The sequence below is a fragment of the Acidovorax sp. Leaf73 genome (genome assembly GCF_916855635.1).
Lineage (GTDB): Bacteria > Pseudomonadota > Gammaproteobacteria > Burkholderiales > Burkholderiaceae_C > Acidovorax > Acidovorax facilis.
This window is the reverse complement of sequence record NZ_CAKASI010000006.1, coordinates 1-56,907: the sequence shown is the minus strand read 5'-3', so window position 1 is coordinate 56,907 and position 56,907 is coordinate 1. Positions and strand designations below refer to the sequence as shown.

46 protein-coding genes and 1 pseudogene (1 of these 47 only partly in view) are annotated in these 56,907 nt (G+C 65.7%); 28 read left to right on the top strand and 19 right to left on the bottom strand.

The features are described from left to right. A protein-coding gene (locus LPA35_RS19950) for a methyl-accepting chemotaxis protein (protein ID WP_228898502.1) crosses the window boundary here: on the top strand, nucleotides 1–78 show its 3' portion. 1,080 nt of this gene lie to the left of the window's left edge; only the last 78 of its 1,158 coding nucleotides appear in the window; its start codon lies off the left edge, out of view; the stop codon is at nucleotides 76–78. A 146-nt stretch (nucleotides 79–224) separates the two neighbouring features. On the opposite strand, the gene LPA35_RS19945 is transcribed toward LPA35_RS19950, so the two are convergent. Beyond that, nucleotides 225–860: an L-threonylcarbamoyladenylate synthase gene (locus LPA35_RS19945; protein WP_055393476.1), complete on the bottom strand. Its 636-nt coding sequence runs from the start codon at nucleotides 858–860 to the stop codon at nucleotides 225–227. A gap of 18 nt (nucleotides 861–878) precedes the next feature. After that, nucleotides 879–1,748, bottom strand: a complete 870-nt coding sequence (locus LPA35_RS19940) for a 3',5'-nucleoside bisphosphate phosphatase (RefSeq protein WP_176888678.1) — start codon at nucleotides 1,746–1,748, stop codon at nucleotides 879–881. Nucleotides 1,749–2,024: 276 nt separating this feature from the next. Here LPA35_RS19940 and LPA35_RS19935 point away from each other — a divergent pair, with 276 nt between their 5' ends. Continuing rightward, nucleotides 2,025–3,842, top strand: coding sequence for a methyl-accepting chemotaxis protein (locus LPA35_RS19935; protein WP_228898501.1), 1,818 nt, complete (start codon nucleotides 2,025–2,027; stop codon nucleotides 3,840–3,842). 164 nt (nucleotides 3,843–4,006) lie between these two features. Beyond that, entirely contained in the window at nucleotides 4,007–4,231 is a 225-nt protein-coding gene (locus tag LPA35_RS19930; protein WP_055393469.1) for a 4-oxalocrotonate tautomerase family protein, read from the top strand. A 348-nt stretch (nucleotides 4,232–4,579) separates the two neighbouring features. Here the strand turns inward: LPA35_RS19930 and recJ are convergent, their stop codons facing one another. Next, nucleotides 4,580–6,295: a single-stranded-DNA-specific exonuclease RecJ gene (recJ, locus tag LPA35_RS19925; RefSeq protein WP_228898500.1), complete on the bottom strand. Its 1,716-nt coding sequence runs from the start codon at nucleotides 6,293–6,295 to the stop codon at nucleotides 4,580–4,582. Next, complete coding sequence (locus tag LPA35_RS19920) at nucleotides 6,292–7,248, bottom strand: phosphoglycerate mutase (RefSeq protein ID WP_228898499.1); 957 nt, start codon at nucleotides 7,246–7,248, stop codon at nucleotides 6,292–6,294. Before LPA35_RS19920 ends, recJ begins: the two co-directional genes overlap by 4 nt. A 346-nt stretch (nucleotides 7,249–7,594) precedes the next feature. On the opposite strand from LPA35_RS19920, the gene LPA35_RS19915 reads away from it, so the two are divergent. Beyond that, complete coding sequence (locus LPA35_RS19915) at nucleotides 7,595–8,848, top strand: lipoprotein-releasing ABC transporter permease subunit (protein WP_121422572.1); 1,254 nt, start codon at nucleotides 7,595–7,597, stop codon at nucleotides 8,846–8,848. After that, nucleotides 8,841–9,530, top strand: coding sequence for a lipoprotein-releasing ABC transporter ATP-binding protein LolD (lolD, locus tag LPA35_RS19910; protein ID WP_228898498.1), 690 nt, complete (start codon nucleotides 8,841–8,843; stop codon nucleotides 9,528–9,530). Before LPA35_RS19915 ends, lolD begins: the two co-directional genes overlap by 8 nt. Before the next feature lie 920 nt (nucleotides 9,531–10,450). Here lolD and xdhB read toward each other — a convergent pair. Continuing rightward, nucleotides 10,451–12,883, bottom strand: a complete 2,433-nt coding sequence (gene xdhB / locus LPA35_RS19905; RefSeq protein ID WP_228898497.1) for a xanthine dehydrogenase molybdopterin binding subunit — start codon at nucleotides 12,881–12,883, stop codon at nucleotides 10,451–10,453. Next, on the bottom strand, nucleotides 12,880–14,388 hold the full coding sequence (xdhA, locus tag LPA35_RS19900; RefSeq protein ID WP_228898496.1) for a xanthine dehydrogenase small subunit: 1,509 nt from the start codon (nucleotides 14,386–14,388) through the stop codon (nucleotides 12,880–12,882). Before xdhA ends, xdhB begins: the two co-directional genes overlap by 4 nt. Before the next feature lie 104 nt (nucleotides 14,389–14,492). On the opposite strand from xdhA, the gene LPA35_RS19895 reads away from it, so the two are divergent. The 12 genes from LPA35_RS19895 to LPA35_RS19840 all read left to right on the top strand — a co-directional run bounded on the left by LPA35_RS19895 (nucleotide 14,493) and on the right by LPA35_RS19840 (nucleotide 28,162). Next, nucleotides 14,493–15,425, top strand: a complete 933-nt coding sequence (locus tag LPA35_RS19895; RefSeq protein ID WP_082437633.1) for a LysR family transcriptional regulator — start codon at nucleotides 14,493–14,495, stop codon at nucleotides 15,423–15,425. 79 nt (nucleotides 15,426–15,504) lie between these two features. Continuing rightward, a complete protein-coding gene (locus tag LPA35_RS19890) occupies nucleotides 15,505–17,091 on the top strand; it encodes an ABC transporter ATP-binding protein (RefSeq protein WP_228898494.1) in 1,587 nt (528 codons plus the stop codon). Continuing rightward, the gene (locus tag LPA35_RS19885; RefSeq protein WP_055401941.1) at nucleotides 17,084–18,154 is read left to right on the top strand and encodes an ABC transporter permease; all 1,071 of its coding nucleotides are present in this window, start codon (nucleotides 17,084–17,086) and stop codon (nucleotides 18,152–18,154) included. Before LPA35_RS19890 ends, LPA35_RS19885 begins: the two co-directional genes overlap by 8 nt. After that, nucleotides 18,154–19,074: an ABC transporter permease gene (locus tag LPA35_RS19880; RefSeq protein WP_121422579.1), complete on the top strand. Its 921-nt coding sequence runs from the start codon at nucleotides 18,154–18,156 to the stop codon at nucleotides 19,072–19,074. Before LPA35_RS19885 ends, LPA35_RS19880 begins: the two co-directional genes overlap by 1 nt. A 110-nt stretch (nucleotides 19,075–19,184) precedes the next feature. Further along, nucleotides 19,185–20,351: a BMP family ABC transporter substrate-binding protein gene (locus LPA35_RS19875; RefSeq protein WP_055401936.1), complete on the top strand. Its 1,167-nt coding sequence runs from the start codon at nucleotides 19,185–19,187 to the stop codon at nucleotides 20,349–20,351. Nucleotides 20,352–20,510: 159 nt separating this feature from the next. Further along, entirely contained in the window at nucleotides 20,511–21,491 is a 981-nt protein-coding gene (locus LPA35_RS19870; RefSeq protein WP_228898492.1) for an aromatic ring-hydroxylating dioxygenase subunit alpha, read from the top strand. Next, nucleotides 21,491–22,543 carry an adenosine deaminase gene (locus tag LPA35_RS19865; RefSeq protein WP_121507273.1) on the top strand — a complete coding sequence of 351 codons (1,053 nt, stop codon included), beginning with the start codon at nucleotides 21,491–21,493 and terminating at the stop codon, nucleotides 22,541–22,543. The genes LPA35_RS19870 and LPA35_RS19865 overlap by 1 nt, the downstream gene beginning before the upstream one ends. A gap of 225 nt (nucleotides 22,544–22,768) precedes the next feature. Then, entirely contained in the window at nucleotides 22,769–24,343 is a 1,575-nt protein-coding gene (locus LPA35_RS19860) for a methyl-accepting chemotaxis protein (protein ID WP_055401418.1), read from the top strand. A gap of 158 nt (nucleotides 24,344–24,501) precedes the next feature. Then, complete coding sequence (locus LPA35_RS19855) at nucleotides 24,502–25,602, top strand: BMP family ABC transporter substrate-binding protein (protein ID WP_228898490.1); 1,101 nt, start codon at nucleotides 24,502–24,504, stop codon at nucleotides 25,600–25,602. A gap of 89 nt (nucleotides 25,603–25,691) precedes the next feature. Continuing rightward, the gene (guaD, locus tag LPA35_RS19850; protein WP_228898489.1) at nucleotides 25,692–26,990 is read left to right on the top strand and encodes a guanine deaminase; all 1,299 of its coding nucleotides are present in this window, start codon (nucleotides 25,692–25,694) and stop codon (nucleotides 26,988–26,990) included. 81 nt (nucleotides 26,991–27,071) lie between these two features. Continuing rightward, nucleotides 27,072–27,644: a dCTP deaminase gene (gene dcd / locus LPA35_RS19845; RefSeq protein ID WP_055401412.1), complete on the top strand. Its 573-nt coding sequence runs from the start codon at nucleotides 27,072–27,074 to the stop codon at nucleotides 27,642–27,644. Nucleotides 27,645–27,793: 149 nt separating this feature from the next. After that, complete coding sequence (locus LPA35_RS19840) at nucleotides 27,794–28,162, top strand: hypothetical protein (protein WP_228898487.1); 369 nt, start codon at nucleotides 27,794–27,796, stop codon at nucleotides 28,160–28,162. Nucleotides 28,163–28,233: 71 nt separating this feature from the next. Here the strand turns inward: LPA35_RS19840 and LPA35_RS19835 are convergent, their stop codons facing one another. The 3 genes from LPA35_RS19835 to pcp all read right to left on the bottom strand — a co-directional run bounded on the left by LPA35_RS19835 (nucleotide 28,234) and on the right by pcp (nucleotide 31,637). Continuing rightward, nucleotides 28,234–29,931, bottom strand: coding sequence for a diguanylate cyclase (locus LPA35_RS19835; protein WP_228898485.1), 1,698 nt, complete (start codon nucleotides 29,929–29,931; stop codon nucleotides 28,234–28,236). Continuing rightward, nucleotides 29,928–30,893: a delta(1)-pyrroline-2-carboxylate reductase family protein gene (locus LPA35_RS19830; protein ID WP_228898483.1), complete on the bottom strand. Its 966-nt coding sequence runs from the start codon at nucleotides 30,891–30,893 to the stop codon at nucleotides 29,928–29,930. Before LPA35_RS19830 ends, LPA35_RS19835 begins: the two co-directional genes overlap by 4 nt. A 66-nt stretch (nucleotides 30,894–30,959) precedes the next feature. Next, complete coding sequence (gene pcp, locus LPA35_RS19825; RefSeq protein ID WP_228898475.1) at nucleotides 30,960–31,637, bottom strand: pyroglutamyl-peptidase I; 678 nt, start codon at nucleotides 31,635–31,637, stop codon at nucleotides 30,960–30,962. Nucleotides 31,638–31,781: 144 nt separating this feature from the next. On the opposite strand from pcp, the gene LPA35_RS19820 reads away from it, so the two are divergent. The 3 genes from LPA35_RS19820 (at nucleotide 31,782) to LPA35_RS19810 (ending at nucleotide 36,611) form a co-directional block, all read left to right on the top strand. Next, nucleotides 31,782–32,654 (top strand): neutral zinc metallopeptidase, encoded by an 873-nt coding sequence (locus LPA35_RS19820; RefSeq protein ID WP_121422587.1) that lies wholly within the window; start codon nucleotides 31,782–31,784, stop codon nucleotides 32,652–32,654. A gap of 168 nt (nucleotides 32,655–32,822) precedes the next feature. Continuing rightward, nucleotides 32,823–34,958 (top strand): SulP family inorganic anion transporter, encoded by a 2,136-nt coding sequence (locus LPA35_RS19815; RefSeq protein ID WP_228898472.1) that lies wholly within the window; start codon nucleotides 32,823–32,825, stop codon nucleotides 34,956–34,958. A 162-nt stretch (nucleotides 34,959–35,120) separates the two neighbouring features. Further along, the gene (locus LPA35_RS19810) at nucleotides 35,121–36,611 is read left to right on the top strand and encodes a DEAD/DEAH box helicase (RefSeq protein ID WP_121507265.1); all 1,491 of its coding nucleotides are present in this window, start codon (nucleotides 35,121–35,123) and stop codon (nucleotides 36,609–36,611) included. Between the two features lie 81 nt (nucleotides 36,612–36,692). Here LPA35_RS19810 and LPA35_RS19805 read toward each other — a convergent pair whose 3' ends face one another. The 8 genes from LPA35_RS19805 to LPA35_RS19770 all read right to left on the bottom strand — a co-directional run bounded on the left by LPA35_RS19805 (nucleotide 36,693) and on the right by LPA35_RS19770 (nucleotide 46,087). Then, nucleotides 36,693–37,334, bottom strand: a complete 642-nt coding sequence (locus LPA35_RS19805; RefSeq protein WP_228898470.1) for a nitrous oxide reductase accessory protein NosL — start codon at nucleotides 37,332–37,334, stop codon at nucleotides 36,693–36,695. Between the two features lie 19 nt (nucleotides 37,335–37,353). Next, nucleotides 37,354–37,929: a nitrous oxide reductase accessory protein NosL gene (locus tag LPA35_RS19800; protein WP_228898469.1), complete on the bottom strand. Its 576-nt coding sequence runs from the start codon at nucleotides 37,927–37,929 to the stop codon at nucleotides 37,354–37,356. Next, nucleotides 37,926–38,741, bottom strand: coding sequence for an ABC transporter permease (locus tag LPA35_RS19795; protein ID WP_228898468.1), 816 nt, complete (start codon nucleotides 38,739–38,741; stop codon nucleotides 37,926–37,928). The genes LPA35_RS19800 and LPA35_RS19795 overlap by 4 nt, the downstream gene beginning before the upstream one ends. Nucleotides 38,742–38,743: 2 nt before the next feature. Beyond that, nucleotides 38,744–39,688: an ABC transporter ATP-binding protein gene (locus LPA35_RS19790; RefSeq protein WP_228898466.1), complete on the bottom strand. Its 945-nt coding sequence runs from the start codon at nucleotides 39,686–39,688 to the stop codon at nucleotides 38,744–38,746. Then, entirely contained in the window at nucleotides 39,663–40,940 is a 1,278-nt protein-coding gene (locus LPA35_RS19785) for a nitrous oxide reductase family maturation protein NosD (protein WP_228898464.1), read from the bottom strand. The genes LPA35_RS19790 and LPA35_RS19785 overlap by 26 nt, the downstream gene beginning before the upstream one ends. Further along, nucleotides 40,940–43,561 (bottom strand): NosR/NirI family protein, encoded by a 2,622-nt coding sequence (locus LPA35_RS19780; RefSeq protein WP_228898462.1) that lies wholly within the window; start codon nucleotides 43,559–43,561, stop codon nucleotides 40,940–40,942. Before LPA35_RS19780 ends, LPA35_RS19785 begins: the two co-directional genes overlap by 1 nt. A gap of 216 nt (nucleotides 43,562–43,777) precedes the next feature. Next, nucleotides 43,778–45,703 (bottom strand): TAT-dependent nitrous-oxide reductase, encoded by a 1,926-nt coding sequence (nosZ, locus tag LPA35_RS19775; protein WP_228898460.1) that lies wholly within the window; start codon nucleotides 45,701–45,703, stop codon nucleotides 43,778–43,780. A gap of 21 nt (nucleotides 45,704–45,724) precedes the next feature. After that, nucleotides 45,725–46,087 carry a DUF2946 family protein gene (locus tag LPA35_RS19770; RefSeq protein WP_228898459.1) on the bottom strand — a complete coding sequence of 121 codons (363 nt, stop codon included), beginning with the start codon at nucleotides 46,085–46,087 and terminating at the stop codon, nucleotides 45,725–45,727. Nucleotides 46,088–46,324: 237 nt separating this feature from the next. Here LPA35_RS19770 and LPA35_RS19765 point away from each other — a divergent pair, with 237 nt between their 5' ends. Continuing rightward, the gene (locus tag LPA35_RS19765; protein WP_055393536.1) at nucleotides 46,325–46,735 is read left to right on the top strand and encodes a cytochrome c5 family protein; all 411 of its coding nucleotides are present in this window, start codon (nucleotides 46,325–46,327) and stop codon (nucleotides 46,733–46,735) included. 11 nt (nucleotides 46,736–46,746) lie between these two features. Next, nucleotides 46,747–47,793: an FAD:protein FMN transferase gene (locus LPA35_RS19760; RefSeq protein WP_228898458.1), complete on the top strand. Its 1,047-nt coding sequence runs from the start codon at nucleotides 46,747–46,749 to the stop codon at nucleotides 47,791–47,793. Between the two features lie 16 nt (nucleotides 47,794–47,809). Here LPA35_RS19760 and LPA35_RS19755 read toward each other — a convergent pair whose 3' ends face one another. Next, nucleotides 47,810–48,652, bottom strand: coding sequence for a symmetrical bis(5'-nucleosyl)-tetraphosphatase (locus LPA35_RS19755; protein ID WP_228898456.1), 843 nt, complete (start codon nucleotides 48,650–48,652; stop codon nucleotides 47,810–47,812). Nucleotides 48,653–48,756: 104 nt separating this feature from the next. Here LPA35_RS19755 and LPA35_RS26210 point away from each other — a divergent pair. The 3 genes and pseudogenes from LPA35_RS26210 to LPA35_RS19740 form a co-directional block, all read left to right on the top strand. Then, a pseudogene (locus LPA35_RS26210) lies at nucleotides 48,757–48,984 on the top strand (hypothetical protein); the annotation flags it as partial. A gap of 174 nt (nucleotides 48,985–49,158) precedes the next feature. Next, on the top strand, nucleotides 49,159–49,551 hold the full coding sequence (locus LPA35_RS26205) for a hypothetical protein (RefSeq protein WP_370449761.1): 393 nt from the start codon (nucleotides 49,159–49,161) through the stop codon (nucleotides 49,549–49,551). After that, on the top strand, nucleotides 49,548–49,850 hold the full coding sequence (locus tag LPA35_RS19740; RefSeq protein WP_055393525.1) for an H-NS histone family protein: 303 nt from the start codon (nucleotides 49,548–49,550) through the stop codon (nucleotides 49,848–49,850). Before LPA35_RS26205 ends, LPA35_RS19740 begins: the two co-directional genes overlap by 4 nt. A 276-nt stretch (nucleotides 49,851–50,126) precedes the next feature. Here LPA35_RS19740 and LPA35_RS19735 read toward each other — a convergent pair whose 3' ends face one another. Continuing rightward, nucleotides 50,127–51,008: a helix-turn-helix domain-containing protein gene (locus LPA35_RS19735; protein WP_121423065.1), complete on the bottom strand. Its 882-nt coding sequence runs from the start codon at nucleotides 51,006–51,008 to the stop codon at nucleotides 50,127–50,129. Between the two features lie 114 nt (nucleotides 51,009–51,122). Here LPA35_RS19735 and LPA35_RS19730 point away from each other — a divergent pair, with 114 nt between their 5' ends. The 3 genes from LPA35_RS19730 to LPA35_RS19720 form a co-directional block, all read left to right on the top strand. Then, nucleotides 51,123–51,530: a hypothetical protein gene (locus LPA35_RS19730; protein ID WP_121422602.1), complete on the top strand. Its 408-nt coding sequence runs from the start codon at nucleotides 51,123–51,125 to the stop codon at nucleotides 51,528–51,530. A 215-nt stretch (nucleotides 51,531–51,745) separates the two neighbouring features. Further along, nucleotides 51,746–54,685, top strand: a complete 2,940-nt coding sequence (locus tag LPA35_RS19725) for an aconitate hydratase (protein ID WP_228898454.1) — start codon at nucleotides 51,746–51,748, stop codon at nucleotides 54,683–54,685. A 160-nt stretch (nucleotides 54,686–54,845) separates the two neighbouring features. Then, the coding region (locus LPA35_RS19720) for a PAS domain-containing protein (protein ID WP_228898452.1) at nucleotides 54,846–56,907 on the top strand (2,062 nt) is incomplete at its 3' end.

Below are 56,907 nucleotides of genomic sequence, written 5' to 3'. Positions count from 1 at the left end.
AACGCGGTTTCCACCGCCACCTCGCTCACAGCCCAGGCGCGCGATCTGGAGCAGGCTGTGGGTGCGTTCAAGTTATAGCCCCCTGAGCGGCTGCGCCGCTTCCCCCTCAGGGGGACGCCACCGGTGGCCTGGCAAAGCCAGTTCCACGGTGGCGCTGGGATGGGGCCGCGCCCGTTGTGGAGGCCCCGGGCAAGCGCTATGGCAGTTGAGGTGAGGAGCTGCGGCTACAACCCCAGCGCCTGCAGGCTGCCCCGGCCTTCGCGCACCACTTCGGGCTCGCCACCATTGCCCATGGGCGTCAGGTCCACCACGGTGGTGGGCTCCAGCGGGCAGGCGCCTGCGTCCACGATGGCATCCACCAGCTTTTCGTAGCGTTCGCGGATTTCCTGCGGGTCGTTCAGGGGCTCGGTCTCGCCGGCCGGGATCAGCGTGGTGGCCAGCAGCGGGGCGCCGTGCAGCTCCAGCAGCAGCTGCAGGCCCTTGCGGTCGGGTACGCGCAGACCGATGGTCTTGCGCGAAGGGTGGCTCACGCGTCGCGGCACTTCCTTGGTCGCTTCGAGGATAAAGGTGTAGGGCCCGGGCGTGCCCAGCTTGAGCAGGCGGTACTGGCGGTTGTCCACGCGGGCATAGTTGGCCAGTTCCGACAGGTCACGGCACAACAGGGTGAGGTGGTGCTTGTCGTCCACCTGGCGGATGCGGCGCATGCGATCGACGGCATCCTTGTCGTCCAGGTGGCAGACCAGCGCATAGCTGGAATCGGTGGGTACGGCCAGAATGCCGCCCTTTTGCAGCAGCATGGCGCCCTGCTTGAGCAGGCGCGGCTGGGGGTTGTCGGGGTGGACTTCGAAATACTGGGCCATGAAATGGTGCGTCTCGTCTCAAACGGCAGCGGGGTGCCGGATGCGTTCAGCCAGCAGTTCCCAGACCGGGGTGAGCTGGCCGGGTAGCAGCGGCAAGGTCCCCAGGTCGGTGTGGGACTCGTCCGGGCTGTGGAAGTCGCTGCCGCGCGAGGCGGCCAGCCCAAACTCCTTCGCCATCGCGGCGTAGGTGACATACTCGGCTGCGCTGTGGCTTCCGGTGACGACTTCCACCCCGCGCCCGCCGTGGGCCTTGAACTCGGAAAACAACGCAAATTCTTCGTTGGCACTGAACTTGTAGCGCGCCGGGTGGGCAATGATGGCCATGCCGCCTGCCTCGGTGATCCAGCGCACGGCGTTGCCCAGCGACGCCCAACGGTGCGGTACATAACCGGGCTTGCCTTCGATGAGGTATTTGCGAAATACCTCGGAGGTGTCCTTGCAGACCCCGGTCTCCACCAGAAAGCGGGCGAAATGGGTGCGTGAAATCAATGCCGGGTTGCCTACGAACTGCAGCGCGCCCTCGTAAGCGCCCGGAATACCCGCCTGGGCCAGTTGTTCGGCCATGTCCTTGGCGCGTTCGCCGCGCCCACCGCGCGTAGCGGCCAGGCCCTCGGCCAGTCGGGTGTCGTGGGGGTCGAAACCCAGGCCGACGATGTGGACGGTGGTGTCGGCAAAGGTGACCGAGATTTCAACGCCCGTAAGGTAGGCCATGCCCTGCGCATGGGCAGCGGCGGCGGCGCGGTGCTGGCCACCGATTTCGTCATGGTCGGTGAGCGCCCACAGCTCGACACCGTTGGCTTTCGCGCGGGCGGCCAGATCCTCCGGGGTCAGGGTTCCGTCGGATACCACGGAATGGCAATGCAGGTCGGCGTTCAGTATGGATGTCACCGTGCCATTTTAGGGCTTGTACCGATATCGCGCGCCACCGCGCGACCCCTGTGCCGTCGTGGACGGGTTCTCCGGAGTCCTGCCAGGTGCCGCTGACCCCCGGGTGGGCCGTTCTGTCACCTTCAGCACCCTGGGTGCGGGTTTTTCCCGGGAAAAAGAGGGCAGGGCAGTGCCTGGGCTGGCGTAGGCTTGTGGCCTGCTGTTGACGCAATCGGATGTTGCGTGCCGCGCGTTGGCCGCACACTTACATTTCCAGGTCCACGAGGAAAAAGAACCATGCAAATCGACAATATCCGCGTTTCGCGCAAGCTGTGGGGAGCATTCATCCTGCTGATGCTGGCCATGCTGTTGATCTCCGGCTTCCAGCAGTACCGGGCCAACAGCTCCATGTCGGCTGCGATGGACCAGGTGGTCGAGATCGAAGAGCGCATCTCGGCGGCCATACGCTGGCGGGGTGCCACAGAAACCGCCGTCAATATGGTGATGGGAGGAGCCGTCACCACCGACGCGGTGCTGGCCCAGCAGTACGACGCCAAGGTCAAGGAAATCATTGGCGGCATCAACAAGATTCAAGAGGGGATCGTTGCCGGTGCCACGGCGCCCGAGGAAAAAGCGGCGCTCGACAAGGTGCTGGCCGAACGCAAGCTGGTGCTGGCCGCCACCGCCAAGACCTGGGAGCTCAAGGGCGCGGGCGATGGCGTGGCCACCCAGCAGTTTGCCGACAATGAACTCACCCCCATGGTGGCGCGCTACCTCAAGGCGCAGGATGATTTTGTTGCTGTCCTGCAAAAGCGCCGCGAGGAGATCCGGGCCGAGACCACGCAACGGCGGGTTGCCTACGCCATCCAGGGCCTGGTGGTGTCGGCCGTGCTGGTTGTGGTGGTGCTGCTGCTGGCCTGGAAGCTGGTGCGCTCCATCACCGTGCCATTGGACGAGGCGGTGGAAACCATTGACGCCATCGCCGCTGGCGACCTCACGCGCGAGCTGCAATCCACCCGCAAGGACGAGTTCGGCCACATGCTGAGGTCCCTGTCGGCCATGTCCACCCGCTTGCGGGGGGTGGTGAGCGAGGTGCGGGTGGGGGTGGATTCCGTCTCGTCGGCCTCGATCCAGATCGCCAACGGCAACCACGACCTGTCGGCCCGCACCGAGCAGACCGCCTCGAACCTGGAAGAAACCGCCGCCAGCATGGAAGAACTTACGGCCACGGTGAGCCAGTCGGCCGACACCGCGCGCCAGGCCAACCAGCTCGCGGGCACGGCGGCCCAGGCGGCGGCGCGCGGCGGCGAAGTGGTGGGCCAGGTGGTCACCAGCATGCAGCAGATCACCGACAGCAGCCGCAAGATCAGCGACATCATCGGCGTGATCGACGGTATTGCCTTCCAGACCAACATCCTGGCGCTCAACGCTGCTGTGGAAGCCGCCCGCGCGGGCGAGCAGGGCCGGGGCTTTGCGGTGGTGGCCAGCGAAGTGCGCAGCCTGGCTGGGCGCAGCGCCGAGGCCGCCAAGGAGATCAAGAACCTGATCAGTGCCTCGGTGGAAAACGTCGAGTCGGGCTCTGCCCAGGTGGCCCAGGCGGGCCAGACCATGGGCGAGATCGTGGCCAGCGTGCAGCGCGTGAGCGACCTGATCGGAGAAATCACGGCATCTTCCTCCGAGCAGCGCGACGGGATCGCCCAGGTCAACCAGGCCGTGACGCACCTCGACCAGATGACGCAACAAAACGCGGCGCTGGTGGAGGAGTCCACCGCCGCCGCAGCCTCGATGCGCGACCAGGCCCAGCGCCTGGCCGAGGTGGTGGCGGTGTTCAATGTGGGCGCGATGGCGGTTCGCGCACCGGCAGCGCCCCGCCCGGCTCCGTCTGCGGCGCCCCGGCCAGCGCCTGCGGCCAGAACCGCCCTCGGCAACCAACCCGCAGCACCCAAGGCAACCAAGCCGACCAAGCCGACCAAGGCACCCGCCGCCGCTCGCTTGGCACCACCGGCCCCCGCCGCTGCACGCCCCGCTGCCACCCCTGGCCCATCGGCCGCGCCCGCTACACCTGCGCCCCGGGCTGCAGCCAAAGGCGGAGATGACGACTGGGAAAGCTTCTAAAGGCCGCTGGGTGTAGTGGTTTTTGCTATTCAAATGATAGCTATCTGCGCTTTTCTATCAAGCGCTGGCGGCCAAAAAGGCCCTTAAGTTTTTGCACCGCACCCCCGAGGCAGCCCCGGCTGCCTTTGTCTTTGTTTTTTTGCGATGGACGAAAGGATCTGCCCATGCCCCTGGTCAACATCCGCCTCGCGCGGCGCGAACTGCCCACCACCGCAGCCCAAAAGGCAGCCCTGATCGCCGGTGTCACCCAACTCATGCAGCAGGTGCTGGACAAGCGCCCTGACAGTGTCACCGTCATCATCGACGAGGTGGACCCTGAAAACTGGGGCCAGGGCGGCGAGCCGGTGACGGTGATCCGCCAGCGCAGCAAGGGCCCTGCGCAGGCCTGAGCGGGGTGGGGCCTTGCCCTAGGGATGACCTGCACAACTCCCTGCGGTCTGTGATAGCGCGGTCTCGGGTGGTCCACTGCGTTGCTTTTCTTGCCAATAGCGCGGCTATTGGCTGCAAAAAGATGCCTTGTGCCCCATCCCGATCCGCACTACCACCGCCTCGCGAGGGTTATGCAGGTCATCCCTAGAAGTCTGTCGGACTTGGAAATCGTCGGCTGCAAATTGACCTCAGCGGTCCATTTTCCACCGTCTTTTTGCCCCATAGCTCGGCTATGGGGCTGCAAATCCGGCAAAAACTGTCCTCGCTGGGGCCAATTTTCGCTTCGACGCTCCAAGTCCGACAGACTCCTAGATCTGAGCCCCTTCGACCAAGAACTGCACCTTCCGCTCGCCTTTCCACTCGTTCACATCGAGCCGAAAGGCCAGCAGCACGCGCGCAGGCAGCTGCTCGGTGTGGCCGAACCAGATGGCGTCCACCGGGTTGCCCTGGTGCATGAGCTTGATCGACAGGTGATTTTTGGATTCGCCCACCAGGCGCTGGCTCACGATCTGCACTTCCTCGCTGAAGGTGGGGGGCGCAAAGCCCTGGCCCCACACCTCGTGGTGCAGGGTGTCCACCATGTCGGCGCGGCAGTATTCGGGCGATAGAGGTCCGTCGGTCTCGATGCGGCGGGTGAGGGTGGCGGCGTCCAGCCATTCCTGGGCAACCTGGGCCAGCGCCTGCTCGAAGGTATCGAACGAGTCTGCGTCCACCGTGCAGCCCGCCGCCATGGCGTGGCCGCCAAATTTCAGCAGCACGCCCGGGTGGCGCTTGGCCACCAGGTCGAGCGCATCGCGCAGGTGAAAGCCGGGGATGGAGCGGCCCGAGCCCTTGAGTTCGTGGCCTTTGCCCGGTGCGCTGCTGGCCGCAAAGACAAAGGTGGGGCGGTGCAGCTTGTCCTTGATGCGGCTGGCCACGATGCCCACCACACCTTCGTGAAAGTCCGGGTCGAACACGCTGATGGCCGGGGGCGGTTCTTCGTCTTCCTGGAACAGGCTTTCGGCCATCAGCATGGCCTGGTCGCGCATGCCGCCTTCGATCTCGCGGCGCTCGCGGTTGATGCAGTCCAGCAGGCCCGCCAATTCGGCGGCGCGGCCTGCGTCGTCGGTGAGCAGGCATTCGATGCCCAGCGTCATGTCGGCCAGGCGCCCTGCGGCGTTGATGCGCGGTCCTAAGGCGAAGCCAAAGTCGAAGGTGGTGGCCACGGGCGCCTTGCGGCCGGCGGCGTGGAATAGGGCGGCAACCCCGGCAGGCATTTGCCCTGCGCGGATGCGCTTCAGGCCCTGGGCGACCAGGCGGCGGTTGTTGGCGTCGAGCTTGACCACGTCGGCTACCGTGCCCAGCGCCACCAGGGTGAGTAGCGGGTCGAGCTTGGGTTGGGTGGTCGCGTCAAAAATGCTGCGCGCCCGCAGCTCGGCGCGCAGGGCCAGCAGCACGTAGAACATCACGCCCACACCGGCCATGGACTTGCTCTCGAACGTGCAGCCGGGCTGGTTGGGGTTGACGATGGCATCGGCCGCGGGCAACTCGGGGCCAGGCAGGTGGTGGTCCGTGACGACGACCGTGAGGCCCAGCGCCTTGGCCTCGGCCACGCCCTCCACGCTGGCGATGCCGTTGTCCACGGTGATCAGTACGTCGGCCCCGCGTTCGGCCACGCGGCGGGCGATGGAAGCGGTGAGGCCGTAGCCGTCCGTCACACGGTCGGGCACGAGGTAATCCACCTGTTGAGCGCCCAGCAGCCGCAGCCCGCGCACGCCCACGGCGCAGGCCGTGGCGCCGTCGCAGTCGTAGTCGGCCACGATGATGAGGCGCTTGTTCTGCGCCATGGCGTCGGCCAGCAGGCGCGCGGCGGTGTCAATGCCTTTGAGGCCCGAGGGGGGGAGCAAACGGCCCAGGCCGTCGTCCAGCTCGTCTTTGGCACGCACACCGCGCGCGGCATACAGGCGCGCCAGCAGCGGGTGCACACCGGCCTGTTCCAGCGCCCAGGCGGCACGGGGGGGAATGTCTCTTGCTACTATTTTCATAGCTTATCGCGCATGTCTGTAAAGCGCTGGGGCCTGAAAAGGCTTTGAAAACGCTGGGCCAGGGTGCGGGGGGCGGTGTGGAAGGCCAGCGTGTTGCGCTCGCCGCACAGGGTCAGTTGCACCGGCTCGCCGCCTTCGGACTTGCGCAGCAGATCGGCCACCGGGCCTGCGTCCAATGCGGTCCACGCGGCGGCCCAGGCGCGCCAGTCCTCGTTCAGTGCCGCATCGCGCAAGGTGGTAGGCACCGTCGGCGTGGGGAGGGCAGACGGGGCAGGAGTGGGAATTGGGCCGGTGCCATGCACCCAGAACGAGTTGATCACCGGCAGCCCGCGCTCCGAGCGCTCGTCGTTGAAGGCGTGGGTGTAGAGCAGCATCTGCATCTCGCTGTGCAAACGGTGCAGGGTCCGGGCCGCCTTTGCGTCCGGCATCCAGGCGCGCACGTCGCGCTGCAGCACGCGCTCCAGCGAGGCGGTGGCCAGGTCGGCAAACAGGGGGCTGCTGGCCAGCCAGCGTGTGGGCTGGTCGTAGTGCAGGGTGATGCCGTCTTCGGCAAACCAGGGTGAGACGATGGCCAGCAGCGCGCGCGATGCGGCGTCATCCAGCGCGAGGTGCTCGGGGTTGCGCAGCGTGACGTGGTCGGTGCTGACCTGCCACTGGCAGGGCGTGACAAACGCCCAGGCGTCACTGTTGGGTGACTGGCCTTGCTGGTGGCGGTGCCACGCGGCCCAGGGGATGCGCCCGTCCTGCGCTGGCAGTCCCAGCGCGCGCGCCAGGGCGCGTTCGTGGGGGGCGGAGAAGCTGGTCTCCTCGCCGCTGTCACTGTGGGTGGGATGGGGGCTGAGCCGGGCCAGAAGCCGGTCCAGGTGGGGCAGGGCCAGGCCCTGCAGGGCTTGCTGGCATCCGGTGGCTGCGCTGGCGGCGTAGGGAACGAGCAAATGGTTGGTGTCCGACATGGCTAGAGCGAGTGGAACACTTTTACGTGCCCACGAAAGCCGGGGAAAGGCCCGGCAACAAGGCGCAGGACGCGCAGCGGTTGGGATACCGCAAGCGGACTGCAACGCAGTGGCCGGGCCTTTCCCCGGCTTTCCCGAAGGGTTGGGCCTCCAGGCCAGCGCTCGCGGCGTTGCGGACCTTGCCAAGGCATCCAGCCTTGGCAGCGGTCCGCGCCTTGCGATCACTGGCCTGGAGGCCCAACGTGGGTATGTAAAAGTGTTTCACTCGCTCTATTGTCCGGGATGCCACAATCTGGCCGGCCTGTGGCGTGCATTCCGCACTCTGCAGTGCCTTCTTTCCTTATCCATGCAAATCCCCTACGAACTGGCCCTGGGCTGGCGCTACACGCGCGCGGGCCGCGCCACGCGGCGCAATGGCTTTATCTCGTTCATCTCGGGCGTTTCCATGCTGGGCATTGCGCTCGGGGTGGCGGCGCTCATCATTGTGTTGTCGGTGATGAACGGCTTTCAGAAAGAGGTGCGCGACCGCATGCTGAGCGTGGTCTCGCACATCGAGATTTTTGCGCCCCAGGGCGCTGCCTTGCCCGACCCGGCGCGCACGCTGGCCGAGGCGAAGCAAAACCCCAACGTGGTGGGCGCAGCACCGTTCGTGGCCGCGCAGGCGCTGCTGGCGCGCGGCGAGGACATGAAGGGTGCGCTGGTGCGCGGCATCGACCCGGCGCTGGAAGGCGCCGTGACGGACCTGGCCGCCACCAACGAAAAGACACTGAATCTGCTGGTGCCCGGCGAATTCCGCGTTGTGCTGGGGGGCGAGCTGGCCCGCATGCTGGGCGTGCGCGCTGGTGATGTGGTCACCCTGATCGCGCCCGCAGGGCAGGTCACGCCGGCGGGCGTGGTGCCGCGCCTCAAGCAGATGACGGTGGCGGGCACGTTTGATTCGGGCCACTACGAATACGACTCGGCCCTGGTGCTGCTGCACCACGAGGATGCGCAGCGCATCTTTCGCCTGGAAGGCCCGACGGGCGTGCGCCTGAAGCTTAAAGACCTGCACCAGGCGCGCGAGGTGGCCCAGCAACTGGCGGGCAGTCTGAGCGGCCAGTTGCTCATTCGAGACTGGACGCAGCAGAACCGCACCTGGTTTGCGGCCGTGCAGCTCGAAAAACGCATGATGTTCATCATCCTCACCCTCATCGTGGCGGTGGCGGCGTTCAACCTCGTATCGACCCTGGTGATGACGGTGACCGACAAGCGCGCCGACATCGCCATCCTGCGCACCCTGGGCGCCAGCCCCAAGAGCATCATGGGCATCTTCGTGGTGCAGGGCGCCATGGTCGGCGTGATCGGCACGGCCGTGGGCCTGCTGCTGGGCCTGGGCATCGCGTTCAACATCGATGTGATCGTGCCCGCCATCGAGAAGGCGCTCAACGCGAGCTTCTTGCCCAAGGACATCTACCTCATCAGCAAGATGCCGAGTGAACCCCAAAGCAGCGACATCATGCCCATCGGCATCATCTCGCTGGTGTTGGCTTTTGTGGCCACCCTGTACCCCAGCTGGCGCGCCAGCCGTGTGAACCCCGCCGAGGCGCTGCGCTATGAGTGATCAGAAAGTTGGAATGGTGGTGCTGGAGGCCAAGGGCCTCACCAAGCGATTCACCGAAGGCCGCCTTGATGTGACGGTGCTCAAGGGCGTGGATCTTCAGATCCGCGCGGGCGAAACGCTGGCCATCGTCGGCGCATCGGGCTCGGGCAAGAGCACGCTGCTGCACCTGCTGGGCGGGCTGGATGCGCCCACGGCAGGCACCGTGCGCCTCAAGGGTGAAGAGATGTCTTCGCTGTCAGCAGAGCGCCAGGGCCAGCTGCGCAACCAGCACCTGGGTTTTATCTACCAGTTCCACCACCTGCTGCCCGAGTTCAGCGCGCTGGACAACGTGGCCATGCCGCTGCGCATCCGTCGTCTGCCGCTGGCGCAGTGCCATGCCGAGGCTGAGCGGGTGCTCACCTCCGTCGGTTTGAAAGAGCGTCTGATGCACCGGCCCGCCGAGCTATCGGGCGGCGAGCGCCAGCGTGTGGCGATTGCGCGTGCCTTGGTGACGCGGCCCGCGTGTGTGCTGGCGGATGAGCCCACGGGTAACCTGGATCGCAGCACCGCCGACGGCGTGTTTGACCTGATGCTGCAGCTGGCGCGCGACCAAGGCACGGCGTTTGTGATGGTGACTCACGATGAGTCGCTGGCGGCGCGGTGTGATCGCGTCTTGCGGCTGGTGTCTGGGGTTTTGGGGTGATTTTGGACCCTGGCGCTTGTCTAGAGAGCGCGGGGTGCTATTGTTTTTGTAGTCTTGTGGTGCCCTCCTGTCCGTTCGGGCTGAGCTTGTCGAAGCCGGGGCTTGCGCGCTGGTTTGGGCGGTGTGCTTGTGTTGAGTGCGGAGGCCGGGTTGTCGCCCCGGCAGGCGACTCACTTTTCTTTGCTTCGCCAAAGAAAAGTAAGCAAAAGAAAGGCGACCCCCAGTCTGCGACCCCTTCGCGTTGCGAAGGGGCAAACCTGCGGCGGGGCGGTTGCGGGGTGCGCCGTGGAACTCGCTTTGCGCCTGCGGCGCGCCGCTCGGACAACCACGGCGAGTCAGTTCACGAAGCATGGGCGCTTCGACGCCCATGCTCACCCCGCAACCGCCCCGCCGCAGGCGCAGCCAGCAGGAGGTGGACAGCCGAACAGCCAAACAGCCATACGGGCCTTTGCTTCGCTCGGCCTCACCTTGCGGGCGCAAGCGCCACGCGCTGCGCAGCCTGGGCCGAGCGAAGCAATGGCCCGAATGGATGTCCGCTCCCCGGGTTCCCTTCAGGATGCGCCGAGGAGCGCAGCGGCCAGCGGATCAGGGCTCGCGATTGTCTGAGCGCAACGCAGTGGAGCGAGTTCGAGCGAGACCCCGCTGGACGCGAGCACCGCAGGTTGCCCGCAGCGAAGCGAAGGGACGCAGCGTGTAGGGTCGCCTTCTCTTTGGTGACTTTCTTTTGGCGACGCAAGAGAAAGTTACTGCGCCGCCGGGCGCACACCCCGGCTCCCGCCCTGAAACCAGGCATGCCAGATTAGCGAGCGTGCCTGCCCTGGCTTCGACCAACTCAGCCCGAACGGTTGAGCGAGGCGCCCCGGCTTCGACGAGCTCAGCCCGAACGGATCGTGCGGTAAAACGGTCGGGAGGCAGGCCCTTCACGCGCCCAATTTACCCAAGGCGCGCAACACATTCTCCGCGGTCGCCGGTGCCATCAGCATCACCGGCTCCGTAGCGTCCTGCCCCTCACGTCCTGCAGCCACCGCATTGCGCAGAGCCTCGTACACACTGATCGCCAGCATGAACGGCGGCTCGCCCACCGCCTTGCTGCCTCCCACGTTGTCTTCCCGGTTGGCCTCGGGCCACAGTTCCACCTTGAAGTGTTGGGGGATGTCCCCCGTCGCCGGGATCTTGTAGGTGCTCGGCGCGTGGGTGGTCAGGGTGCCCTTGTCGTTCCAAACCAGTTGCTCGGTGGTCAGCCAGCCCATGCCCTGCACAAAACCACCTTCTATCTGCCCGATGTCGATGGCCGGGTTGATGCTGTGGCCCACGTCGTGCAGGATGTCCACGCGCGCCAGGCGGCTTTCGCCGGTCAGCGTGTCGATGACCACCTCGGAACAGGCAGCGCCGTAGCTGAAGTAGTAGAACGGCCGGCCGGTGAGCGTGGCCTTGTCGTAGTGGATCTTTGGCGTGCGGTAAAAGCCATCGCTCCACAGCTGAATGCGGTTGGCGTACGCCTCCTTCACCACATCGTCGAACGGGCGCACCTTCTTGGGCGAGATCACCTGGCCGCCCTCGAAGCGGATGGCGCCCGCGCCGCAGCCATCGAGCCCGCACACGAACGAGGCCAGGTTGTCCCGCACATTGCGGGCTGCGAACTGCGCCGCGCGGCCGTTCAGGTCGGTGCCGCTGCTGGCGGCGGTGGCGCTGGCGTTGGGCACCTTGCTGGTGTCGCTGGCCGTGACCAGCACGCGGTGCAGCGGCACACCCAGCTCGTCGGCCACGATCTGCGCCACCTTGGTGTGCAGGCCCTGGCCCATTTCGGTGCCGCCGTGGTTCACCTGCACGCTGCCGTCGGTGTACACATGCACCAGCGCGCCCGCCTGGTTGAACAGCGTGGCGGTGAAGCTGATGCCGAACTTGACGGGCGTGATGGCCAGGCCGCGCTTGAGCACCGGGCTTGTGGCGTTCCACGCAGCGATGGCGGCCTGGCGCTGGCGGTAGTTGGCATCGCGCTCCAGCTGGGGCATCAGCGCGTGGAGGATGTTGTCCTCCACCGTCATCTGGTAGTGCGTGACGTTGCGGCCATCGGCTGCATCCTTGCCGTACAGATTGACCATCCGCACGTCCTGCGCATCGCGACCCAGCGCGCGGGCGATGTCGCCCAGGATGGCCTCGATCACGATCACGCCCTGCGGCCCGCCGAAGCCGCGAAACGCCGTGTGGCTCTGCGTATTCGTCTTGCAGCGGTAGGAGGCGATTTCCACATCGCTCAGGTAGTACGCGTTGTCGGCATGGAACACGGCCCGGTCGGCCACGGGGCCGGACAGGTCGGCGCTGAAACCGCAGTTGGCGGCCATCTGAAGCTTCAGGCCCATGATGCGGCCGGTGTCGTCAAAGCCCACGTCGTACTCGTACGCAAACGGGTGTCGCTTGCCGGTGACCATGAAGTCCTCGTCGCGGTCCAGCCGCAGCTTGACGGCGCGGCCGAACTTATTGGCAGCCACGGCGGCCCACACGGCCAGGTGACCGGCCTGGGTCTCCTTGCCGCCAAAGCCGCCGCCCATGCGGCGGCATTCCACCTTGACCGCGTGGTTGTCGATGCCCAGCGCGTGCGCCACCCAGTGCTGCACCTCGCCGGGGTGCTGGGTGCTGGAGTAGATCCACCACTGCTTTTGCTCCAGCGGCAGCGCGTAGGCGATCTGGCCTTCCAGATAGAAGTGCTCTTGCCCGCCCACTTCGAACGCGCCCTGCAGGCGGTGCGCCGATTGGGAAAGGCCCGTGGCGGCGTCACCCCGGCGCACGAACACGGGGGGCAGCACGTAGCTCTGGGCCTGGAGCGCGTCGTGCACGTTCAGCACGGCGGGCAGGGGGGTGATGTCGAGCTTTACGGCACGAACAGCGCGACGCGCCTGCATGACCGAGTCGGCCACCACCAGGCCGATGACCTGGCCGATGTGCTGCACGGTGTCGACTGCAAAAACGGGCTCGTCGTGCGCAAAGGCGGCCAGCAACTTGTCGCCTGGCACGTCGGACGACAGCACCACGCCGCGCACGCCGGGCAGGGCCAGGGCGGCGCTGGCATCCACGTTGTTCAAGGTGCCGTGGGCCACGGTGGAGAGGATGGGCGCAGCGTACAACGTGCCCTTCACCTCCGGCAGGTCGTCGATGTAGTGGGCGGCACCGGCCACCTGGGCGCGCGCGCTTTCATGGATGTGCGACTGGCCCATGGCGCGGGGACTGGCGGGTGCGCTGGTCTGCTGCGGGGCTTGGGGCTCGGCGGCGTGGGCGTCGGCGGTGGCAGCCACCGGGTCGTCCACGGCGTCGCGGCTCACCGGGAGGTCCGTGGGGAGAGATTCGCGCTGGTTCATATCGCAGCCTCCAGTCGGAAGTTCTCCACGCTCACGGCCTCTTCGCCCTGGCTCTCCAGCCAGAAGCGCTGCAGCAGGCTGGCCAGCACCGTGCGGCGGTAGGTGCCGCTGGCGCGCATGTCAGAGATGGGGTTGAACTCGCCTTGCAGCGCTTGCGCAGCGCGGGCGATGGTGTCGGCATTCCAGGGCTGGCCGGTCAGCGCGGCTTCGGTCTGGCGCGCGCGGGCTGGTGTGGCAGCCACACCGCCCGCGCCGATGCTGGCGCGGCGCACCACGTCGGCTTCGATATCGAGATTGATGACAAGGCAGACTGCAGAAATATCGTCGTCGAAGCGCTTGGAAATCTTATAGGCCCGAAGCACTTCCGTGACACCCGGCCTGGGCACCACGATGCGTGCCAGCAGTTCGTCGGGCGCCATCACGTTCTGCCGGTAGCCGGCGTACAGGTCTTCCAGCGCCATGGCGCGTTCGCCGCGCACGCTGGCCAGCACCACCTGGGCGCGCAGTGCAATCAAGAGCGGCATCGAGTCGCCAATGGGCGAGCCGTTGGCCACGTTGCCCCCCAGCGTGCCCGAGTTGCGCACGGGCAGGCCCGCAAAGCGCGTGGCAAAGCTGTGCAGCTGTGGCCACTGCGCGGTCAGTGCCGCAAAGGCGTCGGTCAGCGTGACGGCGGCGCCGATGGTGATGAGGTGTGCGTCCTGCTGGATCTGCCGCAGCTCTGCCGCGCGAGTCACATCCAGAATCTGCGCGTACTGTTTGTGCTGCTTGGTCACCCACAGGCCCACATCGGTGCAGCCTGCCACGACCTGCGCCGCAGGGTGCGCGGCGCGTGCGGCCAGCAGGTCGGGCAGCGTGGTGGGTGAAATATAAGAAGAATTGGCATCTGGCGCTTGATGGTCAAGCGCGAGCAGCTCTAATTTTTGTAGCAAAAGCGGCTCGTTCACCGCCATCGCTGGCAGGGCGGCCATCTGCTGTGCGGCGTCCAGGATGGGGCGGTAGCCGGTGCAGCGGCACAGGTTGCCCGAGAGTTCTTCCTGCGCCAGCTCGCGGGTGATGGGTTGGCCATGGGACACATGGTTTTGGTACATGCCAAAGAGGCTCATCACGAAGCCGGGGGTACAAAAGCCGCATTGCGAGCCGTGGCACTGCACCATGGCTTCTTGTGCTGGATGGAGCGTGATGGTTTGACCAGGAGCCGTTGCGGCATCGCCCACTGGCTGGATCAGTGGGTCTTCCGCCAGGTCCTCCACCGTCCACAGCGCCATGCCATCCACCGAATGCGCCAGGCGGATGCAGCTGTTCACCGCGCTGTAGTGCAGCTTGCCGTTCCGCGCCTCTCCCAGCACCACGGTGCAGGCGCCGCAGTCGCCTTCGCCGCAGCCTTCCTTGGTGCCGGTGCAGCCCAGGTCTTCGCGCAGCACCTCCAGCAAGGTGCGGTCGGGTGGTACATTGCCCAGCGCCACGGGCTGGCCTCGGCGCAGGAATTGCAAGGGTCTTGTTGTCATGACAAACGCCACTTCGATCTTGGATGGAAAGGTTCAGCAGAGGGTAGAACGCAGTACCGTTACCGGCATATGCGCAAGCTTATGGCACCCATGCCCACACCGCTATGAGAGACCACGCCCTTTTCGACAAGATAGACCTCCATCTCATAAGGGTCTTGCACACCGTGCTCACAGAACGCAGCGTATCGAGGGCCGCCGTCCGCCTGGGCATGCACCAGCCGGCGGTGTCGGCTGCGTTGAAAAGGCTGCGCGACCTGGCGGGCGACCCGCTGCTCGTGCGCTCGGGCGCCAGCATGATGCCCACCGATGCTGCGCTGCGCATGGTGGAGCCTGCGGGCGCGATCCTGCGCTCGGCCGAGGCGCTGTTTTCAGACGCACGCGGGTTTGACCCGCGCACTGCCACCCGCACCTTCCGCGTGGCCGCCAGCGATTACCTCGACCCCCTTTTTCTACCCCAGCTCGTGGCCCGCATCAAGGTCGAAGCGCCCTTGTGCCCCATCGAGATCCTGCCCCTGTCGGCCGACACGCACTACCACGCGCACCTGGCGCAGGGTGAGGTCGATGTGGTGATCGGCAACTGGCCGCAGCCGCCGGACGACCTGCACATGGGCCGCCTGTTTGGTGACGAGGTGGTGTGCCTGGTCGGCAAAGACCACCCCGCCGTGCGGCGCGGCTGGGACGTGGAAAGCTGGCTGGCCGCTGAACACATCGCGCCCACGCCCACCCACCCCGGCGCGCGCGGCGTGATCGACGCCCACCTGGACAGCTTGGGCATGCAGCGCCACATCACGGCGCGCTGCGCACATTTCAGCCTCATCCCCAGCATCGTGGCATCGAGCTTGCTTGTGCTGACCACCGGCCGCCAGTACTGCGAGCGGTATGTGGAGCAACTTCCGCTGGCTATATTGCCGTGCCCGGTGCCGTTTCCTCGGCTCATGTACTACCAGCTGTGGCACGCCCGCACGCACCACTCGGCGGCGGCCGCCTGGCTGCGTGACTGTGTGAAAACCGTGGCTGCTTCGCTACGAAAAGAATAGCTGCTTGAGTATGCTGAACAAGCGCCATGAGGTATTTTCATTCTTATAACAAGTTGTAAAACTGAGAGACAATCCCCGCATGAGTTCTCCCCCCAATCCTTCAGCGCCTGGTGCGGCGCCGCCACGGCTGCAGCTGGTGGGCATCACCAAGCGCTACCCGGCCGTGGTGGCCAACAGCGGCGTGTCGCTCACGGTGCTGCCGGGTGAAATCCACGCCGTGCTGGGCGAAAACGGCGCGGGCAAGTCCACGCTGATGAAAATCATCTACGGCTCGGTCAAGCCCGATGAAGGCAGCGTGTTCTTCAACGGCCAGGCCGTGCAGGTGCGCAACCCGCAAGAAGCGCGGGCCCTGGGCATCGCCATGGTGTTCCAGCATTTCAGTCTGTTCGACACCCTCACGGTGGCCGAGAACGTGTGGTTGGGCCTGGACAAGAGCCTGACGCTGGCCGAAGTGACCGGCCGCATCACCGCCAAGGCCACCGAATACGGCCTTGACATCGACCCCCTGCGCCCCGTGCACACCCTGAGCGTGGGCGAGATGCAGCGGGTGGAGATCATCCGTGCGCTGCTCACCAACCCCAAGGTGCTGATCCTGGACGAGCCCACCTCGGTGCTCACGCCCCAGGCGGTCGAAAAGCTTTTTGTGGTGCTGCGCAAGCTGGCCAGCGAGGGTTGCAGCATCCTCTACATCAGCCACAAGCTGCACGAAATTCGCGCGCTGTGCACCGCCTGCACCGTGCTGCGCGGCGGCAAGGTGACGGGCGTGTGCAACCCGGCGGAGGAATCCAATGCCTCCCTGTCGCGCCTGATGATTGGCGCCGAGCCGCCCGCGCTGGAGCACCGCGCGGTGCAGACCGGCGCCACGGTGCTGCGCGTCAAGGGCCTGTCGCTGCCGCGTGCCGACCAGTTCGGCGTGGACTTGATCGACCTGCAGTTCGAGGTCAAGGCGGGCGAAGTGGTGGGCATTGCCGGCGTGTCCGGCAATGGGCAAAAAGAGCTGCTGTATGCGCTGTCGGGGGAAGACCAGCGCGCCGAGCCTGCGAGCATCCAGGTCTCGGGCCAGAACGCAGGCCGCATGGGCCCCGGCCAGCGCCGTGCGCTGGGCCTGCACTTTGTGCCCGAAGAGCGTTTGGGCCGGGGCGCCGTGCCCACCATGGGGCTGGCGCACAACCTGCTGCTCACGCGCACCAACTCCGTCAGCGGCAGTGGCTGGATCAAGGTGGGCGCGCTGCAAAAGCATGCCGAGGACATCATCCGGCGATTCAATGTGAAGGCGGGTGGCCCCAACGCGGCGGCCAAGTCGCTGTCGGGCGGCAACCTGCAGAAGTTCATCGTGGGGCGCGAGATCGATGCCAACCCGAAGCTGCTCATCGTCTCGCAACCCACCTGGGGTGTGGACGTGGGGGCTGCGGCGCAGATTCGCGGCTCCATCCTGGCGCTGCGTGATGCGGGCTGCGCCGTGCTGGTGGTGAGTGAGGAGCTGGACGAATTGTTTGAAATCTGCGACCGGCTGCACGTGGTGGCCAAGGGGCATTTGTCGCCTTCCGTGCCGCGCGCCGAGGCCACGGTAGAGCGCATTGGCGAATGGATGAGCGGGCTGTGGCATGCCGATGTCCAAGCGCACCTCGCACAACAGGCCAAGGCAGCGGAGGTGCAGCATGCTTAAGCTGGAACCGCGCCCCCAGGCTTCTGGCTGGTGGACCTATGGCTCGCCGCTGCTGGCGCTGGCCGTCACGGTGTTGATTGGTGTGGCCTTGTTCGTGGCGCTGGGCAAAGACCCGGTGCGCGGGCTGCAGGTCTTCTTCTGGGAGCCGATCAAGACGCCTTATGCCGTGGGTGAACTCATGGTCAAGGCCACGCCGCTGTTATTGATTGCGCTGGGGCTGGCCGTGTGTTTTCGCTCCAACGTGTGGAACATCGGTGCCGAAGGCCAGTTTGTCATCGGCGCCGTGGTGGCGGGCGGCGTGGCGCTGCTGGCCGACAAGACCACCGGCCCCTGGATCGTGCCCGCCATCCTGCTCGCCGGGGTGCTGGGTGGCATGGTGTGGGCGGGGCTCACGGCCCTGCTGCGCGACAAGTTCAACGCCAATGAAATCCTGGTGAGCTTGATGCTGGTCTATGTGGCCACGCTGGTGCTGGGCTATCTGGTCTATGGCCCGTGGAAGGACCCCATGGGCTACAACTTTCCGCAGACCAAGACGTTCGAGAAAGTGACGCAGATCCCGCGCCTGATGCAGGGCTCGCGGGTGTCCATCGGGCTGCTGCTGGCGTTGGCGGGTGCTGCGGCGCTGTGGGTGTTTCTGTTCCGCACCAGGGCCGGTTTTGCCCAGCAGGTGGGCGGGCTGGCCCCTGCAGCGGCGCGCTATGCGGGTTTCTCGTCGCGCAAGGCACTGTGGACGGCGCTGCTGATCTCGGGCGGTGCAGCGGGCCTGGCGGGCGCGCTGGAAGTGGCCGGGCCCATCGGCCAGCTCACGCCGTATGTGCCCGCAGGCTACGGCTTTGCCGCCATCATCGTTGCCTTTGTGGGGCGGCTGCACCCGGTGGGCATGATTTTGTCGGCCATCCTCATGAGCATGTTCTACATCGGCGGCGAGCTGGCGCAGTCGCGCATGGGCCTGCCCAAGTCGCTCACGGGCGTGTTCCAGGGCCTGCTGCTGTTCACGCTGCTGGCCTGTGACACCTTGATCGCCTACCGCATCCGCTGGGTGGCCGCGAAGGGAGGCAAGTAATGGAATCCTATGCACTCCTGATCGGCGCCACGCTGAGCGCGGGCACCGTTCTGGCCATCGCGGCCCTGGGCCTCTTGATCAATGAAAAAGCTGGCATCGTCAACCTGGGCGCCGAGGGCATGATGCTCTGCGCCGCCATTGCAGGGTTTGCCACCGTGGTGCACACGGGCAACACTTGGCTGGGGTTTGCGGCGGGCATGGCCGCTGGCGCGCTGCTGGCGGCCATCTTTGGTGTGCTGGTGATCTGGCTCAACACCAACCAGTACGCCACGGGGCTGGCGCTCAGCCTGTTTGGCGTGGGTTTTTCGGCCTTTGCGGGCATCAGCTACGTCCAGGCCAAGCTGCCAGAGCTGCCCAAATACGTGATCCCGGTGCTGGGCGATGTGCCGCTGCTCGGCCCTGCGCTGTTCCGGCAGCACCCGCTGGTGTACATCACCATGCTGCTGGTGGCGGGGATGATCTGGTTCCTGTACCGCACGCGCGCCGGGCTGGTGCTGCGCTCGGTGGGCGAGTCGCCCGAGTCGGCCCATGCGCTGGGCTACCCCGTGCGCCGTATTCGCTTGGCCGCCGTGGTGGCCGGTGGCTCGCTGTGCGGGCTGGCCGGCGCGTACATCTCTACCGTTTACACCCCGCTGTGGGTGGAGGGTATGGTGGCCGGGCGCGGCTGGATCGCGCTGGCGCTGACCACCTTTGCCACGTGGCGCCCGGCACGGGTGTTGCTTGGTGCTTACCTGTTTGGTGGCGTGACCATGCTGCAGTTCCATTTGCAGGCCACGGGCGTGCAGGTGGCCAGCCAGTTGCTGAGCATGCTGCCCTATGTGGCGACCATCGTGGTGCTGGCGCTGATCTCGCGCAATCCGGCGTGGATCCGCATCAACATGCCGGCATCGCTGGGCAAGCCGTTTTATCCGGGTTCGTGAACAAGCACTGGTCCCAAGAATTGCTGGTTACCCGGTGGTAGATCGCCCCATAATTAGTGTTTTCGTCCCTCAACCTTTGCAAGTCTTACTTCTTCAATAAGGAAACCGACATGACTGATCTGCAGAAACGCTCCATGCTCAAGGTGGCAGCGCTCTCCGCCGTGGCCGCTGCCGCCCTCGTGGGCTGTGGCAAGAAGGAAGAACCGGCACCGGCCCCCGCGCCCGCACCGGCTCCCGTGGCAGAAGCACCGGCGCCCAAGCCCGAGCCTCTGAAGATCGCGTTTGCCTACGTCGGCCCGGTGGGCGATGGTGGCTGGTCGTTCGCCCACGACAACGGCCGCAAGGCCATCGAGAAGGAATTCGGAGACAAGGTCGTGACGAGCTTTGTGGAAAGCGTGCCCGAGTCCGCCGACGCCGAGCGCGTGCTGCGTGACCTGGCCGGCCAGGGCAACAAGCTGATTTTCGGCACGACCTTCGGCTACATGGAGTCCATGCTCAAGGTCGCGGAAGACAACAAGGGCGTGAAGTTCGAGCATGCCACCGGCTACAAGACGGCCGAAAACATGCGCACCTACGACAGCCGCACCTACGAAGGCGCGTACATGGCGGGCATCATTGCCGGTGCCATGACCAAGTCCAACACGCTGGGCGTGGTGGGCTCGGTGCCGATTCCTGAAGTGATCCGCAACATCAACAGCTTCACGCTGGGTGCGCAGTCGGTCAACCCCAAGATCAAGACCAAGGTGGTCTGGGTGAACGAATGGTTCAGCCCACCCAAGGAAACCGAAGCCGCCACCAGCCTGATCAACGGTGGCGCGGATGTGTTGTTCCAGAACACCGATTCGCCTGCTGTGCTCAAGACCGCACAAGAGAAGGGCAAGCGCGCCTTCGGTTGGGACAGCGACATGACCGCCTACGGTCCCAAGGCCCACCTGGCTTCGGCCGTCATCAACTGGGGCCCGTACTACATCAAGGCCACCAAGGACGCGCTGGAAGGCCAGTGGGCCACGGGCCAGAGCTGGTGGGGCGTGAAGGAAGGCGCCATCGACATCGTCTCCATTGCCGAAGACGTGCCTGCCGACACCAAGGCCAAGGTCGAAGCCGTGAAGAAGGGCTTGGCCGACGGGTCGTTCCAGATCTGGAAGGGCCCGATCGTGGGTCAGGACGGCAAGGAAGTGCTGGCCAAAGACACGGTGGCCGATGACAAGTTTCTGGGCGGTGTGAACTTCTACGTCAAGGGCGTGGAAGGCAAGATCCCCGGCGGCGAGAAGAAGTAAGTCAATGGATCGGTCAGCGGGCCTGACGGCTTGCTGCATACAGTGAGAGGGCCGCCTGCGGGTGGCCCTTTTCCATTTCTGGTTTGGTTTTAGAGCCTGTTTACGATCTCGCAGGGGACTCCTGGGAGATCGTAAACAGGCTCTTAGAGGTGCTGGCAGATGGTCGAATCAAGCTTGTGGCATCCGGTGGCCTTGGTGGGCGATGTGGCGCAGGCCCCTGTTGCCGTGCGGCTTCTGGAGCAACCGGTGGTGGTGTGGCGCGACGCGGCGGGTGCGGTGCAAGCTTTTGCCGACCAGTGTCCGCACCGTGGAGCCCGGCTTTCGCTGGGCCGCGTGACTCCGCAAGGACAACTGGAGTGCCCGTACCACGGCTGGCAGTTTGCGGCCGGCGGCCGCTGCACCCACGTGCCAGCGCTACCCGCGTTTGTTCCGCCGCCCGGGCACTGCGCACGGGCCTTTGAGGCGCGGGAGGCCCATGGCCTAGTTTGGGTGCGCATGGAGCAGGGCAGTGCAGCGCTCCCCGCGTTTGTGGCCGAAGGCGACGCGCGGTTGCGCAAGCTCAACTGCGGGCCGTACGACGTGGCGGCCAGTGCGCCGCGCATCATCGAGAATTTTCTCGATATGTCGCACTTTGGTTTTGTGCACGAAGGCTGGCTGGGCAGCCGCGACGTCCCTGCCATTGATGACTACCGCGTTGAGGCCACACCCACTGGCTTGCTGGCCACCGGCTGCAAGGCCTGGCAACCCCAGTCCAACCTGCACTCCACCGCCCCGGCCCAGGTGGAGTACACCTACGAAGTCACGGCACCCTACGCGGCCGTGCTGACCAAGGTGCCCGAGGCGGGCACCACGGCCGTGGATGGCTGGCGGGAGTCCATAGCGCTGTTCATCTGCCCGATCACCCCGGTGCGCAGCCGCGTGTGGTTTCGCCTGGCCGTGGCAGATTTCGATTCGCCCGATGAGAAGCTGCAGGCCTTTCAGCACACCATCTTCACGCAAGACCAGCCCGTGCTGGAGTCGCAGACGCCACAGTGTCTGCCGCTGGACCTGCGGGCGGAGTTGCATACCGCCGCCGACAAGGCATCATCTGCCTACCGCCGCTTTTTGCGCCAGAGCGGCATCACCTTTGGAGTCTGCTGATGTTTAAAGTGCCCCCCATTTCCGCCGAGCGCCTGCCCACGCTGCTGCGCGCCATGCCCAAGGCCGAGCTGCATATCCATATCGAGGGCTCCCTGGAGCCTGAGCTGATCTTTGCACTGGCGCAGCGCAACGAATTGACCTTGCCCTATGCCAGTGTGGAGGCACTGCGCAGCGCCTACGCGTTCACCAACCTGCAAAGTTTTCTGGACATCTACTACGCGGGTGCCAGCGTGCTGCTGCACGAGCAGGACTTTTATGACATGGCGCGCGCCTACCTGGGGCGAGCAGCGCGCGACAACGTGCTGCACGCTGAAATCTTCTTCGACCCGCAGACCCACACCGCACGCGGCGTTGCCATGGAGACGGTCATCAACGGCCTGTACCGGGCCTGTGAAGATGCACGCAGGGAGCTGGGCATCAGTGCCACGCTCATCCTGTGTTTCCTGCGCCACCTCAGTGAGGAGTCCGCGTTCGAGACCCTGGAGCAGGCGATGCCCCTGCTCGACAAGATCGTTGGCGTAGGGCTGGATTCCAGCGAACTGGGCCACCCGCCCGAAAAGTTTGCCCGCGTGTTCGCCCGCTGCCGCGAACTGGGCCTGCACCTGGTGGCCCATGCAGGCGAGGAGGGCCCTCCTGCCTACATCTGGAGCGCGCTCGATGTGCTCAAGGTCGAGCGCATCGACCACGGGGTGCAGGCGGTGCACGACGCGGCACTGATGCAGCGCCTGGCGCAGGACCGTATTGCGCTCACGGTGTGCCCCCTGTCCAACCAGAAGCTGTGCGTGTTTCCCAACCTGGCGGACCACAACCTGGGCAAGCTGCTCGACGCCGGGCTGGCCGCCACGGTCAACTCGGATGATCCCGCTTACTTTGGCGGCTACATGAACGAGAACTTCACCCAGGTTTTTGCCGCCACGGGCCTCACGGCGAAACACGCCTACCAATTGGCGTTCAACAGCTTTGAGGCGAGTTTTGCCAGCAATGCCGACAAGCGTGTGTGGGAGCACAAGCTCAAGGAAACCTTTGAGCGGTGCGTGGAGCACGACTACTGAGCTTTGTGCGGCGGGCATAGCGCGGATTGCCAGTGCGAATCGGCGGGTTGGTGCGCTGTCACCCGCGCGGCAGGGCGGCGGCGTGGGTAAACCCTTAAAATAGTAAGTATTCGTTCGAATTGCGTCCGGCCCAGGCCCACGGGGTGATCCACCACCATGGCCCTTACCCAGCGCTCCCTTGCGGAGTGCACGGGTGCCGTGTTGCCCCCTTTTTTGGAGCCTTCCATGTTTCTCAGTCAAATCTCCATTGGCAAGCGCCTGACCCTGGTGCTCGGCCTCATCCTGGCGCTGTTTTTTGCCAGCAGCGTGGTGGCCGTGGTGAAGCTCAGCCAGTTGGGCAAAGAGATCGACGCCATGGTCAACGACAACATCAAGACCGAGCGCGCTGGCTCGGACTGGCTGCGCCACACCACATCGGGCGTGCAGCGCGCGGCAGCCATTGCCAAGAGCAGTGATGCCAGCCTGATCCCCTACTTTGCGCCCGCCACGGCCGCGTCGATCCGCGATACCAACGAGCTGCAGAAATTCATCGAGTCCAAGATGGACACGCCGGAGAAGAAGCAGCATTTTGCCAAGGTGGGTGACCTGCGCAAGGACTACCTGGCGGCCCGCGAGGAAGTGAGCAAGTTCAAACAGGCAGGTGATGCCGAGAACGCCAACAAGGTCTTCACCGAGCGGTTTGAGCCCACCTCCCGCAGCTACCTGGCGGGCGTGCAGCAGATGGTGGATGGCCAGCGCGCTGAACTAGACGCTGCCGGCAAGCGCAGCGAAGAGCTGCGTGCCCAGACCACGCTGCTGCTGCAGATCTGCACCGGGGTGTCGCTGCTGCTGGGCGCTTTGCTGGCCTGGCTGCTGACCACCAGCATCACGCGCCCGCTGCGCAAGGCAGAGGCCATTGCAGAGACCATCGCCAACATGGACCTGACGGGTGCCCCCCAGGCGAGCTACGCCAATGACGAAACCGGCCACCTGCTGCGCGCGCTGGATGCCATGCGCAGCGCGCTGCACCGTTCGCTGCAGCAAGTGCGGGGTGTGGTGGACAGCATCTCCACCGCCAGCACCCAGATCGCCATCGGCAACCAGGACCTGAGCGCACGCACCGAGCAGACAGCCAGCAGCCTGCAGGAGACCGCCAGCTCGATGGAAGAGCTGACCAGCACCGTGCGCCAGAGCGCCGATTCGGCCGTGCAGGCCAACCAGCTGGCGGTGTCGGCCGCACAAGTGGCCCAGCGCGGCGGTGAAGTGGTGGCGCAGGTGGTGACCACCATGGACGAGATCAACACCAGCAGCAAGAAAATCGCCGACATCATCGGCACCATCGACGGCATTGCGTTCCAGACCAATATCCTGGCCCTCAACGCCGCCGTGGAAGCCGCCCGTGCAGGCGAGCAGGGCCGAGGCTTTGCCGTGGTGGCCAGCGAAGTGCGCTCACTGGCCCAGCGTTCGGCCCAGGCGGCCAAGGAAATCAAGACACTGATCGGCGTGTCCGTGGAAAAGGTTGAGTCGGGTGCTGCCCTGGTGCAGAACGCCGGCACCACCATGGGCGAGATCGTGAGCTCCGTGCGCCGCGTGACCGACATCATTGGCGAGATCAGCGCAGCCGCGTCGGAGCAGAGCCAGGGCATTGGCCAGGTGAATGTGGCGGTGACCCAGCTGGACCAGATGACCCAGCAAAATGCTGCCCTGGTGGAGGAGTCCACCGCTGCGGCCGAAAGCCTGAAGGACCAGGCGTCGCGCCTGGCCGAGGTGGTGGGTGCCTTCCGCCTGGGCGCAGGCCCGCAAGCGCTGCGGCTGAACTGAGTTCCTATGGAGGGCTCTGCGCACTGCAGCAGGGCCTACCCTCCGGCTTCAATCCATACAGTTCCAACCTAGTTTCAGCGCAGTTTGATTCCCCTCGGCAGCACCGTCGTCCTGCGGTGCTGCCGTTCCATTCCATCAGGGCCATGTAGAGGAACACCATGTACAAAAACCTCGCAGCCACGCTCGTGGCCGCCTGCTTTTTCTCCCCCGTTTTTTCCCAGACCACGCCCGCCAAGGGCAGTACGGCCGAGCCTGTCAGAGCTGGTTTTGTCTATGTCTCGCCCATCACCGAGGCAGGCTGGACGCGCCAGCATGACGAAGGCCGCAAGGCCGTCGAGGCCGCGCTGGGCAACCAGGTGAAGACCACCTTTGTCGAGAACGTGGCCGAAGGCGCCGATGCCGAACGCGTGATCCGTGATCTGGCGGCCACGGGCCACCAGATCATCTTCACCCCCAGTTTTGGCTACATGGAGCCCACGCTCAAGGTGGCGCAGGACTATCCGCAGGTGAAGTTCGAGTCCATCACGGGCTACAAGACCACTCCCAATGTGGCCGCCGCCAATGCGCGCTACTACGAGGGGCGTTACCTGGCGGGCATTGCCGCAGGTCGCATGAGCAAGACCGGCGTTGCAGGGTTCGTGGCCGGGTTTCCCATCCCCGAAGTGCTGCAGGGCATCAACGCCTTCACGCTCGGCATGCGCTCGGTCAACCCCAAGGCCACTGTCAAGGTGGTGTGGCTCAATGTGTGGTTCGACCCACCCAAGGAGCGTGATGCGGCCATGGCGCTGTTCAACCAGGACGTGGACGTGATTGCGTTCCACACGGGCTCCACCGCCGTGATGGCCGCCGCGCAAGAGCGCGGCAAGATGGCCGTGGCCTACCACTCGGACATGCGCCGCACCGGGCCAGACGCCCAGATCGTGGCCGTGACGCACCAGTGGGGCAGCTACTACACCGAGCGCGTGCGCGCCGTGCAGAACGGCACCTGGAAGTGTGTCAACCTGTGGGGCGGTGTGCGCGAGGGCATGATCCGCGTCGGCGACTTTGGCACCCGGGTGCCTGCGGCCGTGCAGCAGGAGGTGCTGGCCGCACAAAAGGCCATTGGGGCGGGCAAGCTCCAGCCCTTTCGTGCGGGCAAGGCGCCGGTGCGCGACAACGAGGGGCAGGAGCGGATCCCCGCTGGCCAGGCGCTGTCGGATGCACAGATCCTGCAGATGAACTGGCTGGTGGAAGGGGTGGTGGGCAAGGTGGCGCGTTGAGCGCTCCTGTACCCAGCTAACTGCCTTCCATAGCCACTATGGGGCGTGCCGTATGCTGGCGCCAGGCGGTGCCGCTAAGCTAGCGCCCCATGCCTGTATACCGATCCGCCCTTTTGCGATTTGCCGACGATGGCCGCGCCCTCTATGACGAAGATGGCCTGCTGGCCATTGGCCCGGATGCCCAGGGCCGCCAGCGGGTGCTGGCAGCCGGCGCCTGGCAGGCGCTGTCGCACCAGTACGCCCACGAGCCCGTCACGCACCTGCCGGGTCGCATCCTGGCCCCTGGGTTTGTGGACATGCACATCCACTTTCCGCAGACCGACGTGATTGGCTCGCCCGCGGATGGTCTGCTGCCCTGGCTGGAGAACTACACCTTTCCCCATGAATCGCGCTTTGTCGCATCCGACTACAGCGCGCAGGTGGCAGAGTTCTTTGTGGCCGAGCTGCTGCGCCATGGCGTGACCACGGCGCTGGCGTTTGCCACCTCGCACCCCGCCTCAGTGGATGCCTTGTTCACCGAGGGGCAACGCCAGCACATGCGCCTGATCACTGGCAAGGTGCTGCAGGACCGCCACTCGCCCGATGGCGTGCGCGACGATACCGAACAAAGCCTCATTGACACCGAGGCGCTGATCCAGCGCTGGCACGGCGTGGACCGCCTGGGCTATGCCATCACCCCGCGTTTTGCGCCCACCAGTACCCATGAACAATTGCGCGGCGCGGGCGAGCTGGCTGCGCGCTACCCCGATGTGTGGATTCAGTCCCACGTGGCCGAGAACCGCGACGAGATCCGCTGGGCGCGCGAGCTGTTCCCCGCCGCACGCAGCTACCTGGGCGTGTACGACGACTTTGGCCTGATGCGCGAACGCGCGGTGTACGCGCACTGCATCCACTTTGACGATGACGACCGCGCGCTGATGCGCGACACCGGTGCGGTGGCGGCGGTCAGCCCCACCAGCAACCTCTTTCTGGGCAGTGGCTTTTTTGACTACGCCAGCGCCGACCGCGTGGGCTTTGGCTACGGCCTGGCCAGCGATGTGGGCGGGGGCACCAGCTTCAGCCCGTTCCACACCATGCTGGCGGCGTATTACGTGGGGCGCGAGGGCCAGACCAAGCAGGGGCTGAGCCTTTCGCCGCAGCAGCTGTGGTGGCAACACACGGCCGGGGCCGCCAAGGCGCTGGGTCTGGCGGGTGTGGTGGGCAATTTGCAGCCGGGCTGCGAGGCCGACTTTGTGGTGCTCAACCCTCGGGCTACGCCTCTGCTGGAGCGCAAGACCTGTCAGGCGCGCAGCCTGGACGAGCTTTTGTTTGCGCTGATCGTGCTGGGCGATGACCGTGTGGTGGAGCAAACGGTGATTTCTCAAGCAAAATACGGCCCCAGCGCTTGATCATCAAGCGCTAATAGCTACATATTTAATAGCGCCCGGCTGTTTGCCGACGGCCAGGGCCACAGCGCAGGAAATTCAGCCATGAGCATCAAGAGCGACAAGTGGATCCGCCGCATGGCGGCCGAGCACGGAATGATCGAACCCTTCGAGCCGGGCCAGGTGCGCGAGGTGGAGGGCCGCAAGATCATCAGCTACGGCACCAGCAGCTACGGCTACGACATCCGCTGCGCACCCGAATTCAAGGTGTTCACCAACATCCACAGCACGGTGGTGGACCCGAAGAATTTCGACGAGAAGAGCTTTGTGGATTTCGAGGGCGACAGCTGCATCATCCCGCCCAACAGCTTTGCGCTGGCCCGCACGATGGAGTACTTCCGCATCCCGCGCAACGTGCTCACCATCTGCCTGGGCAAAAGCACTTATGCACGCTGCGGCATCATCGTCAACGTGACCCCATTCGAGCCCGAGTGGGAAGGCTATGTGACGCTGGAGTTCTCCAACACCACGCCGCTGCCCGCACGCATCTACGCGGGCGAGGGCTGCGCGCAGGTGCTGTTCTTCGAGAGCGACAAGGACGATGTGTGTGAGGTCAGCTACCGTGACCGGGGCGGCAAGTACCAGGGGCAGGTCGGCGTGACACTGCCCAAGGCCTGACCTCCCGCCGGACCTTCGGCATCCGCTGCAAAGTGTTCGCAGGGGTTGCGTCCTACAGCGCCAGTGCCCATTGGCTGAAATGCAAGCGCAGGTAAGGTTCTTAGCATGGTGTCATGCCGCCGGGCCCTCCGGTGGCCACGGAGTCCACCATGCTGACCTTTGCTGCGATGACCACACCCGCCAAGGCCCGGGATGCTGCGCTTTCTCTACATGACCCTGCAGGTGCCACAGGCGACTTGGCCTCGGACCACGGCGCATTGCGCCCGGCAGCCGTGTCCCACGCCTACTATTGGCCCTGCGAGCTTCTCAACGCTTTCGTTCTGAAGATGGCCGCCACGGGCCACTGTGTGAATACCGCCATGATGCTGGGGCACCGGCCCTACGCGCTCGAACAGCTGGCCGTGGCGCGGGCCGTTCAGGACCACAGCCTGAATGCGCTGGCCTTGCGGCTGCAGGCCTATTTTGATGCGGCCGCGCCCCAGGGCTGCGCCGTGGTGGCCGAGATCAGCGAGGTTTAGAACAGGTTCCTGGCGGGTCTCTTGCACGCCGCCGGCCTTGCTGTGCGCTGACCGCTGTTCATGGACTGTGGTCATGCCTCCACGCAGACCCTGTTGCGCCCCTGGCCCTTGGCTTCATAAAGCGCCGCATCGCCCCGGCGCAGGATATCGAGGCCGTTGTCCTGCAGGCCGCGCATGCTGGCCACACCCGCGCTCACGGTGATGCGGCCCACGACCGGGTCGTGTTGTTCGGCCATGGCTTCGACCAGGGCCTGGGCGATGGCTTGGGCCCCCAGAAGGTCGGTGTCGGGCAGCAGCACCACAAACTCTTCACCCCCCAGCCGTGCGATCACATCCGAGTTGCGCAGGCGCATTTCCAGCGTGCGGGCCAGCCGGCGCAGGACTTCGTCGCCGGTTTCGTGTCCATAGGTGTCGTTCACACGCTTGAAATGGTCCACGTCGACTGTGATCAGGCTCAACGGCCGGCCGCTGCGCCGCGCCAGCGCCAGGGCAAACGCCATCTGCGTTTCAAAACCCCGGCGGTTGAGCAGGCCCGTCAGAGCATCGGTGCGGGCCTGCAGGTCCAGGGCGCGGTTGGCAGCCTCCAGCTCCAGCGTGCGCAGGCGCACTTTTTCCTCCATGGCTTCGTGGGCTGTCAGAAGCCGGTGCGTCATGCGGCCCAGTGCGCCTGAAAGCTTGCTCACTTCCCGGCTGCTGTGGGCCTGGGGAATGCGGGTGCCGGGCTTGTCGGCCTCCACGGCGCTGGCGGCATCGGCCAGCGCGTACAGGTCATCGCTCAGGCGGCGTGCCGCCAGCCACGCCAGCACCGAGGCCAAAAGCGCGGCGCCGAGCCCGATGGCCAGTGCCAGTTGCACGGTGCGGTGGGCCTCGGCGAAGGCCAGTTTCACGGGTTCGCGGGCGACAATGCGCCAGCCGAGGTCGCTGGTGCTGTTGCGTGCCTGCATCGGTGCGGTGGCCGTGAGGTAGCTGCGGCCATCCAGCCACCTCGCCACGACGGCCCGGCCTGCGGCGCGGTCAGACGCCACCGGGTTGTTGGCCTCGACGGGCAGGCGCTGCCCGGCTACTTGCAGGGCCCGGGTCTGGCCCCCAGGGGCGTAGATAAGCTCGCCTTTGCGGTCGAAGACGAACAGTTCTACCGCCTTGTCGTCCGTACGTACCGGGGTCAGGCTTTCCATGACCTCATGGGTCCATTCCCAGCTGCCGTGGATACCCACCACGCCGATGGTGGTCGGGCCCAGGCGAATGGGCGCCGCAAAATCCACAAACCGGTAGGGCTCGCCCGAAGGCGGCGGGGCCAGCAGCTGCTCCAGCAGCTTGGCCGGGTGGACATCTCCCACGTGCAGTGTTTGCAGGCCTTCCTTGAACCACGGGCGCTCTGCCACGCTCTGGCCCACCAGCAGCCCGCCCGTGGCGGCGCGCACCACGCCCTGGGCATCGGCCACACCGATCCAGGCGCTGTGGGGGTGGGTGGCCTGACTGCGTGCCAGCATGTGGTGGGCTTCGGCACTGTCGAGCCCTTTGGTCCAGACGGCCTCGGCGGCCGCCAGGACCTCGGCCTCGCGGCTGCGCTCCTGCAGGCCGTTGGCCAGCAGCTTGCCTGCATTCTCGGCAATGACCTGCAGGGCAGTCCCGGCATCGCGCTCGATGCGCAGCTTGAGCAGTTCGCCAAATCCCAGTGACAGCAGCACCGCCAGGCCCACCACCAACGTGCCGAACACCAGCGCGATCTGCGAGCGCAGGCTGTGGTCCGAGAACCGGAGCAGGCTCATGGCGTGGCCTGCGAGGGTGGTGCGCCCTCTGTGCCCAGGCGCATCGCCAGGCGGGCCGCAGCCAGGTCCCAGCCCGCCCAGCCGCAGCTCTTGAACAGCACCGGCCCTGCGGACGGAGCGCGCTGGCGTTGCAGAGCTTCGCGCAGTGTGGGCAGCATGCCCACGTCGAGGCCCGCCTGCAGCAGATCGCCCGCCTCGTGGCGTGCGTCTTCACTGTCCACCACGATATGCCCGTGTGCGGCCACATGGCGGCAGAAGGCGGGGGCCAGTTCTGCCATGGCCGGGGTGAAGGCTCCCACCGCTGCCACAAAGGCGTCGGGCCGTGGTGGCGCGCTCAGCACCACGCTGTGCGCCGGGGTGCACACGGCAATCAGCGGGCAATGGGGCACCGCAGCGTGTGCATCGGCCACCGTGCGTGCCTGGGCGCCCAGCGCCTGGGCGCGCAGGACCAGGGCCTCGGCGCTGGCGGCACTGCGCGAGGCCACCCACACATCACGCACCCCCAGGCCCTGCACAAAGGCTTCCAGGTGGGCCAGGCCCTGCACGCCCGCACCGACGATGAGCAGCGGCCCCTGGGCCTGCGGCGCCAGATGCTGTGCAGCCAGCAGCGACACCGCCGCTGTGCGCCGTGCAGTGATGGTGGGGCCGTCCAGCACCAGGCGGCGTTCGCCCGTGGTCACGTCAAACACCACGACGTCGCCCTGGATCGCGGGGCGGCCGGTGCCCGTGTTGGCAGGGGTCAGCGTGATGAGCTTGGCCATCGCCACGCGGCTGTCGGTGGCAGGCATGACAAACAGGCTGCCGCCCTGGGGCAGTGGCAGCACCGTGCGGGCAGGCACCGAGACGGTGCTGTCCCGCAAGAGGGCCGCAATCTCGGTGGCCAGCGCGTCCCATGGCAGACACGCCGCTGTGGCAGCTGCGTCCAGCGTGCCGGGGGCCGGGGAGAGGGAGGTGAAGGACATTCGCCGACTTTACACAGCGAGGGCGGAGCCGGGGAGCGGGCAAGCCCCCAGTCCGAGGCCATGATTTCAGTGCGTGGCACCCGCCCCGAGCGCTATGTCGCTCTGGTGAAGCACAGCGGCCCACAGGGCTGCGTGGATGCCGCGCACCATGTCCCGCAGTGCCAGGGAGGGTGTGCCTTGCCCGGGCAGCCAGGGCACGTGCACAAATCCGCCCCGGGCGCCCGCAGGGCCAACGCCTTGTGCCTGCAGCATGTGCATCAGTCCGTACAGCACATGGTTGCAGACGAAGGTGCCCGCTGTTTGTGAAACCTCGCAGGGCACGCCAGCCTGCTGTACGGAGCGCAGCATGGCCTTGAGTGGCAGGCTCGCAAAGTAGGCGGCAGGCCCGCCGGGCACCACCGGCGTGTCGATGGGCTGGGCGCCCACGTTGTCGGGAATGCGGGCGTCGTTGATATTGATGCCCACCCGCTCCAGCGACAGCGCGCTGCGTCCTCCTGCCTGGCCCAGGCAGATGGTCAGCGCGGGCCGGTGGGCCGTGGCCAGCGCCCGCAGCTGTTGCAGCGATTCGCCAAAGACGGTGGGCAGTTGCGCCGCCACCACGCGGTGGCCCGCGATGCGCTGCCCGTCCAGCGCCTGTGCCACCAGCCAGCTGGGGTTCAGGCTGTCGCCGCCAAAGGGGTCAAAGCCTGTGATCAGAATCACCTTGTCGCCGATGGGGGCGTAGTGCGAGGCGTCGTGGAGCATGGGGCGGTTCGGGTGGGGCGTGGAAGGGGGGAATCGTGCCAGCGGGCGCCGACAGGCAGGCCATCGTAATCGGCCCCTCCGGTTCCTGCACCGCGCGTAATATGCGCCATGCCCTCCGCACGTTGAGGGCGCTGGAGATACGGCATGAAATGGGAAGGCAATCGCGAGTCGGACAATGTGGAAGACCGGCGCGGTGGGGGCGGCGGCTCGCCGATTTTCGGAGGGCGCAGCATTGGCATTGGCACCATCGTCATCGCACTGGTGGGCGGGTGGGTGCTGGGCATCAATCCGCTGACGATCCTGGGGCTGCTCAGTGGCGGTGGGCCGCCCGCGCAGGTGCAGTCGCAGGGGCCTGCCCAGCGCCCCCCGGCCGACGACACCATGGCCCGTTTTGTATCGACCGTTCTGGCCGATACCGAAGACGTGTGGCAGGCCGTGTTCCGCCAGGGTGGCGGCACCTACCAGGAGCCGCGCCTGGTGCTGTTTCGGGGCGCCACGGCCACGGCTTGCGGCACCGGGCAGGCGGCGATGGGCCCGTTCTACTGCCCGGCGGACCAGAAGGTCTACATCGACCTGGGCTTTTATGAAACCCTCAAGAACCGCCTGGGCGCGCCCGGCGATTTTGCCCAGGCCTATGTGATTGCCCACGAGGTGGGCCACCATGTGCAGAACCAGCTGGGCATCAGCGGCAAGGTGGACCAGATGCGTGGCCGCGTGAGCAAAGCGGAGTACAACGCGCTCTCGGTGCGGCTGGAGCTGCAGGCCGACTGTTTTGCCGGGGTGTGGGCACACCATGCGCAGAACGCGCGCCAGATTCTGGAGCAGGGCGATGTGGAAGAGGCCATGAACGCAGCGGCCAAGATTGGTGACGACGCCCTGCAGCGTTCCAGCGGAGGGGCGGTGGTGCCCGAAAGCTTCACCCACGGCACCAGTGCTCAGCGGCAGCGCTGGTTTCACAACGGGCTGCAGAATGGCAGCGTCAAAGCCTGCGATACCTTCGCGGCGCGGAGTCTTTGAAACACCCCCCTGAGCCGCTTCGCGGCTTCCCCCCGCTCTCGCAACACTGCGCGTTGCGGGCAGGGGGACGCAGCCAGCGCGGCGGGGCGGCCCATGTGCGGCTGCCCGGGCATGGGCCGCGCCGGTTTTGTGGGGTGTGGGTGACCTACGGCGCTATGGAGAACTGAGATGTCCCCTGCTGAGTCCCTGCAGCCTCTCCGGTCGCCGGGCATCGCCGCCGCGTGGTCGGCGGCGGCTGTCACGGTGCCGCATGCCGTCGGCCTGGGCCTGCTTGCTTTTGCACCCCTGGCGGCCGACCATTCCCTCGCAGCGCTGGCGCTGTGGTCGGCGGCCCTGCCGGGCCTGCTGCTCACGCTGGTGGTGCCACGTGCCGGGGTGGTCTACGCACCCACCACGGTGGTGGCGCTGCTGTTTGCGGCCGTGCTGGCGACCGCCCATGGTGCGGCCCCTGTGCTGGGCCTGAGTGCGCGCCAGGTGCTGGCCGTGAGCGGGGCCACGGTGGCGCTGGCGTTTGTTTTTCAGTGGCTGCTGGGGGTGCTGCGGCTGGCCTCGGTGGCGCGGTTTCTGCCCGTTTCGGTGACGCATGGTTTCGCGGCCGGGGTGGGGCTGTCGATGGTGGTGGGCCAGGTGCGCAACGGCTTTGGCGCTGGGGGCGACGCCCTGTGGAACGCCCGCACCGGCTGGCACCTGCTGGCGGCGCTCGCCGTGGTGGGGCTGGCCTGGGCGTTGCGCTGGCGCTGGCCCCGCATGCCGGGGCTGCTGTCGGCTGTGGTCCTGGTGGCGCTGGCCGTGGCGGTGGCGGGGGTGTGGGGTGGTGGTCTGGGGGATGTGTTTGCCCCCGCCGTGCAGCCCAGCCAGTTTGCCGGCCCGCTGTGGCCCGACTGGACGGGGGTTCCCTGGATGGCGCTGGCGCAACAGCACGGGTCGGACCTGGTGGTGCTGGCGCTGTTGATGGCGCTGGTCAACAGCCTGGAGATACTGGTGTTCAACCAGGAGCTGGAGCTGGACCACGGTCTGCGTGGCAACGCCAATCTGACCCTGCGCCGCGAGAGCCTGTTGGGCGTGTTGTGCGGGCTGGCCGGGATGATTCCTGCATCCACCAGCGCATCGCGCTCGCGCATTGTGCTGGCGCAGGCGGGCCCCTCCCGCGACGCACCGCGCTGGCATGCCGGCATCATGCTGGGCGTGGCAGTGACGGGCGCCTGGTGGCTGCACTGGGTGCCCATGGCCTGCCTGGCGGGTGGGCTGGTGCTGGCCGGGCTCATGCAGGTGCCGGGTCTCATGTGGTCGCTGCGCTACGCGCAGCGCTCGCGGGTGACCTGGGCACAAAGCTGGCTGGTGGCGCTGGTGTTTGCCGTGATGGGCGGCGTGGGCGCGCTGGTTGCGGGCCTGGTGGTGGCCACCTTTGTGTTGCTGCACGACTCCGCCGCCAAGGTGCTGCGCCATGTGCGGCTCGATGGCGAACTGCGCTCACGCCGGCTGCGGCGCGCGGGGTCGGACACCTGGCTCTCGCCGCGCATGAACCAGGTGGCTGTGTTTGAACTGCAGGGCGTGATGTCGTTCGGCGTGGCGGCCCACTTGGCCGAGCAGGTGCGTTTGCTGCTGCAGCCGCGCCACCGCTGGGTGATTCTGGATGCGGGCCGCGTGCCCGCCTGGGACAGCACGGCACTGGCGCAACTGCGCGCGCTGGTGCGCGACCTGGGCCAGCAGGGCATTGCCGCTGCCGTGGCCGCGCTCGATCCTGTGGCCGCTGAACATGCAGGCGACCAGGTACGCGCCTTTGCCGACCTGGACCGCGCCTTGGAATGGGCCGAGGCCGGTATCCTCTCGCAACGCCCCATTGAGCAACGCCCCGCGCGTCCCGAAAGGGATCTGCTGGGCGAGATTGGCGAGGGCGTGCCCCGGGTGGCGGCCAATGCCCTGATGGCCTTGCTGGAGCCTCTGGCCGTGCCGCCCCACGGGGTGGTGTTCAGCGCGGGAGACACCGACCACGACCTGCTGGTGGTGAAGTCGGGCCACATCACGCTGGTGACCCAGTGGCCGCCCGACAAGGGGCTGCGCTTGGCCACGGTCGGGCCGGGCATGGCGTTTGGCGAGATGGCGTTCCTCAACGGCGCTGCGCGCAGCGCTTGTGCGGGGTCTGAGCGGGGGCCTGCGCACCTGGTGCGCCTGTCGCGGGCGCACTTTGATGCCTGGGCGCGGCAATACCCCGAGGCAGCGCTCACCGTGATGAATAACCTCGCCCAGATCGGGGCGAGGCGTCTGGCGGTGACCACACGCCAATTGCGGGCGGTGTTGGAGTAATTTTGAATAAAAAGTGCCACTAGCGCTTGATTGATAAGCGCTGATAGCTATTAAAAATGTAGCTTATTGCTGTGACTTGCTCAATGAATAAATGCGCTCTGTACCACGCCCCCATGGTGAAAAATCGCTTTTTGGGCCACCGGTGCGACAATAGAGGGCTAAATGACAAGTTCCTTTTCCAATCTATCGCTGGCTGAACCGCTCGCGCGCGCCGTAGCCGAAATGGGCTACGAGTCCATGACGCCCATCCAGGAGCAGGCCATTCCGGTGGTGCTCACAGGGCAAGACGTGATGGGCGCAGCCCAGACCGGCACCGGCAAGACGGCGGCTTTCTCGCTGCCCCTGCTGCAACGCCTGCTCAAGCACGAAAGCAGCTCCACATCCCCCGCCCGCCACCCCGTGCGTGCCCTGGTGCTGTTGCCCACGCGCGAGCTGGCCGACCAGGTGGCCCAGCAGATTGCGCTGTACGCCAAGTACACCAAGCTGCGCAGCACCGTGGTGTTTGGCGGCATGGACATGAAGCCCCAGACCATCGAGCTGAAAAAAGGCGTCGAAGTGCTGGTGGCCACACCAGGCCGCCTGCTGGACCACATCGAAGCCAAGAATGCCGTGCTCAACCAGGTCGAGTACGTCGTGCTCGACGAGGCCGACCGCATGCTGGACATCGGTTTCCTGCCTGACCTGCAGCGCATCCTGAGCTACCTGCCCAAGCAGCGCACCACGCTCCTGTTCAGTGCCACGTTCTCGCCCGAGATCAAGCGCCTGGCCAGCAGTTACCTGCAAAACCCCGTCACCATCGAGGTGGCCCGCCCGAACGAAACGGCCTCCACTGTGGAGCAGCGCTTCTACAGCGCCAATGACGACGACAAGCGCCGCGCCATCCACCAGGTGCTCAAGACCCGGGGTATCAAGCAGGCGTTCATCTTCGTCAACAGCAAGCTCGGTTGTGCCCGTCTGGCGCGCAGCCTGGAGCGCGAAGGCCTCAAGACCACCGCGCTGCATGGCGACAAGAGCCAGGACGAGCGCCTGAAGGCGCTCGAAGCCTTCAAGAGCGGCGAGGTCGATCTGCTGGTGTGTACCGATGTGGCCGCGCGCGGCCTGGACATCAAGGACGTGCCTGCGGTGTTCAACTTCGACGTGCCATTCAACGCCGAAGACTATGTGCACCGCATCGGCCGCACGGGCCGTGCGGGCGCCTCGGGCCTGGCAGTGACGCTGGTGTCGGGCAGCGATGCCCGCCTGGTGGCCGACATCGAGAAGCTGATCAAGAAGAAGATCGATCTCGAAGCCATCGAATACGAAGAAGACCAGCCCCGTGGCCGCATCAACGACGGCCGCCGTGCCTGGCGCGAAGCTGGTGAGACGGGCGACGGGCGCGATGCGCTGCCGGCCGCCCCCGCCGCGCCACGGCGCGAGCGTGACCAGCGCGTCGGGCGTGAGGGGCGCGAACAACACCGGGGCTTTCGCCCGGCCGTGGCATCGCGCGACCCCTTCTTCGAGAAGCCGTATGAGGCCAGCGCAGCTGCCGACGCAACCCCCGCCTGGGAAGCTGCCAAGTCGGCCCCGCGCAGCAGCGTGTCGGCCAACATCAAGCCCAAGCGCAAGGTGGCAGCACTGTTCAAGGCTGCCCAGCCAGAGACTTCGGTGCAGTGATGAAATACAGGCCGTTTTAGGCCTGTAGCGATTGATGGATAAGCGCAAGAAGCTATATTTTCAATAGCAAATGAGGCCCCGTCAGTCTGAATGCAAACGGTGGTCGGCCCGGAGGTTCGGGGCCAGCCTGCGCAGCAAGGCCACATCGATGGCGCCGAAGGGGACCGCCCGCCCCCCACGCTGCTGCACAAACTCCTGTGCAGCCTCCGCATGGGCAAACGCGGGCAGATTGCCCGCCCGCATCGGCCCCATGGCCGAAGACCCTGTCACATACACCGCCTCCTGCGCGTTCAGCCAACCACCCGTATCGGTATCGGTGACATACCGCGCCACGATGGCGTCGGCCGTGCGGCCCCGCGTGTAGTGGGCCACGTTGCCCAGGTACAGCATGAGGCTGAGCGGTGAGTCAAAAAAATACGCATCCCCGTCCGCAAAAATGACCTGCGCTGCCCACGCCCGTGCGCGGGCCGGGTACATGCCACACACCGGGCAGCGTGCGTCGGCGGGCACCTCGCGGGCGGCGGTCAGGGGCTGGCCCAGCGCAGGGTCGTAGGGCGTGGGCGGCGCCACCACGCACACATCGTCGCCGATGCCCTCCAGGGCGGCGTTGCCGGATGGACGGGGCGGAGTGCGCTGTGGCCATTGCCATGCCACCAGGCCTGCCGAGCCCAGCAGCAGGGCTGCAAGGGCTGTGCGCCGGGTGGTTGCGTGTGGGCGGGGCATCAGCGCAGGCATGGGCGGCTCACATCCGCGTGTCGTGCAGTGCCCCGCCGCTCAGGTCCACCATGGCGGGCGTGATCTCGGCAAAGCGCAACACTTTGCCGCCATATTCAGCAGCAAACTTCTTCGCTTCGGCCTCTTGCGCAAAGCTGCCGATGGTGGGACCCATGGAGCCGTGGCGCTTGCCGCCCACCACATAGATCGCACTTTTGCCGTCGATCCAGTGGCCCTGCGGTGCGTTCCAGTCGGCCTGGCCCATGTCCTGCACATACACGGCCTGCACGGCACGAACCTGCTCACCGGCCAGCAAGGTGCTGAACAGCTCCACCGTGTCGCAAAAGAACGAGGGCTTGTCCTGCCCCGCGAAGCGCACCTGCGCCTTGGGGCCGGGGTAGTCGGCCAGCAGCATGCCGTCGAGTTCGCAGCTGGTGGTGCGGTCGATCTCCACGGGTTGGAGAGATTGCGCGCTGTTGTCCGCCTGGCTGCAGCCCGTGAGGCCAGTCAGGCCCGTGAGTGTGCCGAGCGAAGCGAGTGCGGCCCAGCCCAGCAATTGCCGGCGCGTGGTGCAGCCGCACCGGGGTTGGTAAGAATGGTTCATGGTTTGAATCTCCAGCTTGCAAGACCGAGCGGCACCACGATCCAGCCCGCCATCACCGCGCCCATGAGCCATGGCTTGGCCAGGGCAGGGGGCACGATGCTGGTCAGGCCGTACAGGGTGCGCACGTCGTCGAGCGAGAACACGTTGAGGATGCGGAAAACGTCGGCCGGGTTGAGCAGCAGCAGGTAGGCCATGGCTTCGCCGCCCACGCTGCCGCCCGTGGCCACCAGGGCGCCCAGCAGCAGCAGGTCAAACACCAGCACAAAAAAGAACCAGGCGGCAATCGCCAGGCCGGAGGCGCGTGTGCGCTCGTGCGTGAGCACCGATAGCAGCACCGCCATGCTCAAAAAGGCCAGCCCCAGCAGCACCGAGCTGATCATGAAGCCGCCGTAGTGGAACAGGGCAGCCCCGCTGAACTGCTGCACCAACAGCACGGCCACCAGCCCGAACCCCGCAAGCGTCGATAGCGTGAGCGCCGCCGCCAGCCCCAGGTACTTGCCCAGCAGCAGCTCCAGCCGCGTGATGGGCAGCGACAGCAGCAGGTCGAGCGAGCCGCGCTCGCGTTCGCCCACGATGGCGTCAAAGCCCAGCAACAGCGCGATCAGCGGGATGAGGTAGATCACCAGGCTGACCATGCTGGCGATGGTGAACTCGATGGACCGAAAGCCCACGGTGCCCTGCTGCGCGCCGCCAAAGTAGGCGATGGCCAGCGAGAACACGGTGAACACGAGCGCCACGGCCAGCACCCAGCGGTTGCGCATGCGGTCGCGGAACTCTTTCCCCGCGATGGTGAAAATTTGTTGGAATTCCATGGCTAGCCCTTGCGCAGGTCGAAGTACACATCCTCAAGCGAGGGTTCCTGGATCTGCAGGTCCTGCAGCGCGGTGCCCAGCGGTGCCATCGCACCCAGCACGGCCATCTTGCTGCCGCGTGGGCAGTCCACGTGCAGGCCTTCCGGCGTTTCCGCTGCGGTGATGCCGGGCACTGCAGAGAGCAGCCCCAGCGCGGCAGGCCGGTCGTCCGAAGCCAGGGTGAGGTGGATAGTCAGCGGCATGTGCGCCTGCTCGCGCAGCGCCTGCACGCTGCCCAGGGCCTGCAGCTTGCCGGAGGCCAGGATGGCAAGGCGGTCCACGCGCTCCTGCAGCTCGGCCAGGATGTGCGAAGTGATGACGATGGTCACGCCACCCGCCTGCAGCTCGCGCAGTGTGGCGTAGAAGTCGCGGATGGCCTGCGGGTCCAGGCCGTTGGTGGGCTCGTCGAGCAGTAGCACCTGGGGCTCGCCCAGCAGGGCCTGTGCAAACCCCAGGCGCTGGCGCATGCCCTTGGAGTATTCGCGCACGGCGCGGTTGCCCGCGTGGGCCAGGCCCACGCGTTCCAGCAGCGCGGGGCATTGCGCGAGGGGCGCACCCTTGAGGCGGGCGAAGAAACGCAGCGTCTCCAGCCCGTTCAGGTTGTCGTAGAGCACCACGTTCTCGGGCAGGTAGCCCAGGTGGCGGCGGGCGGCGCGAAAGTCGCGGCCCTGCACCGTGGCGCCGCCCACCCGGATCTCGCCCGAGGTGGCGGGCGTGAGGCCCAGGATCATCTTGAACAGCGTGCTCTTGCCCGCGCCGTTGTGGCCGATGAGGCCGAAGATCTCGCCGCGCGCAATGCGCAGGTCGATGCCGTCCACGGCGTGCAGTGCGCCGTAGTGCTTGTGCGCGCCCCGCACCTCGATGGCGGGGGGCTCGCTCAGGTCAATGGGGGGAGGGTTGCGTGTCACGCTGAAAATTCCGTTGGGGTTGGTTCGGTTGCATGCGGGGCTTCCCGTCCACCACGGTGGGCACGCGCAGCACCGGAAACTGCTGGCCCACCAGGCGCAGTGCCTGCACGGCGGGGCTGGCCAGCAGCAGCTTGATGGTGGGGTGGCGCCAGGTCAGGCGGTCCACCATGTCGTTGGCCTCGTAGGGCACGTCGCCCACGCCGTTGCCGTCGCGGTCCCAGCCCAGGTAGTTGCTCCAGTGGTTGCCGCCTTCGGTGCCCCAGCGCTCGTCGCGGGCGCCCACATAGCGCACCTGCTCGCGGTTGCCGATGAAGTCGTTGCCTTCGACCTTGTTGTTTTTGGAGCCGGCCGACAGGTGCACGCCCACCGTGTTGCGGGTCACCAGGTTGCCGCGCAGGGTGATGTACTCCACGTCGTAGATGAAGAAGCCTCGGGAGTTCTCGGCCACCACGTTGTTCTCGATCACCGAGTCCTGCAGGGTGCGCAGCATGATGCCGTGGTCGCTGTTGCCCCACGCGCGGTTGTTGCGCACCACCTGGTCGCGCACCTCCATCAGCGCCAGGCCGCCACGGTTGAGGTAGGTATCGTTGTCTTCCCACAGGTTGTAGTAGGAGTTCATGTAGTGCGTGCCGTAGCGGGTGTGGTGCAGCCGGTTGCCGCGAAACACCGCGTGGTGCGACACGTCCACATACAGCGCGTCGCGCACAAAGCTGATGTGGTTGCCCTCGATGCGTGCGCCCGTGGTGTTGTACAGCTGCACGCCATTGCCGCGCTGCGACGAGTTCACATCGCGCAGGCCGGTGATGGTGTTGTGCAGCACCTGTACATCGTTGGCCTTCTCGATCCACAGACCAAAGAGGTTGTAGGTGAGGTCGTTGTGGCGCACCACGGCGCGGTGCGCGCCGGGGTACACGTAGATGCCTGCGTTCTGGTCCTTCAAGCTGGTGCCCGAGTCGCGCACGATCAGACCCTCGACCACCACATCGGGCGCGGTGATGCGGATGGTGTCGCCCGCCTGCCCGCCGCTGAGCGTGGGGCGATCGATACCGCGCAGGGTGAGCTGCTTGTCGATGCGCAGGTTCACGCGGTAAAAGCCCCGCTGCACCTCCACCGTGTCTCCCGGCGCCGCAGCCGTGATGGCGGCCTGCAGGTCCTGGCCAGGGCGCACCTGCACGGTGGCAGCCGCCGCAGGAAGTGCTGTCCACAGCGCCAGGGCCGTGGCGACCGCAGCGAGTGCAAAGGGGGACTTCATCACGCCAGTCCCACCACGGCCTTGATGGCCAGGAAGAGTGCTGCACCGATCAGCAGGTTCTTGAAGCCCACATAGCTCAGCATGTCCATCACGCCCGCCCGGCGGTACTGGTCGCGCCACCACGGGCCGTCCTTCACATAGCGCTTGCCCGACAGGCGGATCAGCACCTCGTACACGCTCCAGCCAAACCACCAGCCGATGATGGCGCCCGTCGACAACGTGCCCAGGGCGGTCATCACCCAGGCCACGCTGGCAGCCAGGGCGAGCGAGAAGCCCGCGATCTGCAGCGCGCGCCGCGAGGCCCAGCCTTCGCGGCTCCAGGGCCATAGGTGGTCCACCAGCTCCAGCCCGATCCAGCGCAGGCCTTGGCTTCCAGCCTTGTGGGCGGGGTGTGCAGGCGTTGTTGGCATGCGTGGGTCGGGTCCCTTGGCGGCCTTGGCCGAGATCTGGTCCTGCACCGTGGCAGGGTGGATCGGGATGAAATAGCCGTTCTTGCCGATGGGCGTGATTTCCAGGCCATCTTTCTCGCGGCGCTTGCGCTCCTTGGCCAGGGGCGGGCAGCCCTTGGTGTCGGTGTAGAGAATCATGCAGTCGAGGCAGTGCAGGCATTCGCGGTGGTCGATGCGGCCGTCGGCGTCGATGGCCTGTGCACCGCAACCCACGGCGCAGGCCTTGCAGCTATTGCAGTCCTGCTTGCGCTTCAAACCAAACCAGCGGAAGGTGCTGGGCATGGCCAGCGAGGCGCCCAGCGGGCAGATGTATTTGCAGTAGGGCCGTTCGATGAAGATAGAAACGCCTAGGATGGCGGCCACAAACAGGCCGTAGGGCCAGGCACGGTTGAGCACGCCCACCAGGAAGGTGGTCTTGAACGGCTCCACCTCGGCCAGCTTCTCAGCCAGTCCCATCGAGAACATCGAAACCACCAGCAGCCCGAAGAACACCGCGTACTTGACCCACTTGAGCCGGTCGTGCCACTTCTGCGGCAGCTGCGTCTGAAAGCGCTTGAAGCCCACCGCACGCGCGATCTTGTAGATGCCTTCCTGCAGCGAGCCAAACGGGCACATCCAGCCGCAAAACAACCCGCGCCCGAACAGGAACACGGTGACGATGATGAAGATCCAGAACAGGAAGATAAACGGGTCGGACAGGAACAGCGACCAGGTCCACTGGAACAGCAGCGCGTGGAACCAGGTCAGCACCTGCGTGATGGAAGGCTGTGCCATGGCGCCAAAGCCGATCCAGCCGATGCTGAGGGCCCAGAAGCTGTACTTGAAGGCGTTGACGGGCCACTTGTTCTTGTGGGTGGACAGGCGCGTGAGCTTCTCGCGCAGGGCATACACCACGGTGACGGCGATAAGCAGCACGGCGAACAGTGCAATCTCTACCGCACGCGACTTCCACACGCGCACCCAGGGGGCGTCGGGCTCGTTGATGGTGGGACGCCCGCCTTGCAGCATGGCGGCGGGCAGCCAGTAGGGCGTGTCAAAGCTGGTGAAGCTGCGCGTGCCCGTGGCACGGTCCACGCGGTTGCCCAGAAAGCTCAGCTTCCACGGATAGGCGGCCGAGAAGGCGGGTGAGCGGATGATGAAGATGACCGATTCGTTGTAGCTGGGTGCGCCTGCGGCCTCGATGCCATACAGGTTGAGCGCGTCCAGGTCGCGGAAGGTGAACGAATCCGCCCCCTGGCGCACCTGCACGCGGTCGTAGATGCCGCCGCGCACAAAGCCCGAGCCCTTGAACGATTCCTTGCCGCCGGTGCGGACGATGTAGAAGGCGTGCTCGCCCTCCTTGAGTTGCAGGCGCAGGTTGTTCCAGCCGTTCTCGCCCAGCAGGCTCTTGCCAATGTCGGGGTGGTTCAGGTCGCCAAACCACAGCTCGATGAATGGGTCGGGGCCTTTGTCCAGGCCCACCTGTTCGGGCTGCACGCGCAGGCGCTGCACGGTGCCTTGTTGCACCAGTTCGGCCCAGCTCAGGCGTTTGCCGGTTTCGGCATAGCGTGCGGGCTCGCGCACCGTGGGTGCGAGGATGCCCACCTGCCGCGCCACGGCCGAGCCCGAGGCCATCATGACCTGGTTCTGAGCGATGACGGTGACGGTGGCGCCCGAGATGGCGTCGAGACCCAGCACGTTTTCATCAGGGCGCGACTGGCCCACCTCGATCTTGTCGGCCACCGACTTGCCAAGGTACTGGGCGTTGAACTTGAGCAGTGCGGATTCGGGAATGCCCAGCAGCAGGATGGGCTCGGAATGCTTGAGCACCTTCACGCCCACAAAGCTGCCTTGCGTGTCCATGCCGATCAGCGTGACCACAGGCTTGCCGGAGTAGGCGGGGGTGTCTGTGATGTCGGTGGAGAGCATCACGTAGCCCAGCAGCTTCTTTTGCGCGCTGTCGTTGTCGTAAGCCTCTACGTAGGGCGGCTGGCCCTTGCGTTCAGAGAAATGGCTGGCGCCGGGAAACACGTCCTTGCACGGCACCAGCGCGCACATGTCGCGCGCGGTAGAGAGTTCCGCAGGCAGTTCGGCCTCGTAGGCCCCTGCCGCAGCATGCGCGTGCGGCGCCAGCCAAAGTGCTGCCAGCAAGACCAGAAGAAGCGTGGCGAACTGCCGACGGAGGGAAATCATGAGACTATCTTTTTGATAGCTGTTCGCGCTTATCTATCAAGCGCTAGCGGCCAATATTGTTAAAATTTGGGGCGCAGTCGTCACAACTGGCGCGCCCCAGACCAGGGATGCGGAGCAAGGGTCGCCCCGCAGCGAGTGCATCGTCCCCCGTCCCGAATCGCGCAGCGATTCGAGAGAAGGGGGAAGGCGCGGCAGCGCCTCAGGGGGATCGCCCCATCAAGCTTCCACAATCATCCGAGTGCGCATTTCCAGGTGGAGTGCGTGGCAGAAGTGCGTGCAGTAGCACCAGAACACACCGGGCTTGTCGGCCACAAAGCTCACCGACTTGGTCTCCAGCGGGTTCACGATGAAGTTCACGTTGTAGTTCGGGATCGCGAAGCCGTGCGTCAGGTCTTCGATCTTGTCCAGGTTGGTCAGGATCAGCGTGACCTCGTCACCCTTCTTGAGCTTGAACTCGCGCAGGCTGAACGCGGGGGCTTGCGAGGTCATCTTCACGGTGACCTTCTTGCCATTGCGGAACACGCCGGACTCCTTGGGGTCCTTGACCGCCAGCGGGAACTCGTCGAGCGTGTAGACCTGCTTGGGGCGCACCAGGTCGCGCTTGAAGATGATGAAGTCATGGGGCTCACCACGCACGGGGTGGTCGGCCAGCAGCACCATCTTCTCGCCCGAGATGTCGATGAGCTGTTCGTTTTCGGGGTGCAGCGGGCCCACGGGCAGGAAGCGGTCCTTGGAGAACTTGCAACCCACGGCCAGGATCTTGCCGTCGGCGGCCTTGGTTTCGGACTGCGATGCATTCAAGTGGCCGGGCTGGTATTGCACGTCCAGGCGGTCCACCACGTACTTGGCGGTCTTGTCGCCCGCGTGGAACTTGATGGCAGCCTCCACGTTCCACTTCACGACCTGGCTGTCCAGGAAGAGGGTGGTGTAGGCATTGCCACGGCCGTCGAAGGCGGTGTGCAGCGGGCCCAGGCCCAGCTCCACTTCGGCCACGATGGCGGAGTCCAGCTTTTCGAGCTTGCCTTCGAAATAGTCCAGCACCTTGGCCAGCTCGATCACGGTGCCGGTGGGCGACAGCTTGCCGGCGCAGATGAAGTATTTGCCATCGGGGCTGGCGTTCACGCCGTGGGGGTTCTTGGGCACCGAAACATACGCAGTGAGTGCTGTCTTGGGGTCCTTGTTGGCTTCGTGCGTGCCGTCCACCACGGGCACCTTGCTGGTGCCGATGGTCTTGAACTTGCCAGCCTTCACGGCAGCCTCGATGCGGCCCACGTTGAAGAACAGGCAGGCATCGCGTTCGGCGGACATCATGTCCTCGTACTTCGCGCCCATTTCCACGTTGTACTGGTTGGTGGCGGCCAGCTTGCCGTCGTATGACGTGGCGACCAGATCGCAGTTGCCGTCGATCAGCACTTGCCAGCGCACTTCCATCGTTTCTGCATCGACGCAGGTGAACATCGAGCGGTATTTGCTGATGTCTTCGGTGCCGGTGTTGGGCAGGGGAATCGCAAACTCACCGCCGCAGAACACGCGGGTGGTGTAGTTGATGGCGGGGTCCACCGGGTCGGCCTTGTCGGGGAAGATGCCGTGAAAGCCCTGCACGTTGGGCAGCTCGGTGATCTTGTCGCACACGAAGTAATCGAGGCGAATGCGCGCGATACGGCTGTTGATCTTGTCGTTAATCCAGGCGTAGCGGCCGTCGTAGTTGCCGTCTTTGTACGAAGCGTGCGTGTGGTGGGTATCGGCCACCGTGTACTTCAGGCTGCCGTCGGGCTTGGTGCCCATCACAGCCTTGGATTCGTTCGTGATGCCCCAGCCCACCAGTGCGTCGGGCACAAAGCAAGGGATGCGTGTGATCTCGCGGCCCGAGGGCAGGCCCAGCACGCGCATGTCGCCCGTGTGGCCGCCGCTCCAGAGGCCGTAGTAGGTGTCCAGCTCGCCGGGCTTGAGGTGCACGTTGGCGCCAGCGGCGGCATGGCTGGCCGCAGGTGCTGCAGGGGCGGGGGCCGCAGGCGTTGCAGCGCTGGGCTTTTCGTTGCATGCGGCGACGCCTGCAGTCAGCCCGACCAGGGCCGCCGTGTTGATGAAGCTGCGTCGGCCCAGGCCAGCAGCGGGAAGGGGACTGTCTTTTCTCTCGGTCATGGTTTTCCTCTTTGGGATCGCTCAGTTGAAAAGGGGTGGTGCGCGTGCAGGGGGGCTGAACGCCACCCCTGTGCGTGGAAAAAGTGGTGTGTGAAAACGGGGCTGGAAGGTGGGGGCTGCAGCAGTGGTTGCCGCTGCGAGATGGGTGGTGGGTGGCGTGTCGGCCGCGAGGCACACAGGGCAATCGAGGCCCGTGGCGTCTGCCGCTACCAGGCCCTCAGCGGTCTTCACCACCAGCTTGGCGCTGCCTGTGCCGGAGCCGGAGCAGACCAGCTCCATGCTTCGCGGCACTACCAGCGGTGAAGCCACCGCAGCAGCCAGCGCCATGACAAACCACGCCAGCACCCAAAGGCGCAGTGTTCGCAGGTTGTGATGGCTTTGCATGGCACGGATAATAGATTCACGTAATATGAATCAATTTGATCTGGATCATGCTTTGGCGGCGCTCGCCTCTGCCCAAAAGTGCCTCTTGCACCTACAGTCAATGCACCGGTCTGAAGCGGTGCCTGTGCAATGCCCGTAGGGGTTTTTCAGGCCGAGTGCTGGACGCATTTCGTCGCGTTTCTCGCGCAGCCACAGGCCCTCTCAGATTTTTCTAACCCCAAGAACAGGATGTATGCGATGCAAAAGAAAACCGTGATGGTCGCCGTAGCGATCTTGGCCACACTGCTGGCCGGTTGTGGCGACAAGAAGTCGGAACCTGCTCCGGTGGCTGCACCCGCTGCGGTGACGGCCCCAGCGCCCGCAGCGGCCCCTGCTGCACCGGCTGCCGCAGAGAACGAACTGGGCAAGAGCGTGTTTGGCAAGACCTGCGCCATGTGCCATGCCGCTGGCGTGGCCGGTGCCCCCAAGCCGGGCGACAAGGCCGACTGGGGTCCACGCATTGCCCAGGGCAAGGACACGATGTACAAGCACGCGATCGAGGGCTTTACCGGGGCGAAAGGCATGATGCCTGCCAAGGGGGGCTCCGCCAATCTGACCGACGCCGAGGTCAAGGCCGCCGTGGATTACATGGCCGACAAGTCGCTCTGAGCGGAGGCGCCATGCAGCAAGCTTCTCTGCCCCCTCAGGGTCTGTCGCGCCGTCGCATGGTGATGGCATTGCCCTTGCTGGGTGGTGCGGTCTGGGGTGGTGGCGCGTCAGCGGGCGCACGGGTGGTGTCTGAACGCAGCTCGCGTCCCCTGATGGGAACGCAGGTGGATATGGCCGTGGAGGGTGTTGATGGCCCGCAGTTGCGCCGCGCCATGGACCGGGCCTATGCAGAGATGCAGAGGCTGGAAGCGCTCATGAGCCGCTACCAACCCCGCAGCGTGGTCAGTCGCATCAATCTGGCTGCAGGCGTGACGCCAGTGATGGTTCCGGCCGAGGTCATGGCGGTACTGCAGAGTGCACAGCGTGTGTCGGCAACAAGCCGTGGGGCCTTTGATGTGACCGTGGGGGCTTTCAAGTCCTGGAACTTCGGCCCTGGCGACAAAGTGGTGCCAGGGGCCAGCGAGATCGCGCGGCAACTGCCCCTGGTGGATGCGCGCGGCCTGGTGCTGGACGTGGCCGCTGGCACGGCCTTCCTGGCCCGCCAGGGCATGGCGCTGGACCTGGGGGGCATCGCCAAGCTACCGATCCTGGAAGCCGGCATGAACATGCTGCGCTCCGAAGGGGTTGAGAACGCCATGATCAACGGTGGTGGCGACGTGCTGACCCACGGGCTGTGGCAAGGCAGGCCCTGGCGTGTGGGGCTGCGCGACCCGCGTTCCCCCGAGCGCCTGCTGGGTGTGGTGGCCGTGGCGGGCGCCGGTGTGGTGGCCTCGTCGGGCGACTATGAACGCGTCTTCTTCCACCAAGGCCAGCGCCAGCACCATGTGCTCAATCCGCGAACAGGGCGCCCGGCATCGGGCGTGCATGGCGTGAGCCTGGTGGCGCGCGACGTGGCGGCCGTCAACGGACTGGGCGCCGCGTTGATGGTGCAGGGCCCGCAGGCGGGCAGGGCACTGGCGCAGCGCATGCCGGGGCTGGCCGTGCTGATCGCTGGGCAGGACGGTGGTGTCTGGCAGTCCACCGCCATGTCGGCGTTGCTGGAGCCAGTGCCGTCCTGAACCTGCTGCGGTTTAGTCAGCCCGGGGCCTGGGCCTGCTCGCAATGCACCTGCAGCAGCTCACGCTCGGCCAGCGTCGCGCCAAAACGCACGGCGCTCAGGCAGCCGCCCCACACGCAGCCCGTGTCCAGTCCGAGCAGATCGCTGCGGTTGAGCCAGCCCAGCGTGGACCAGTGACCGAAGGCCATCAGCGTGCCCGCTGTGCGCCGCCCTGGCACGTCGAACCAGGGCATGAGGCCGGGCGGGGCGGCGCTGGCGCTTTCGGTGCTTTCAAAATCCATCACGCCGTCGGCGGAGCAAAAGCGCAGCCGGGTGAGCGCATTCACGATCACCCGCAGGCGATCCGTGCCGGTCAGATCGTCACTCCAGTGGTCGGGGATGTTGCCGTACATGGCGTGCAGAAAATCGGGCAGGTCCGGGCCGCGCAGTACTGCATGGACTTCGTCCGCGTACGCGAGAGTCTCTGCGGCCGTCCAGGTGGGCAGCACACCGGCATGCACCATCAGCAGCGTTTGCCCCGCATGCGTGTGGGTGCGGGCCAGGGGCTGCTGGCGCACCCAGTCGAGCAGGGCAGCGCGGTCGGGGGCGTCCAGCACCGTGCCCAGCGTGTCGCGCCGCGAGGGCTTGCGCGCACCGTGTGCGGCGGCCAGCAGGTGCAGGTCGTGATTGCCCAGCAGGCATCGGATGGCGTCGCCATGGCGCATGCAGCGGCGCAGCACGGCGGCCGAGTCAGGCCCTCGGTTGACGAGGTCACCCAGCAGGTAGACCGTGTCGCGGCTAGGGGAAAAGCCGATGGTGTCCAGCAGGCGGTCCAGCGCGGCGTCGCAGCCCTGGATGTCGCCGATACAGTAAAGCGCCATGGTGATCTTTATGAGTGAAGCACGGATTTTCTGCTGATCGCGTCGCCGACCTTGCTCAGCATGTGCCGGAGCTGGGCGTTGAGGCCGAGGACGCGCGGTGTCCGCATGGACGGGCGGCGAAATTTCTGCCCGAAACCCTCAATGGGGTGGAGTTGCTGGAGCAGTTACGGGCCCGTTCTGGGCGCATGGTGGTTGTGGGCGATGAATATGGTGTGGCGCAATGCATCATGACCCGCGCCATTTACTGAAAGCCATTCCCGTTGAATTGCAGCCCGGGGGGCCTCGATGCCTGGGCCCCGCAGCGCGATGACGGAAGCTGGCTGTTGGATGGCTGGGGATGTCCTGCATAACCCTCGCGAGGCGGTGGTAGTGCGGATCGGGATGGGACGCAAGGCGTCTTTTCTTGCCAATAGCCCAGCTATTGGCAAGAAAAGCAACGCAGCGAACCGCCCGAGGCCGCGCTATCACAGACCGCGGGGAGTTATGCAGGTCATCCCTGGATACCGGTGTCGGAACTCAAGGCGCGCCTGGATATTCGCAATTTACCGGGTGAGGGCCGTGGTCGCTATAACACGCGGGCGGCCCGTTTGAGGGAAGAAACGGGGCATTTGATGGAAGTGGGCGACCGCATTCGGTGCATGGGCTGGGTATTTGAGGTGCTGGCGCTGGAATGCAAGCGTATCGACAACGTATTGCCCCAGCCAGAAGACGGAACCCCGATCGCCTCCAGCAAGCATCAATACCCCGGTTGTTCAGCCAGACGCAAACCATGCATCAATGGGTGTTGGGGGTTAATGCCAAGAATTTTTAATGAAATTCTGAAAGTGGTTGCACAAAAAAGGCACATTATTCTTATAATTCGCGGGTCTTCACCCTTATCCAAAATTCAGACACCATGACCAGCTACAAAGAACTGTTGAAGCAGCGCGAAGCCCTTGAGCAACAAATCAGTGAAGCCCGGCGCCGGGAACTGTCGGACGCTGTGTCGCAGGTCCGTTCACTGGTGGCCGAATATGGGCTGACTGCCCAGGACGTGTTCCCCACCGGCAAGGCGTCTGGCAAGACAGGTCGCAGTTCTACGGCCGGCACCAAGGTGGCGCCCAAGTACCGCAACCCCGCCACCGGCGAAACCTGGACAGGCCGTGGCAAGGCTCCCAAGTGGATTCAAAACGAAAACCGCGAAAAGTTTGTGATTTAAGGGTCTTTGCCCTGCATTAAAAAAGCCCGCTGATGCGGGCTTTTTTAATGGGCTACTCTTGGCCAGGACAAAAGGTGCTCAGACGGGTGGCGCCTCGACAACGGTACGCACTGTGCGACGAACAGGAAATGCATGTGCGGTAACTTCGTGCGCAGTGTCTGCGATTTATCGGCAGCGCAATGCGCTTTGTGGAGCCATTTTGTGAATCGGATGGTCATCGTTTTAATTTTGAACTGCGCGCATTGATTGCACCCTCACAGTGCACAGGCATTACGTTCAGCCTTCTGCAACCCCGGGGTTTTCCTGCGCAATCTTGCGCAATACCTGTGCCGTGAAATCGTCCGCCGGAAAGAAGGATTCCACAGCCAGCTCCTGCAAGGTCACATCCACCGGCGTTCCGAATATCGTGGTGGTGCTGATGAGGGAGAGCATTCCATGCACGCTTTCAAAGCAGAACGGCATTACCACGCCCAGCATTTCACCTGCCAGTACCAGGGCATCGGATTCCGGCGGGGCGGGATATTGCAGCAGTTCTGCCTGCAGTGCGATCAGTGCCGGGTCGGCCGTGGCCTGTATCTGCTGGCGCAGGCGTTCAAACAGGTGCGCCCGCCACTGCGCCAGATTGGCGATGCGCGGCGCCAGCCCCTGGGGGTGCAGGCTCAGCCGGAACACGTTGACAGGTGGCACCAGCAGTTCGGGACTGACGTGGGCAGACAGCAGGGCCAGCGCGGCGCGGTTGGTGGCCACCACGTTCCAGCAGCGGTCGAGGGCAATGGCGGGGCAGGGTTCGTGGCCCTTGAGCACCAGTTCCACCGCCTGGCGCGCCGCGGCCAGCGCAGGGTCGTCCAGCGCGCGTTCGCGGTACATGGGGGCGTAGCCGGCGGCCACCAGCAGGGCGTTGCGCTCACGCAGTGGAATGGCCAGGCGCTCGCACAGGCGCAGCACCATGTCGCGGCTGGGGTTGGTGCGGCCGGTTTCCATGAAGCTCACATGGCGCGTAGAGATGTCCGCCTCGTCGGCCAGCTCCAGCTGGCTCAGGTGCCGCTGCTGGCGCCAGGTGCGCAGGTGGTCGCCAAACGAGGTGGGCCCCGCCGGTGCCACGCGGTGCGGCAAAGGATGGCGCGGAGAGCGGTGAGAGGACGGTGCGGTGGAGGTCATGGCCGCCATCCTAGGCGCTAACCGCACACGGGCCATTACCTGGCAGGTCATCGACGCGGTGCGCCAGGGCGGGAACGATGGAGCCTTCTTTCTTCCTCAACCAAGGAGCTTTCCATGTTCAAGCTGATGTCCTCCCCCCGATTCCTGCGCGCCGTGGTCTGGTTCGATGCCTCCACGGGGGTTCTGCTCGGCGCCCTGCACCTGCTGCTGACAGCGCCCCTGGCCGAGTGGCTGGGCCTGCCGCCCGGGCTGCTGCAGGTGACGGGCGCCATGCTGCTGGGCTATGCCGCCCTGGCCATAGCGATTGCCCGGTCTGAGCCCATGCCGCGTGGCTGGCTGTGGGTGCTGATCGTGGGCAACTTGGCCTGGGCGTTGGCCAGCCTGTTGCTGCTGCTGGGCTCCACGCTCACGCCCACCTTGCTGGGCCAGGCCTATTTGCTGGTGCATGTGGTCTCGGTGGCCATGCTGGCCGAGCTGCAGTGGTTTGGCGTGCGCCGCCTGCCAACCTGGGCTGCGGCGTGATGGAGATCGGATGTTTGCTCCTGAAAATATAGCTGCTTGCGCTTGTCCATCAAGCGCCAGGGGCATTTTTTTTGCCGATATCGGGCACGGGTGGCGTGGATCGGGCGACCCGACCACGCCGCACAGGGTTGGGGGCCGCGTTTGCATAGCCCCACGATTGCACCGCCATGCAGGACTGCCAGAATAGGCTTTGTTGCCTTTCACAGGAGTTTGCCATGGCCGTATCACGCAAGTTGTCGCCCAAGCCCGCCCGCCACGCGTTTGCCAACACCCTCAAGAGTTTCAAGACAGCGTCTGGCAAAGAAGGCCAGTTCTACTCGCTGCCCGCGCTGGCCAAGCAGTTCCCCCAGATCCAGCGCTTGCCCGTGTCGATCCGCATCGTGCTCGAATCGGTGCTGCGCAATTGCGATGGCCGCAAGGTGACCGCCGAGCATGTGCAACAGCTTGCGCACTGGGCGCCCAATGCCGCGCGTACGGACGAGATTCCGTTTGTCGTCTCCCGCGTGGTGCTGCAGGACTTCACCGGCGTGCCGCTCTTGGCCGACCTGGCCGCCATGCGCAGCGTGGCCGTGAAACTGGGCAAGAACCCCAAGAAGATCGAGCCGCTGGTGCCCGTGGACCTGGTGGTAGACCACTCCATCATGGTCGACCACTACGGCAAGAAGAATTCGCTCGACCTGAACATGAAGCTCGAATTCCAGCGCAACCGCGAGCGCTACGAATTCATGAAGTGGGGCATGCAGGCCTTCGACACGTTTGGCGTGGTGCCGCCGGGCTTTGGCATCGTGCACCAGGTCAACCTCGAATACCTGGCGCGCGGCGTGCACAAGCGCAAGGACGGTGTGTACTACCCCGACACCCTCGTGGGCACCGACAGCCACACCACCATGATCAACGGCATTGGCGTGGTGGGATGGGGCGTGGGTGGCATTGAGGCCGAGGCCGCCATGCTGGGCCAGCCGGTGTACTTCCTCACGCCCGACGTCGTGGGCTTTGAGATGACGGGCCAGCTGCGCGAGGGCGTGACCGCCACCGACCTGGTGCTCACGGTGACCGAACTGCTGCGCCAGCACAAGGTGGTGGGCAAGTTCGTGGAGTTTTTTGGTGAAGGCACGCGCACCCTGGCGTTGCCCGACCGGGCCACCATCGGCAACATGGCGCCCGAATACGGCGCGACCATGGGGTTCTTCCCGGTGGACGAAAAGACCATCGACTACTTCAAGGGCACGGGCCGCACCAAGGCCGAGATCGAAGCGTTTGAGGCCTACTTCAAGGCCCAGGGCCTGTTCGGCGTGCCGCTGGCGGGCGAGGTGGACTATTCGCAGGTGGTGAAGCTCGACCTTGGCAGCGTCACGCCCAGCCTGGCTGGCCCCAAGCGCCCGCAAGACCGCATCGAACTGGGCAAGGTCTGCAGCCAGTTTGCCGACCTGTTCAGCAAGCCCAATGCACAAAATGGTTTCAACCGCCCGGCCGAGCTGCTGCACACGCGCCACCATGTCCGGGCCAGTGATGCTCCTGTCGATGTGGGCGCTCCGGCAGAGGTGCCAGCGCCATCGGGTGCACCGCGATTCATCGTGGAGATGGAGCAGAACAAGCCCACGCTGGCGGCCGCGCATGCCGAAGTCCCCGCCCAGCAAGCCAGCCGCACGGGTGACGTGACCGTGGGCAATGGCGACGTGCTGATTGCCGCCATCACCAGCTGTACCAACACCAGCAACCCCAGCGTGCTGCTGGCCGCAGGCCTCTTGGCCAAGAAGGCAGTGGAGGCGGGGCTCAAGGTCAAGCCGCACATCAAGACCTCGCTCGCCCCTGGCTCACGCATCGTCACCGAATACCTCACGCAGACCGGCTTGCTCCCTTACCTGGAAAAGCTGGGCTTTGCGCTGGCCGGTTACGGCTGCACCACCTGTATCGGCAATGCGGGCGACCTCACGCCCGAGCTGAACGAGGCCATCACCAGCAACGACCTGGTGTGTGCCGCGGTGCTGTCGGGCAACCGCAACTTCGAGGCGCGCATCCATCCCAACCTCAAGGCCAACTTCCTGGCCAGTCCGCCGCTGGTGGTGGCCTATGCCATCGCCGGCACGGTGCTCAAGGACCTGATGACCGAGCCGGTGGGCAAGGGCAAGGGTGGCAAGGACATCTACCTGGGCGACATCTGGCCCAGCAGCGAAGAGGTGCACGCCCTGCTCAAGTTCGCCATGAACGGCAAGGCCTTCCGCGAGAACTACGCCAAGGTGGCCACCGACCCTGGCAAGCTGTGGGAAAAGATCAAGGGCGTGAGCGGCACCGCCTACACCTGGCCCGCCAGCACCTACATTGCAGAGCCTCCGTTTTTTGCACAGTTTGCTCTTGAAAAAGGAGCTGCTAACGAAGATCCATCAAGCGCTGGAGGCCAAAATGATGCCAAACTTCCATCGGTGATCGGTGCCCGCATCATGGCGCTGTTTGGCGACTCCATCACCACTGACCACATCTCGCCCGCAGGCTCCATCAAGGAAAGCTCACCCGCTGGCCAGTGGCTGCGGCAGCATGGCGTTCAAAAGGCTGACTTCAACAGCTACGGCGCGCGCCGGGGCAACCACGACGTGATGGTGCGCGGCACCTTTGCCAACGTGCGCATCAAGAACCTCATGATCCCGCCCACTGCCGACGGCTCGCGCGAAGAGGGTGGGGTGACGGTGTTCCAGAACGAAGGCGCGCTGCAGGGCGAGAAGATGTTCATCTTCGATGCCGCCATGCAGTACATGGCGCAAAAGACGCCCACGGTGATCTTTGCGGGCGAGGAATACGGCACCGGCTCCAGCCGCGACTGGGCCGCCAAGGGCACGCAGCTGCTCGGCATCAAGGCCGTGGTGGCGCGCAGTTTTGAGCGCATTCACCGCTCCAACCTGGTGGGCATGGGGGTGCTGCCGCTGCAGTTCAAGGCGGGCGAATCGTGGGAGACGCTGGGCCTCATGGGCAATGAGCTGATCGATGTGGTGCCCGACCCGGCGCTCACACCACAAAGCGACGCGCAACTGGTCATCCGCCGCGCGGACGGCTCGCGCCAGGAAGTCACCGTCACGCTGCGCATCGACACACCCATCGAGGTGGACTACTACCAGGCCGGCGGCATCCTGCCGTTTGTGCTGCGCCAGTTGTTGCAGGGGTGACACTGCCCTGTCGGCGGTGCAGGGCACCGGCATCGTCGGCAACGGGGCTTCGGCCCCGTTTTGCATGGAGCCCAATGGTGTGGGGAAACACGCACCCCCGCGCCTTACTCGTCGATACACTTGTGACGCTATGTAGAACCCGGTAGAAACACTCCAGACCATGCCGCTGTCGTCCTCACCCACCCGCACCCCGCCTGCGCGTTCACCGTGGGCGGATGCGCCCGCCCTGACTGTGGTGCTGGTGGTCGCAGCATTGACGCTGGTGATCGTGCCAGTGGCCCAGATGCTGGGGCCGGGGGCGGGTTCCCAGCACGGCCTGGAGCCGTTTATGGAACTGGTTGCAGTGCTGTTGGGGTTGCTGGTGGTATCGGTATCCCTGCACACACTGGACCCGTCCGAGCAGGCCCGGGCCAATGTGCTGGTGGCAGGCTTTGGTATCGCGGCGGTGTGCAATTTTCTGCACGGCGTGCTGGCACATTCCACGCCCGTGCACATGCCATCGGGCACGGCTCACATCTCACTGTGGCTGAGCAGCTGGGCGCGGGTGGTCGAAGTCGTCACCCTGCTGCTCACAGCCGCGCGGCTGGCAATGCCCGGCCCGGCCAAGGTCTGGCTGGCCGCCTCGGGCGTGGTGGCGCTGCTGCTGGTGGGCTCGGCCATGGGGCCCCTGCCTGGCTGGTTTGCCGCTGCGGCGGGCGGGTCATTGCGGCAATACCTGGCCTTTGTGCTCGTGGTGGCGCTGGGCGTAGCCGCAGTATGGCTCCACCGCAATCCGGGTCGGCGCGAACGGGTGTTTGCCTGGGCCGCCGTGTCCTTTCTGGGGGGGGAGCTGGTGGTGGGCCTGATGGGTGGGCATTCGTCCATCGGGGGGCCGTTGGCGCACGGTCTGCGGGTTTTGGCGTATGCGTTGTTGTACCAGGCTGTTTTTGATGCGGGCATACGGGCGCCGTTCGCCCGTGTGCAGGAGGCCGAGCGGCGCCTGCGCGAGAGTGAAGGGCGTCTGTCGCTGCTTGGGCGCAACCTGCCCCACAGCGTGTTGTTCCAGGTGGTGCGCGAGCTGGATGGCAGCTCACACTTTGTGCACATGGGCGATGCGATCGAGCGGCTCAATGGGGTGACGGTGCAAGAGGTCATGGCCGATTTCCGGGTGTTGTATCGCCAGGTGTTGCCCGAAGACATCGACCGCCTGCGACAGGCCGAGCGGCAGTCTTTTCTGACCATGACCAGCATGGAGGCCGTTTTTCGCGTGCGCCGCACCGATGGCCAGATACGCTGGATGCACCTGAGTTCATCGCCCCGTCTGCTCGACGACGGGCGTGTGCTGTGGGATGGTGTACAGACCGACATCACGGCCCACCGCCTGGCCGAGGAGGCTGCGCATGCCCACGAAGCGCTGATGGCCAACATGCTGCGCCAGGTGCCCGGCGGTGTGGCGCGCTTGGACCGGGATCTGCGCGTCTTGTATGTCAATGCGCAGCAGGCAAGCTGGCTCTACCGCAAGCCCGAGGAGCTGCAAGACCGCCTGCTGCAGGAGGTGATCCCGGCCGATGTTTTCGCCCGTATGCAACCCCATTTCGCCAAGGCCTTTGCGGGCGAGACGGCCGTGTTCGAGAACCGCATGGACGGGCCTGACGGCCTGCAGGTTCGCCACACCACCATCGCGCCCGAGAGCGTTACCGAGCAAGGCGTGCCTGCCGTTGTGCTGTTTGCCTACGATCTGACCGGGCTCAAGCGCGTGGAGGCCGAGCTGGCCGACCAGAAGGCCCATCTGGCCCGCGTGGTCAACGCCATGCCCGACATGGTGTTCTTGAAGGATGCCAGCGGCGTGTACCTGTCCGTCAATCCGGTGTTCGAGCGATTTGCGGGCAGGTCGGAGCGGCAGATCGTGGGCTGCAACGATTTTGACCTGGTGGCCCCCGCCGAGGCTGAGCGCTTTCGCAAATATGACCAACGCGCCATGCAGGCCTGGCAGCCGCTGGTTTACGAAGAAACACTGACCTTTGCCGAAGATGGCTACCGAGGCCAGTTCGAGACCATCAAGACCCCCATCCGTGACCTGACCGGCCGGGTGACGGGGGTGCTGGGGGTGTGCCGCGACATCACAGACCGCAAGCGCGCAGAACAAGAAATCGAGCGCCTGGCCTTCTTCGACGCCCTCACAGGCCTGCCCAACCGCCGCCTGCTGCTGGACCGCCTGCAGCGCTCCATCGCCGCCTGCCAGC

Excerpts from the sequence above, each read along its gene's own strand:
- LPA35_RS19945 (WP_055393476.1), bottom strand. The coding sequence starts at position 860 with ATGGCCCAGTATTTCGAAGTCCACCCCGACAACCCCCAGCCGCGCCTG.
- LPA35_RS19935 (WP_228898501.1), top strand. The coding sequence starts at position 2,025 with ATGCAAATCGACAATATCCGCGTTTCGCGCAAGCTGTGGGGAGCATTC.
- LPA35_RS19930 (WP_055393469.1), top strand. The coding sequence starts at position 4,007 with ATGCCCCTGGTCAACATCCGCCTCGCGCGGCGCGAACTGCCCACCACC.
- recJ (WP_228898500.1), bottom strand. The coding sequence starts at position 6,295 with ATGAAAATAGTAGCAAGAGACATTCCCCCCCGTGCCGCCTGGGCGCTG.
- LPA35_RS19920 (WP_228898499.1), bottom strand. The coding sequence starts at position 7,248 with ATGTCGGACACCAACCATTTGCTCGTTCCCTACGCCGCCAGCGCAGCC.
- LPA35_RS19915 (WP_121422572.1), top strand. The coding sequence starts at position 7,595 with ATGCAAATCCCCTACGAACTGGCCCTGGGCTGGCGCTACACGCGCGCG.
- lolD (WP_228898498.1), top strand. The coding sequence starts at position 8,841 with ATGAGTGATCAGAAAGTTGGAATGGTGGTGCTGGAGGCCAAGGGCCTC.
- xdhB (WP_228898497.1), bottom strand. The coding sequence starts at position 12,883 with ATGAACCAGCGCGAATCTCTCCCCACGGACCTCCCGGTGAGCCGCGAC.
- xdhA (WP_228898496.1), bottom strand. The coding sequence starts at position 14,388 with ATGACAACAAGACCCTTGCAATTCCTGCGCCGAGGCCAGCCCGTGGCG.
- LPA35_RS19895 (WP_082437633.1), top strand. The coding sequence starts at position 14,493 with ATGAGAGACCACGCCCTTTTCGACAAGATAGACCTCCATCTCATAAGG.
- LPA35_RS19890 (WP_228898494.1), top strand. The coding sequence starts at position 15,505 with ATGAGTTCTCCCCCCAATCCTTCAGCGCCTGGTGCGGCGCCGCCACGG.
- LPA35_RS19885 (WP_055401941.1), top strand. The coding sequence starts at position 17,084 with ATGCTTAAGCTGGAACCGCGCCCCCAGGCTTCTGGCTGGTGGACCTAT.
- LPA35_RS19880 (WP_121422579.1), top strand. The coding sequence starts at position 18,154 with ATGGAATCCTATGCACTCCTGATCGGCGCCACGCTGAGCGCGGGCACC.
- LPA35_RS19875 (WP_055401936.1), top strand. The coding sequence starts at position 19,185 with ATGACTGATCTGCAGAAACGCTCCATGCTCAAGGTGGCAGCGCTCTCC.
- LPA35_RS19870 (WP_228898492.1), top strand. The coding sequence starts at position 20,511 with ATGGTCGAATCAAGCTTGTGGCATCCGGTGGCCTTGGTGGGCGATGTG.
- LPA35_RS19865 (WP_121507273.1), top strand. The coding sequence starts at position 21,491 with ATGTTTAAAGTGCCCCCCATTTCCGCCGAGCGCCTGCCCACGCTGCTG.
- LPA35_RS19860 (WP_055401418.1), top strand. The coding sequence starts at position 22,769 with ATGTTTCTCAGTCAAATCTCCATTGGCAAGCGCCTGACCCTGGTGCTC.
- LPA35_RS19855 (WP_228898490.1), top strand. The coding sequence starts at position 24,502 with ATGTACAAAAACCTCGCAGCCACGCTCGTGGCCGCCTGCTTTTTCTCC.
- guaD (WP_228898489.1), top strand. The coding sequence starts at position 25,692 with ATGCCTGTATACCGATCCGCCCTTTTGCGATTTGCCGACGATGGCCGC.
- dcd (WP_055401412.1), top strand. The coding sequence starts at position 27,072 with ATGAGCATCAAGAGCGACAAGTGGATCCGCCGCATGGCGGCCGAGCAC.
- LPA35_RS19840 (WP_228898487.1), top strand. The coding sequence starts at position 27,794 with ATGCTGACCTTTGCTGCGATGACCACACCCGCCAAGGCCCGGGATGCT.
- LPA35_RS19835 (WP_228898485.1), bottom strand. The coding sequence starts at position 29,931 with ATGAGCCTGCTCCGGTTCTCGGACCACAGCCTGCGCTCGCAGATCGCG.
- LPA35_RS19830 (WP_228898483.1), bottom strand. The coding sequence starts at position 30,893 with ATGTCCTTCACCTCCCTCTCCCCGGCCCCCGGCACGCTGGACGCAGCT.
- pcp (WP_228898475.1), bottom strand. The coding sequence starts at position 31,637 with ATGCTCCACGACGCCTCGCACTACGCCCCCATCGGCGACAAGGTGATT.
- LPA35_RS19820 (WP_121422587.1), top strand. The coding sequence starts at position 31,782 with ATGAAATGGGAAGGCAATCGCGAGTCGGACAATGTGGAAGACCGGCGC.
- LPA35_RS19815 (WP_228898472.1), top strand. The coding sequence starts at position 32,823 with ATGTCCCCTGCTGAGTCCCTGCAGCCTCTCCGGTCGCCGGGCATCGCC.
- LPA35_RS19810 (WP_121507265.1), top strand. The coding sequence starts at position 35,121 with ATGACAAGTTCCTTTTCCAATCTATCGCTGGCTGAACCGCTCGCGCGC.
- LPA35_RS19805 (WP_228898470.1), bottom strand. The coding sequence starts at position 37,334 with ATGCCCCGCCCACACGCAACCACCCGGCGCACAGCCCTTGCAGCCCTG.
- LPA35_RS19800 (WP_228898469.1), bottom strand. The coding sequence starts at position 37,929 with ATGAACCATTCTTACCAACCCCGGTGCGGCTGCACCACGCGCCGGCAA.
- LPA35_RS19795 (WP_228898468.1), bottom strand. The coding sequence starts at position 38,741 with ATGGAATTCCAACAAATTTTCACCATCGCGGGGAAAGAGTTCCGCGAC.
- LPA35_RS19785 (WP_228898464.1), bottom strand. The coding sequence starts at position 40,940 with ATGAAGTCCCCCTTTGCACTCGCTGCGGTCGCCACGGCCCTGGCGCTG.
- LPA35_RS19780 (WP_228898462.1), bottom strand. The coding sequence starts at position 43,561 with ATGATTTCCCTCCGTCGGCAGTTCGCCACGCTTCTTCTGGTCTTGCTG.
- nosZ (WP_228898460.1), bottom strand. The coding sequence starts at position 45,703 with ATGACCGAGAGAAAAGACAGTCCCCTTCCCGCTGCTGGCCTGGGCCGA.
- LPA35_RS19770 (WP_228898459.1), bottom strand. The coding sequence starts at position 46,087 with ATGCAAAGCCATCACAACCTGCGAACACTGCGCCTTTGGGTGCTGGCG.
- LPA35_RS19765 (WP_055393536.1), top strand. The coding sequence starts at position 46,325 with ATGCAAAAGAAAACCGTGATGGTCGCCGTAGCGATCTTGGCCACACTG.
- LPA35_RS19760 (WP_228898458.1), top strand. The coding sequence starts at position 46,747 with ATGCAGCAAGCTTCTCTGCCCCCTCAGGGTCTGTCGCGCCGTCGCATG.
- LPA35_RS19755 (WP_228898456.1), bottom strand. The coding sequence starts at position 48,652 with ATGGCGCTTTACTGTATCGGCGACATCCAGGGCTGCGACGCCGCGCTG.
- LPA35_RS19740 (WP_055393525.1), top strand. The coding sequence starts at position 49,548 with ATGACCAGCTACAAAGAACTGTTGAAGCAGCGCGAAGCCCTTGAGCAA.
- LPA35_RS19735 (WP_121423065.1), bottom strand. The coding sequence starts at position 51,008 with ATGACCTCCACCGCACCGTCCTCTCACCGCTCTCCGCGCCATCCTTTG.
- LPA35_RS19730 (WP_121422602.1), top strand. The coding sequence starts at position 51,123 with ATGTTCAAGCTGATGTCCTCCCCCCGATTCCTGCGCGCCGTGGTCTGG.
- LPA35_RS19725 (WP_228898454.1), top strand. The coding sequence starts at position 51,746 with ATGGCCGTATCACGCAAGTTGTCGCCCAAGCCCGCCCGCCACGCGTTT.